The sequence below is a fragment of the Rothia koreensis genome (genome assembly GCF_004136575.1).
Lineage (GTDB): Bacteria > Actinomycetota > Actinomycetes > Actinomycetales > Micrococcaceae > Rothia > Rothia koreensis.
Map to the genome: position 1 here is coordinate 1 of NZ_NOIQ01000012.1, position 57671 is coordinate 57671.

The 57671-nt window shown below is 65.9% G+C and carries 48 protein-coding genes, 4 tRNA genes and 1 riboswitch (1 of these 53 running past the window's edge); of the genes, 18 read left to right on the plus strand and 34 right to left on the minus strand.

What is annotated here, in order from left to right; genetic code table 11:
* The first annotated feature begins 81 nt into the window (after positions 1-81).
* Positions 82-762 (plus strand): hypothetical protein, encoded by a 681-nt coding sequence (locus EWU68_RS08835; RefSeq protein WP_129315774.1) that lies wholly within the window; start codon positions 82-84, stop codon positions 760-762.
* A gap of 122 nt (positions 763-884) precedes the next feature.
* Here the strand turns inward: EWU68_RS08835 and hisF are convergent, their stop codons facing one another.
* The 14 genes from hisF to EWU68_RS08905 all read right to left on the minus strand — a co-directional run bounded on the left by hisF (position 885) and on the right by EWU68_RS08905 (position 12761).
* Entirely contained in the window at positions 885-1649 is a 765-nt protein-coding gene (gene hisF, locus EWU68_RS08840; RefSeq protein WP_129315775.1) for an imidazole glycerol phosphate synthase subunit HisF, read from the minus strand.
* A 31-nt stretch (positions 1650-1680) separates the two neighbouring features.
* Positions 1681-2526 carry an ATP phosphoribosyltransferase gene (gene hisG, locus EWU68_RS08845; protein WP_129315776.1) on the minus strand — a complete coding sequence of 282 codons (846 nt, stop codon included), beginning with the start codon at positions 2524-2526 and terminating at the stop codon, positions 1681-1683.
* A 52-nt stretch (positions 2527-2578) separates the two neighbouring features.
* Positions 2579-2842: a phosphoribosyl-ATP diphosphatase gene (locus tag EWU68_RS08850; RefSeq protein WP_129315777.1), complete on the minus strand. Its 264-nt coding sequence runs from the start codon at positions 2840-2842 to the stop codon at positions 2579-2581.
* Positions 2839-3342 carry a 6,7-dimethyl-8-ribityllumazine synthase gene (ribH, locus tag EWU68_RS08855; RefSeq protein ID WP_129315778.1) on the minus strand — a complete coding sequence of 168 codons (504 nt, stop codon included), beginning with the start codon at positions 3340-3342 and terminating at the stop codon, positions 2839-2841. The genes EWU68_RS08850 and ribH overlap by 4 nt, the downstream gene beginning before the upstream one ends.
* A 9-nt stretch (positions 3343-3351) precedes the next feature.
* The gene (locus EWU68_RS08860; RefSeq protein WP_129315779.1) at positions 3352-4080 is read right to left on the minus strand and encodes a GTP cyclohydrolase II; all 729 of its coding nucleotides are present in this window, start codon (positions 4078-4080) and stop codon (positions 3352-3354) included.
* Complete coding sequence (locus EWU68_RS08865; protein ID WP_129315780.1) at positions 4077-5372, minus strand: riboflavin synthase; 1296 nt, start codon at positions 5370-5372, stop codon at positions 4077-4079. The genes EWU68_RS08860 and EWU68_RS08865 overlap by 4 nt, the downstream gene beginning before the upstream one ends.
* A 5-nt stretch (positions 5373-5377) precedes the next feature.
* Positions 5378-6457, minus strand: coding sequence for a bifunctional diaminohydroxyphosphoribosylaminopyrimidine deaminase/5-amino-6-(5-phosphoribosylamino)uracil reductase RibD (ribD, locus tag EWU68_RS08870; RefSeq protein ID WP_238692400.1), 1080 nt, complete (start codon positions 6455-6457; stop codon positions 5378-5380).
* Positions 6454-7161: a nicotinamide riboside transporter PnuC gene (gene pnuC / locus EWU68_RS08875; RefSeq protein ID WP_129315781.1), complete on the minus strand. Its 708-nt coding sequence runs from the start codon at positions 7159-7161 to the stop codon at positions 6454-6456. Before pnuC ends, ribD begins: the two co-directional genes overlap by 4 nt.
* A 110-nt stretch (positions 7162-7271) precedes the next feature.
* A riboswitch (FMN riboswitch) is annotated at positions 7272-7411 on the minus strand.
* A gap of 13 nt (positions 7412-7424) precedes the next feature.
* The gene (gene rpe / locus EWU68_RS08880) at positions 7425-8117 is read right to left on the minus strand and encodes a ribulose-phosphate 3-epimerase (RefSeq protein WP_129315782.1); all 693 of its coding nucleotides are present in this window, start codon (positions 8115-8117) and stop codon (positions 7425-7427) included.
* A gap of 87 nt (positions 8118-8204) precedes the next feature.
* Complete coding sequence (locus EWU68_RS08885) at positions 8205-9827, minus strand: transcription antitermination factor NusB (protein WP_129315783.1); 1623 nt, start codon at positions 9825-9827, stop codon at positions 8205-8207.
* Positions 9824-10759: a methionyl-tRNA formyltransferase gene (gene fmt / locus EWU68_RS08890; RefSeq protein ID WP_129315784.1), complete on the minus strand. Its 936-nt coding sequence runs from the start codon at positions 10757-10759 to the stop codon at positions 9824-9826. Before fmt ends, EWU68_RS08885 begins: the two co-directional genes overlap by 4 nt.
* Complete coding sequence (def, locus tag EWU68_RS08895) at positions 10759-11379, minus strand: peptide deformylase (RefSeq protein ID WP_129315785.1); 621 nt, start codon at positions 11377-11379, stop codon at positions 10759-10761. The genes fmt and def overlap by 1 nt, the downstream gene beginning before the upstream one ends.
* 19 nt (positions 11380-11398) lie before the next feature.
* Positions 11399-12286 (minus strand): PD-(D/E)XK nuclease family protein, encoded by an 888-nt coding sequence (locus EWU68_RS08900; RefSeq protein ID WP_129315833.1) that lies wholly within the window; start codon positions 12284-12286, stop codon positions 11399-11401.
* Positions 12287-12689: 403 nt separating this feature from the next.
* A tRNA-Val gene (locus EWU68_RS08905) sits at positions 12690-12761 on the minus strand.
* Positions 12762-13034: 273 nt separating this feature from the next.
* On the opposite strand from EWU68_RS08905, the gene EWU68_RS08910 reads away from it, so the two are divergent.
* From EWU68_RS08910 to EWU68_RS08920, 3 genes are all read left to right on the plus strand, one after another.
* A tRNA-Gly gene (locus EWU68_RS08910) sits at positions 13035-13107 on the plus strand.
* Between the two features lie 54 nt (positions 13108-13161).
* A tRNA-Cys gene (locus EWU68_RS08915) sits at positions 13162-13232 on the plus strand.
* A gap of 27 nt (positions 13233-13259) precedes the next feature.
* Positions 13260-13331, plus strand: a tRNA-Val gene (locus EWU68_RS08920).
* Positions 13332-13994: 663 nt separating this feature from the next.
* On the opposite strand, the gene EWU68_RS08925 is transcribed toward EWU68_RS08920, so the two are convergent.
* Together EWU68_RS08925 and zapE are read right to left on the minus strand one after the other, a co-directional pair.
* A complete protein-coding gene (locus tag EWU68_RS08925; RefSeq protein ID WP_238692401.1) occupies positions 13995-14807 on the minus strand; it encodes a sulfite exporter TauE/SafE family protein in 813 nt (270 codons plus the stop codon).
* 86 nt (positions 14808-14893) lie between these two features.
* Positions 14894-15964, minus strand: coding sequence for a cell division protein ZapE (zapE, locus tag EWU68_RS08930; RefSeq protein WP_129315786.1), 1071 nt, complete (start codon positions 15962-15964; stop codon positions 14894-14896).
* Between the two features lie 183 nt (positions 15965-16147).
* Here zapE and ybaK point away from each other — a divergent pair, with 183 nt between their 5' ends.
* The gene (gene ybaK / locus EWU68_RS08935) at positions 16148-16654 is read left to right on the plus strand and encodes a Cys-tRNA(Pro) deacylase (RefSeq protein ID WP_129315787.1); all 507 of its coding nucleotides are present in this window, start codon (positions 16148-16150) and stop codon (positions 16652-16654) included.
* Between the two features lie 3 nt (positions 16655-16657).
* Here ybaK and EWU68_RS08940 read toward each other — a convergent pair whose 3' ends face one another.
* A complete protein-coding gene (locus EWU68_RS08940) occupies positions 16658-18013 on the minus strand; it encodes an alpha/beta hydrolase family protein (protein ID WP_129315788.1) in 1356 nt (451 codons plus the stop codon).
* A 106-nt stretch (positions 18014-18119) separates the two neighbouring features.
* Between EWU68_RS08940 and EWU68_RS08945 the strand changes: the two genes are divergently transcribed.
* The 7 genes from EWU68_RS08945 (at position 18120) to EWU68_RS08975 (ending at position 24482) form a co-directional block, all read left to right on the plus strand.
* Positions 18120-18614 carry a hypothetical protein gene (locus tag EWU68_RS08945; RefSeq protein ID WP_129315789.1) on the plus strand — a complete coding sequence of 165 codons (495 nt, stop codon included), beginning with the start codon at positions 18120-18122 and terminating at the stop codon, positions 18612-18614.
* Positions 18601-19077 carry a peptide-methionine (R)-S-oxide reductase MsrB gene (gene msrB / locus EWU68_RS08950; RefSeq protein ID WP_129315790.1) on the plus strand — a complete coding sequence of 159 codons (477 nt, stop codon included), beginning with the start codon at positions 18601-18603 and terminating at the stop codon, positions 19075-19077. Before EWU68_RS08945 ends, msrB begins: the two co-directional genes overlap by 14 nt.
* 80 nt (positions 19078-19157) lie before the next feature.
* Entirely contained in the window at positions 19158-19742 is a 585-nt protein-coding gene (locus tag EWU68_RS08955) for a DUF3000 domain-containing protein (RefSeq protein WP_129315791.1), read from the plus strand.
* 128 nt (positions 19743-19870) lie between these two features.
* On the plus strand, positions 19871-21244 hold the full coding sequence (locus tag EWU68_RS08960; RefSeq protein WP_129315792.1) for an HRDC domain-containing protein: 1374 nt from the start codon (positions 19871-19873) through the stop codon (positions 21242-21244).
* A gap of 57 nt (positions 21245-21301) precedes the next feature.
* Complete coding sequence (locus EWU68_RS08965) at positions 21302-23440, plus strand: 3-hydroxyacyl-CoA dehydrogenase NAD-binding domain-containing protein (RefSeq protein WP_129315793.1); 2139 nt, start codon at positions 21302-21304, stop codon at positions 23438-23440.
* 95 nt (positions 23441-23535) lie between these two features.
* Entirely contained in the window at positions 23536-24015 is a 480-nt protein-coding gene (locus tag EWU68_RS08970) for a Rieske (2Fe-2S) protein (RefSeq protein ID WP_129315794.1), read from the plus strand.
* A 116-nt stretch (positions 24016-24131) separates the two neighbouring features.
* The gene (locus EWU68_RS08975) at positions 24132-24482 is read left to right on the plus strand and encodes a DUF488 domain-containing protein (protein WP_129315795.1); all 351 of its coding nucleotides are present in this window, start codon (positions 24132-24134) and stop codon (positions 24480-24482) included.
* 227 nt (positions 24483-24709) lie between these two features.
* On the opposite strand, the gene acnA is transcribed toward EWU68_RS08975, so the two are convergent.
* The 3 genes from acnA to EWU68_RS08990 form a co-directional block, all read right to left on the minus strand.
* Complete coding sequence (gene acnA, locus EWU68_RS08980) at positions 24710-27514, minus strand: aconitate hydratase AcnA (protein ID WP_129315796.1); 2805 nt, start codon at positions 27512-27514, stop codon at positions 24710-24712.
* 216 nt (positions 27515-27730) lie between these two features.
* Positions 27731-29194 (minus strand): class I SAM-dependent RNA methyltransferase, encoded by a 1464-nt coding sequence (locus EWU68_RS08985; RefSeq protein WP_129315797.1) that lies wholly within the window; start codon positions 29192-29194, stop codon positions 27731-27733.
* Positions 29191-31149, minus strand: coding sequence for an APC family permease (locus tag EWU68_RS08990; RefSeq protein WP_162421386.1), 1959 nt, complete (start codon positions 31147-31149; stop codon positions 29191-29193). The genes EWU68_RS08985 and EWU68_RS08990 overlap by 4 nt, the downstream gene beginning before the upstream one ends.
* Positions 31150-31271: 122 nt before the next feature.
* Here EWU68_RS08990 and EWU68_RS08995 point away from each other — a divergent pair, with 122 nt between their 5' ends.
* Together EWU68_RS08995 and EWU68_RS09000 are read left to right on the plus strand one after the other, a co-directional pair.
* The gene (locus tag EWU68_RS08995; protein WP_129315799.1) at positions 31272-32075 is read left to right on the plus strand and encodes a potassium channel family protein; all 804 of its coding nucleotides are present in this window, start codon (positions 31272-31274) and stop codon (positions 32073-32075) included.
* A gap of 1 nt (position 32076) precedes the next feature.
* The gene (locus EWU68_RS09000) at positions 32077-32823 is read left to right on the plus strand and encodes a potassium channel family protein (protein ID WP_129315800.1); all 747 of its coding nucleotides are present in this window, start codon (positions 32077-32079) and stop codon (positions 32821-32823) included.
* Between the two features lie 34 nt (positions 32824-32857).
* On the opposite strand, the gene EWU68_RS09005 is transcribed toward EWU68_RS09000, so the two are convergent.
* Genes EWU68_RS09005 through dut form a run of 4 tightly spaced genes read right to left on the minus strand, consistent with a single transcriptional unit; the run spans position 32858 to position 35350 of the window.
* Positions 32858-33595, minus strand: a complete 738-nt coding sequence (locus EWU68_RS09005) for a DUF3159 domain-containing protein (RefSeq protein WP_129315801.1) — start codon at positions 33593-33595, stop codon at positions 32858-32860.
* Between the two features lie 21 nt (positions 33596-33616).
* Positions 33617-34051, minus strand: a complete 435-nt coding sequence (locus EWU68_RS09010; RefSeq protein WP_129315802.1) for a hypothetical protein — start codon at positions 34049-34051, stop codon at positions 33617-33619.
* Positions 34044-34883 (minus strand): DUF3710 domain-containing protein, encoded by an 840-nt coding sequence (locus EWU68_RS09015; RefSeq protein WP_156265376.1) that lies wholly within the window; start codon positions 34881-34883, stop codon positions 34044-34046. Before EWU68_RS09015 ends, EWU68_RS09010 begins: the two co-directional genes overlap by 8 nt.
* A gap of 11 nt (positions 34884-34894) precedes the next feature.
* The gene (gene dut / locus EWU68_RS09020; protein WP_129315804.1) at positions 34895-35350 is read right to left on the minus strand and encodes a dUTP diphosphatase; all 456 of its coding nucleotides are present in this window, start codon (positions 35348-35350) and stop codon (positions 34895-34897) included.
* 174 nt (positions 35351-35524) lie between these two features.
* Here dut and EWU68_RS09025 point away from each other — a divergent pair, with 174 nt between their 5' ends.
* Positions 35525-36088 (plus strand): DUF3093 domain-containing protein, encoded by a 564-nt coding sequence (locus tag EWU68_RS09025; protein ID WP_129315805.1) that lies wholly within the window; start codon positions 35525-35527, stop codon positions 36086-36088.
* A 113-nt stretch (positions 36089-36201) separates the two neighbouring features.
* Here EWU68_RS09025 and EWU68_RS09030 read toward each other — a convergent pair whose 3' ends face one another.
* Positions 36202-36501 (minus strand): DUF4193 domain-containing protein, encoded by a 300-nt coding sequence (locus tag EWU68_RS09030; protein ID WP_129315806.1) that lies wholly within the window; start codon positions 36499-36501, stop codon positions 36202-36204.
* 310 nt (positions 36502-36811) lie between these two features.
* Between EWU68_RS09030 and sepH the strand changes: the two genes are divergently transcribed.
* Together sepH and EWU68_RS13430 are read left to right on the plus strand one after the other, a co-directional pair.
* The gene (gene sepH, locus EWU68_RS09035; RefSeq protein WP_129315807.1) at positions 36812-37960 is read left to right on the plus strand and encodes a septation protein SepH; all 1149 of its coding nucleotides are present in this window, start codon (positions 36812-36814) and stop codon (positions 37958-37960) included.
* Between the two features lie 106 nt (positions 37961-38066).
* Positions 38067-39404 (plus strand): hypothetical protein, encoded by a 1338-nt coding sequence (locus tag EWU68_RS13430; protein WP_129315808.1) that lies wholly within the window; start codon positions 38067-38069, stop codon positions 39402-39404.
* Between the two features lie 36 nt (positions 39405-39440).
* Here EWU68_RS13430 and EWU68_RS09045 read toward each other — a convergent pair whose 3' ends face one another.
* The 3 genes from EWU68_RS09045 to EWU68_RS09055 form a co-directional block, all read right to left on the minus strand.
* A complete protein-coding gene (locus tag EWU68_RS09045; protein WP_129315809.1) occupies positions 39441-40682 on the minus strand; it encodes an alkaline phosphatase family protein in 1242 nt (413 codons plus the stop codon).
* Positions 40682-41281, minus strand: a complete 600-nt coding sequence (locus EWU68_RS09050) for a DUF5998 family protein (RefSeq protein ID WP_129315810.1) — start codon at positions 41279-41281, stop codon at positions 40682-40684. The genes EWU68_RS09045 and EWU68_RS09050 overlap by 1 nt, the downstream gene beginning before the upstream one ends.
* 129 nt (positions 41282-41410) lie before the next feature.
* The gene (locus EWU68_RS09055) at positions 41411-44128 is read right to left on the minus strand and encodes a bifunctional acetate--CoA ligase family protein/GNAT family N-acetyltransferase (protein WP_129315811.1); all 2718 of its coding nucleotides are present in this window, start codon (positions 44126-44128) and stop codon (positions 41411-41413) included.
* 85 nt (positions 44129-44213) lie between these two features.
* Between EWU68_RS09055 and EWU68_RS09060 the strand changes: the two genes are divergently transcribed.
* On the plus strand, positions 44214-46772 hold the full coding sequence (locus EWU68_RS09060; RefSeq protein ID WP_129315812.1) for a DNA gyrase/topoisomerase IV subunit A: 2559 nt from the start codon (positions 44214-44216) through the stop codon (positions 46770-46772).
* 25 nt (positions 46773-46797) lie between these two features.
* Here the strand turns inward: EWU68_RS09060 and EWU68_RS09065 are convergent, their stop codons facing one another.
* The 6 genes from EWU68_RS09065 to EWU68_RS09090 form a co-directional block, all read right to left on the minus strand.
* Positions 46798-47829: an endonuclease/exonuclease/phosphatase family protein gene (locus tag EWU68_RS09065; protein WP_129315813.1), complete on the minus strand. Its 1032-nt coding sequence runs from the start codon at positions 47827-47829 to the stop codon at positions 46798-46800.
* 66 nt (positions 47830-47895) lie between these two features.
* Entirely contained in the window at positions 47896-51639 is a 3744-nt protein-coding gene (cydC, locus tag EWU68_RS09070; protein WP_129315814.1) for a thiol reductant ABC exporter subunit CydC, read from the minus strand.
* A gap of 9 nt (positions 51640-51648) precedes the next feature.
* Positions 51649-52713 carry a cytochrome d ubiquinol oxidase subunit II gene (gene cydB / locus EWU68_RS09075; RefSeq protein WP_129315815.1) on the minus strand — a complete coding sequence of 355 codons (1065 nt, stop codon included), beginning with the start codon at positions 52711-52713 and terminating at the stop codon, positions 51649-51651.
* A gap of 12 nt (positions 52714-52725) precedes the next feature.
* Positions 52726-54309 (minus strand): cytochrome ubiquinol oxidase subunit I, encoded by a 1584-nt coding sequence (locus tag EWU68_RS09080; protein WP_129315816.1) that lies wholly within the window; start codon positions 54307-54309, stop codon positions 52726-52728.
* A 172-nt stretch (positions 54310-54481) separates the two neighbouring features.
* On the minus strand, positions 54482-55519 hold the full coding sequence (locus tag EWU68_RS09085; protein ID WP_129315817.1) for a malate dehydrogenase: 1038 nt from the start codon (positions 55517-55519) through the stop codon (positions 54482-54484).
* A 98-nt stretch (positions 55520-55617) separates the two neighbouring features.
* On the minus strand, positions 55618-57671 hold the 3' portion of the coding sequence (locus tag EWU68_RS09090) for a DNA gyrase/topoisomerase IV subunit B (RefSeq protein ID WP_165162133.1). Its footprint extends 55 nt past the window's final position; the window shows 2054 of its 2109 coding nt (coding positions 56-2109); its start codon lies off the right edge, out of view; it ends in the stop codon at positions 55618-55620.

Sequence of the window (57671 nt, forward strand, 5' to 3'; positions counted from 1 at the left end):
GCCCGCAACCCCTCAAACATTCACGGAAAAGCCCCAGGTCCTGGCCGGTTTCATCAGTTGCGCATCGCTTAGACTGGCACCATGAGCGCTATCACAGACCTCAGGAACCAACTCGTCTCCGTCCTTCTCAGGACCGGGCCCGGGAAGCCGACCCTGTGCGAGGGGTGGAATACGGAGCACATGGTTGCGCACCTGGTGTTGCGCGAGACTCGCCCGGACATCGCGGCCGGCGTCGTGATTCCGCCGCTCGCCTCGCGCACGGATCGTAAGACCGAAGAACTCGCCGGCCAGCTGACCGACGGACGCTCCTACATGGAGGCGGTCGAGAAATTCGGTTCGGCCAATGCCCCGCAGCGCAAGAACGAGACCGTGGACTACGGCATGAACTTCGCCGAATACGTGATCCACCGCGAGGACGTGCTGCGAGGCTCGCCCGACTCGACCGAGATGAACGGCGCGGAATCGCGGATCGAGGGTGAGAACGAGCGAATCTGGAAGACCATCGGTTCGCAGGGCAAGATGTTCGCGAAGGACTACCCCGACGGCCTGACCGTGGTCGGGACCGACGACGACGGCGAACCCGCCTACGGCTCGAAGACTCTGCGTGAACCGTCCGCGTCCTCGCGAGTCAGTGGACTGGTTCAGAAGGTCGTCAAGGCTCCGAGCACGGGTGAGCACGTCACGATCACGGGCACCCCGCTCGAGATTCTGCTGTACCTCTTCGGGCGTCGTGAGGCCGCGAACGTCCGGATCAGCTACTGACGCACAGCCCCGGGCGCCCAGGCCGGGCTCCGGGTACCGAACCCGAGCTCAGGCACCGACCCCGGGCTCGGTACCCACCCCGGGCCCGGGCGCCGAACCCGTCCACCGATCCGCGCGCAGGGTCAGCGCACGGGGAACCCGGCCTCGCGAATGGCGGTCTTGACGTCGCGAATCGCAGTGTCGGGGCCGAAGTGGAAGATCGACGCCGCAAGCACCGCATCGGCGCCCGCCCTGACGGCGTCCGGAAAGTGAGCCGGTTCGCCCGCGCCGCCGGAGGCGATCAGCGGAATGCCGACGACGCCGCGCACCGCACGAATCATCTCCAGGTCGAAACCGTCACGGGTTCCGTCGGCGTCGATCGAGTTGAGAAGGATCTCGCCGACGCCGCGCTCGGCCGCCTCGGACGCCCAGTCGAGCGCGTCGATCCCGGTTGAGCGACGTCCTCCGTGGGTCGTGACCTCGAAACCGGAGGCCGTGTTGTCCGTGCGCTTGGCATCGACGGACAGGACCAGAACCTGGTTTCCGAACCTCTCCGCGATCTCGTTGATGACCTCGGGTCGGTTGATGGCCGCGGTGTTGATCGACGCCTTGTCGGCGCCCGCACGCAACAGCCGGTCGACGTCCTCGGCGGTGCGCACTCCCCCACCGACGGTCAACGGGATGAAGACTTCCTCGGCCGTTCGGGCGACGATGTCGTAGGTGGTCTCCCGGTCCGAGGACGACGCCGTGACGTCGAGAAAAGTCAGTTCGTCGGCGCCGGCGGCGTCGTACCGTTTGGCCAGCTCCACCGGGTCACCCGCATCGCGGAGACCCTCGAAGTTCACGCCCTTGACCACCCGCCCGGCGTCGACGTCCAGGCAGGGAATCACTCGCACAGCTACGCTCATCGTGCTTTCCTTTCGAGAGGCGTCCCGCGCGTCAGAGTCGGGCCGCACCGATCGGCGACACCAGGATGGCCCGCGCTCCGGCTTCGTACAGACTGTCCATCAGCTGGTTGGTCGAACGCTTCGGGACCATGGACCGCACCGCGTACCAGCCCTCGCGCTGCAGGGGCGAGACGGTCGGCGCCTCGAGGCCCGGCGTGATCGCGGTCGCCGCCTCGAGATTCTCCTCGCTCACGTCGAAATCCATCAGCACGTACTGTCGCGCGACCAGTACCCCGCGCAGGCGGCGACCGAGCACCTCGAGGCTCGCACCGTCCTCGAGCCCACGCCTCTTGATGAGCAAAGCCTCCGAGCGCATGATCGGATCACCGAAGGTCTCCAGCCCTGCGGCCCGCATCGTGTTGCCGGTCTCGACGACGTCGGCGATGGCATCGGCCACTCCGAGCCGGATGGATGACTCGATGGCCCCGTCCAGTCGGACCACCTCGGCGTCGATCCTCTGTTCCTTGAGGTAGTTGCGCACCAGGTTCGAGTAGCTCGTTGCCACCCGCTTGCCCTGCAACTCCTCCGGCGAGGTGAAGCGCCCGGTCGGGCCGGCGAAGTGGAAGGTCGAACGAGCGAAGTCCAGCCCGAGCGCCTCTTCGGCGTCGGCCTCGGAGTCCAGGAGCAGATCCCGGCCCGTGATGCCCACGTCCAGGGTTCCGTGCCCCACGTAGACAGCGATGTCACGCGGCCGGAGATAGAAGAACTCGACCTGGTTCTCCTCATCGACGATCGCCAGTTCGCGGCTCTCGCGCCGCTGGAGGTATCCCGCTTCCGAGAGCATGGTCTGGGCGGCCTGGGAGAGTGCCCCCTTGTTGGGCACGGCAATTCGCAGCATGAAAATCCTTTGGTTCCGGGGAGGACCCGGACGAGTCCGGGGTCAGGTCGGGTCAGAGAAACTTGTAGACGTCTTCCGGGGTGAGACCGCGCGCGATCATCAGGACCTGAAGATGATAGATCAACTGCGAGATCTCCTCGGAGAGCTCGTCGTCGGTCTGGTACTCGCCGGCCATCCAGACCTCAGCGGCTTCCTCGACCACCTTCTTGCCGATCCCATGGATCCCGGAATCGAGCTCGGCGACGGTCTTGGAACCCGCCGGCCGATCGGTGGCTTTGGTGGTCAGTTCAGAGAACAGGTCTTCGAAGGTTTTCACCCGCCCAGGTTACCCCGGGACCCTCCGACATGAGCGAGTGTTACCGCCGTCTGGATCGCGGCGACCGTGGCTTCGTAGCCTTTGTCCTCGCTGGACCCCTCCAAACCGGCCCGATCAAGCGCCTGCTCGTCGTCGTCGCAGGTCAGGACGCCGAAACCGACGGGTGTACCAGTCTCGACGCTGACTTGGGTCAGTCCGGCCGTCGCCGCATCGCAGACGTAGTCGAAATGCGGGGTTCCGCCACGGACCACGACGCCGAGCGCAACGACGGCGTCATGGGTCTCGGCCAGGCGCTTCGCGGCCACCGGGAGTTCGAAGGATCCCGGAACACGAACGATCGTCGCGGCGTCCTCGATCGATGCGTCCGCGAGCGCTCTGCGCGCCCCATCGACCAGGCCGTCCATGACCTGCTCGTGCCATGATGCCGCGACAACGGCAATTCTCAGTCCCTCGGTCGGCAGCTGTCCCAGTTCGGTGGTTGGGGCTCCGATTCCACTCATGATGTCTCCTCAGTCGGTAGTCGGTTGGTTGGTGTTGGGATCGTCCGACGACACGGCGTCCACGGGTCCGCGCGGCGTCGGTTCGTCCTGGTCTGTCTCCACCGGCACGAGGACCAGGCGGTGATGCATCCGGTCTCGCTTGGTGGCCAGGTAGCGCGCGTTCTCCTTGCGCGGGGAAATTTCGTCCGGTTCCAAGGATCCGACGACGAGGCCCAGTTCGGTCAGAGCCTCGGCCTTGGCGGGATTGTTGGTGATCAGCCGCAGGGTGGTGATGCCCAGTTCGCGCAGGACACGCGCGGCCTGGCGGTAGGCGCGGCCATCGGCCTGGAAGCCGAGGGCGAGGTTGGCGTCGACCGTGTCGAGGCCGTCGTCCTGGAGTCGATAGGCCTTCAGCTTGTTGACCAACCCGATGCCCCGGCCCTCGTGCCCCTTGACGTAGATCAAGGTTCCGCCGCGCGCGGAGATCTGGTCGAGGCCCTGGTGCAGTTGCGGTCCGCAGTCACATCTGAGGGATCCGAAGACGTCGCCGGTCAGGCATTCCGAGTGGATCCGGACGAGCGGTGCCGGGTTGTCGGCGTCGATCGCCTGACCGGTGTCGTCCAGCGCGGTCGCGCTCATAAGCTCGTGACCGTCGGGGAAGGACCATGCCCTCATGCTGAAGTTGCCCTGCGGGGTGGGCACCACCACGGGCTGCGAGGAGTCGACGGGCTCGTCGGGGTCTGAGTGGGCAGTGGTCATTCGGCATCGGCGCTCTCGTCGTCGAGTTGGGCCAACCGTTCGGCGAGCGTCTCGATCGAGATCATGGGCAGGCCGTGCAGGTCGGCGAAGGCCCGCAGGTCGTCGAAGCGCATCAGCGTTCCGTCGTCGTGAATGATTTCCGCGATGTAGCCGACCTCCGGGAGCCCCGCGAGCCGCACGAGTTCGACCGCGGCTTCCGTGTGTCCGGCTCGTGCCCGGACACCGCCCTCGACGGCGCGCAACGGAAGGATGTGGCCGGGACGGGTGAGATCCGCGGCGGTCGATGATGATCCTGCCAGCACGTTCAAGGTTTTTGCTCGGTCCTGGGCGCTGATTCCGGTGTCGATTCCGTGGGCGGCATCGCAGGTGATCGTGTATGCGGTGGCCTTGGGGTCCTCGTTGGTGGCGACCATGGGCGGCAGGTCCAGGGCGTCGGCTCGTTCGCCCGTCATCGGTGCGCACACCACTCCGGAGGAGTACCTGACCATGAATCCCAGACGCGCGGGGTCCGCGAGCGCTGCGGCCCCGATGAGGTCTCCCTCGTTCTCGCGGTCCTCGTCATCCACGACGACGGCGAGGCCGCCCGCGGCGATGCTCCGGATGGCGTCGTCGATGGAGTCGAAGCTGCCGTTCGCGTGCCCCGGAGACTCCGGGACGGATACGGCGTTCTGCGATCGCGTCAGGTCGAAGTCACGGGCGCGCAGGAGGTACTTGGCCACGGCGTCGGTTTCGAGATTGACCGTGTCTCCCGGTTGCGCGGTTCCGAGCGTCGTCGCCCGGAGCGTGGTCGGTATGACGCCGATCTCGAACCAGGCGAACGGGTCGGCGGGCGCGCTGACCGCGGTGACGGTCAGTGAGATCCCGTCGACGGCGATGGAACCCTTTTCGGCGATCTGGGGCGCGAGGTCTTCCGGCACGGCCACGCGAATCACGGACCACTCGGGGTGTTCCTCGATGGACAGGATGGCGCCGGTCGCATCCACGTGTCCTTGGACGATGTGGCCGTCGAACCGCCCGTTGGCGGGCAGGCATCTTTCCAGGTTGACTCGGGATCCTTCGCCCAGTTCGCCCAAGTTGGTGCGGTCCAGGGTCTCGCCGATGACGTCGGCAACGAAGAGTCCGTCCCCTGTGTGCGTTCCCGTCGCGGTCAGGCAGACGCCGTTGACGGCGAGGGATCCCCCGGCGGGCAGGTCCGAGGCCAGGTCGCCGGCCCGGACGCGGAGCACAGCAGAATCGGCCTGCCTGTCGATGGCTTCGACCGTTCCCAAGGATTCGATGATTCCGGTGAACATGGCTACTACTTTCTTTCGGTCGCCGGAGCGGGCTCGGTGGCGAGATGGGTGAGTGTGTCCTGGCCCAGGAGGCCGATGCCGTGGGTTGTTGCGTCCGCTTCCGCCCCGGCAGGGTCGACGGTCAGGGGCAACGCGTCGGAGAGGGTCGTCGCGCCCAGCTGCGCGATCGCGCGTCGCCCGCAACCGAGAAGTTTCGGGGCGGTGTACCAATAGAGCTCATCGACGAGACCTTCGGCAAGGAAGGCCGAAACGATTCCGGGGCCGCCTTCGATCAGCACGTGCCGTGAGTATTCCCTGGCGAGACGGTCCAGGGCCTCGCGTGGCGAACGGGTCGGGAGCCGGAGGGCTTCTTCTCCGTCATCGAGTGCGGCCCCAGCAGGAAGTCGCCTCAGGCCCATGACGGCCCGGCGAGGTTGCTCGGGCAGGGCCGCACCATCGGGTCCACGGGCCGTGAGCCGAGGATTGTCGGTGAGCGCGGTTCCCGTACCGACCATGATCGTGTCCGCCCTGGCGCGGAGCCTGTGGCCGTGGGCGCGTGCTTCCGGCCCCGTGATCCACTGGCTCGTTCCGTCCTCGGCGGCGACGACGCCGTCCTGCGTCGCCGCGATCTTGGCGGTCACGAAGGGGCGGCCCTCTTCCTGGCACGCCCACCAGCGCGCGTTCATCCTGCGAGCACGGTCGGCGCGCAGTCCCGACCGGACGTCCACGCCGTTGGCCGCGAGAAATCGGGCGCCTCCGGCAGCGGTCTCGGTCGTGTCCGCGGTCGCGCACACCACCGAACGGATCCCGGCCTCGAGAATCGCTTGGGAGCAGGGCCCTGTCCTGCCCGTGTGATGGCACGGTTCGAGCGTCACGTACAACGTGGTCCCGCGCAGATCCGTACCGGCCGATTGGGCCGCCGCGATGAGATCGACCTCCGCGTGCGGGGTTCCGCTTCCCATGTGTCGGCCCGTGTGCAGTATCCGTCCCGTTTCGTCGGTGAGCACCGCCCCGACCAAAGGATTGGCGCCTCGGGGCCCGCGCAGGGCGGCGTCGAGAGCCGCGTCCATCGCGGACTCGTCACGGGCATCGAATTCGGGCGTCATTTCCGTTTCCCTTCGGTGACTTCGACCGTGGGGTCAGGGAAGCGCGTCTCGACCTGGACTCGACGTTGGCGATTTCGAGTGCGCCACCAGACGAAGAAACCGGTCAGGGTGAAGCAGCCGTAGAACAGGTACATCAGGCCCGAGGCGTAGTAGCCGGCAGAGAAGAGAAGGGGCACTCCCACGGCGTCGACGGCGACCCAGATCAGCCAGAACTCGACCCACCCGCGGGCCATGCCCCAGGTCGCCAGGAGCGAACCCACGAAGATCCAGGCGTCGGACCACACGGGCTCGTAGGATCCGAGAGCCCTGAACACGGGGGTCAGGACGGCGGTGCCGCCGAACAGGGCGACGAGCAGGATCAGCCGTTCCTTCCAGGTGGCCCACCGGGGAGAGACCGCCGCGTCGCCGCGCGAGGTGGCTGCCTTCCACTGATACCAGCCGTACACGGAGACGATGATGAACATGACCTGCCGACCGGCCTGGCCGAGGAGATTCACGGGATTGGGAGAACCGAACACGGCTCCGAGAAAGACGGTGAAGAGGAGCAGGTTGCCGATGATTCCGATCGGCCACGCCCAGACCTTGCGTCGCATGCCGCCCAGGGCGGACGCGAGGCCGAAGAAATTGCCCAGGACCTCTCGCCAGAGGATGAAGCCTCCACCAATGGTCAGCTGAGCGTCGAAGAGCCACCGCAGGATGTTCACTGTTCTCCTTCCGAGCTGCGGAGGCTCCGGGGAGAACACAACGTACGACATCGTCTGCGGATGGTCGGTGCCGATTCGGTCCGACCGCCCACGGCATGTGCCGCGTTCTGCTCGTGCGCCTTTATCCAGACTGTACTGTCGGTACCGGAATTTCGCCGGTTCGGCCGCAGGCCCCGAATTCATTCGAGTGCGCTGTGGGTCGCGGACTATGACCGCCGGTTCGGAATTTCACCGACCCCCGGAGCACGATTGCGTGACAACGATTATGGCATATTTGTGATTCGCGTCGAATTCTCGGCGGCACGCTCCGCAACGGAGCGCAATCCCTCGATCGCCGCGGCCGGATCGTCGGCGCCGTAGACGGAGGATCCCGCCACGAAAACATTGGCCCCGGCTTCGGCCGCCCGACCGATCGTCTCCTCGGACACCCCGCCGTCGACCTGCAGGGCCACCGAGGCTCCGCTTCCCCGGACGGCCTCGGCCGCACGGCGAAGCTTGGGAAGGGTCAGGTCGAGGAATTTCTGGCCGCCGAAGCCGGGTTCGACCGTCATGATGAGCAGCAGGTCGAGTTCCTCGAGCATGTCCAGATACGGTTCCACCGGCGTGGCCGGGCGCAACGCCATTCCCGCCCTGGAGCCCTGGGCCCTCAGCTCCCTCGCGAGTTTGATCGGTGCTATGGCGGCCTCGGCGTGGAAAGTCACCGATTCGCACCCGATCTCCGCATACCGCGGCGCCCAGCGATCGGCGTCCTCGATCATGAGATGCACATCGAAAGGGATGGGAGAGATCTCGTGCAGGCGTTCGACCACGGGAGGCCCCCACGTCAGATTCGGCACGAAATGATTGTCCATCACATCGATGTGTGCCGCGTCGGCATCCGTGATCGCCCGCAGCTCATCCCCCAGCCTGGAGAAATCGGCGGAAAGAATCGAGGGGTTGATGTGGAGATGGCTCACGGGTCCTCCTGTCGACGCGTCGCTTCGGGTCTCGACCGGCCCTGGACGGCTGAACGGTACGACTCCAGCCTATAGGGCGGCCCCGCTCTACTTCTTCCGCAGCAGAGCCATGAACATCGCGTCGGTTCCGTGAACGTGCGGCCAGAGCTGAACCGTCGTTGCTGCCTCCTGGCCTTCGGCCGGTTCGACTCCTGGGACTGCGGTGCCGGGATCGGCGTCGCCCTCGAGAACGCCCGGGAGGGCAACCGACCGCACGGCGGCAGCGGTGTCCAGCAACTCGACCTCACCCCCGTCGAGGACGTCGAGCAGAATGTTCTGCGTTTCTGCCGGGTGGGGCGAGCACGTCACGTAGGCGACGACGCCTCCGGGCCGCGTGACCGAGATGGCGGCTTGGGTGAGTTCGAGCTGCAGGGGCAGAAGGTCGGCGACGTCGCCCGGTTTCTTCCTCCACCTCGCCTCGGGACGACGACGCAACGCTCCCAGCCCCGAGCAGGGAGCATCGACCATGACACGGTCGAAGACGTCTCCGTCCTCGCCGAAGGCCTCGACCGCGAGCCCGATATTCTCCGGCAGGTCGGCGTCCATGATGTTCTCCCGGATCTTTCTGCCGTCCCCGGTCATCACCGTGAAGGCGCTCTTCGGGAGGGGCTCCAGGGCGTGGGAGACCAGGTCCGCCCTGTGCTTGGCCGACTCGTTGGCCACCAGTTCCGCATTTCGCTCGACCGCGAGGGCACCCATCAGTGCCGCTTTGCCGCCGGGCCCCGCGCACAGATCGAGCCACGCTTGGTCGGACCCCTCGATCCCGACGCCGGCAAGGGCCCGAGCAACGAGCTGCGACCCGACGTCCTGGGCCCGGACCCGGCCAGATCGCACCGACTCGAGACGGCCCAGGTCGCCGTGGCTGTAGACCGCGGAGCCTTCGACGAGTTGGCCCGGGACGGCGTCGTTGTCCAGCGCCTCCCCCAGGTCACCGATGCCGGGCAGGGCCACCAGGTGCACGGACGGGCTCTCGTTGTCCGCGGCGAGCAGATCCTGGATCTCCGTGGGTACGCGCCCGTGGGCGGCGAGCGCCTGACGGAACGCCCGCACGATCCACACCGGGTGGGATTCTTCGATCGACATCCTCTTGATGTCGTCGGTCAGGTCGGCGGTGAGCTCGTCCATCCATTCTTCGCGGCTCTTCTCGCTCACCCGGCGCAGCACGGCGTTGACCATGGTCGACGGCCCGGCCCCGATGACGCCGCGTGCCAGGCCGACGGTCTGGTTCAGCGCGGCATGGTTCGGGACCCTCATGCCGAGAATCTGGTGGGCCCCGAGACGCAACGCATTGAGGATTTTCGGATCGGTTTTCTCGAGAGGACGGTCGAGACACCGGGACAGGATCGCGTCATAGGTTCCACGTTCGCGCAACGTCCCGTAGGCCAGTTCCGTCGCGAAGGCGGCGTCGCGCCGGTCCAGACGATGCTTCCGAATGGTCTGTGGAAGCACGAGGTTCGCGTAGGAATCCTGGTTGTCGACCGCTTGCATGACCTCGAAAGCGACCAGGCGATCCGGGTCCGCGACGCGACGCCGCGCGCTGGGCACCGAGGCCGAGAAATCCCGTCTGCCCTGGGACTTCCTGTTTCTCTCGCGCCCCTGGGCGTTGCGCCGCGAATTCCTCCCGCCGGAGTTTTCGTTCCGCTGTCCGCGTCGGTTGAAGTTGTCACTCATTCGAAGATCACGGTCTCCTGATCGATTCGTCCTGCTCCACGAGCCCAGTCGGCCGCGTTCATCATCTTTTTCCCGGCGGGCTGAATGCGCTCGACGAGCACTTCGCCGTCGCCGCAGGCCACCAGAACCCGCCGGCCCTCCGATCTGGCCGTCCCCGGGGCGGCGGAGTCCGACGGCGCCCGCGAATCGACCGGGTACACGCCTTGCATCTTGACCCTTTGGCCCGCCAGAAGCGTCCACGCCCCGGGCTCCGGGGTCGTCCCGCGGACGTGTGCCTCGATGTCCGCCGCGGGCTGGTTCCAATCGATGCGTCCGTCCTCGATGGACAGTTTCGGGGCGAAGGTCGGCTCGCCGGTCTGCTCCGCCGGCCTCGCCCGGCCGTTCTCGATGTCGCGAAGAGTCTCTGCCAGGAGCGATCCGCCGCTCGCAGACAGTGAGTCGAGCATGGTTCCGGCGGTGTCCTCATCCCCTACCTTGTGGAGAATGGTTCCGTACACGGGACCCGTGTCGAGACCTTCCTCGATCAGGAAGGTCGAGGCCCCGAGCTCGCGTTCGCCGGCCATGAGCGCCCTCTGGACGGGCGCGGCGCCGCGCCACTGAGGCAGGACCGAGAAGTGCAGGTTGATCCACCCGTAGGGAAGCAGGTCGATGGCTCTGCGCGGAAGGATCGCACCATAGGCCACGACTCCCGCAACGTCCGGTGCCAGGTCGGCGACGGCGGCGTGCGCGGCGTCGTCGTACCTATTTGCCTTGACCACCGGAAGACCCAGGGCCTCGGCCCGCTGGGCGACCGGCGAGGCCGTCATGATCCTCTTCCGTCCCAGCGGCGCGTCCTGCCTCGTCAGGACGCCGACGACGTCCAGTCCCGCGTCCACCAGGGCGTTCAGGGGGCCGACGGCAGTCTCCGGCGTTCCGGCAAAGAGCACTCGCATCAGCGTGCTCCCCCACCGAATGCCGCCCCCGGTGCGGAACCGGCGGTCCGGCCGAAGGAAGCGCCGGCCCCGAATCCGCTCGAGACGTTGCCGGCGCGTTGGCGCTGCACCCCGGCGGAGACGTCGTTGTAGTCGGCGGCGCGGATCGCGCGCATGGCCTTCTTCCGCTCCTCGCCGACCATGCGATCGATATAGAGTCTGCCGTCCAGGTGGTCCGTCTCGTGCTGGAGGCACCGGGCCAGAAGACCTTCGGCCTCGACCTCGACCGGTCGGTTGTCACGGTCCACGCCAGTGACCCTCGCCCAGTTTCTGCGTGGGGTCTCGCCGCTCAGCCCGGGCACGGACAGACACCCCTCGCCGCCTTCCTGCGGTTCCTCGCCGATCTCGAGGACGGGGTTGATCACGTGGCCGACCTCGCCGTCAGGGCCGTCGATGCCGTAGGTGAACAGCCGGAGCGAGACGCCGACCTGCGGGCCGGCAAGTCCGACCCCGTCGATGTCGAACATGGTCTCGACCATGTCGTCGATCAGCCGAGAGAGATCGGCGTCGAACTCCGTGACGGGCTCGCACACGGTGCGGAGAACGGGGTCGCCGATCGTGCGCACGGACAGAACGGTCATGAAATTTTTCTCCTGGCGACTAGCTGGCGTCTTGTTCGGGCATGTGGATCCTGGGCGGCGGCGGAACCACGGGCATCAGAGGCTGGAGCGAACTCTCTTCGAGGGCCGCGTCGACCGACCGGTGATACTCCCATACCTTACGGAGAGCGCAGAACTTGAACCAGTTGTGTTTGAGAAGATCCGGATTGGCTTGCTGGGGTTTGACCTCGGTCTCCCCGAGGGCCACGCCGAGCAGGACCGGTGCGTCACCGAACTCCCAGTCGACCCAGTGCCCCGTGTCCGGATCCGCCAGGGCCTCTTCGGCCTTGACCCCGGCCACCAGCTGCATGATGACCTTCGTGTCCAGGGGCTTGACCCGGTTCTTGCGGTCCGTCCCCTTGGTCTTGTAATCGATGATGCAGACGCGTCCGCCGATCTTGGCCACCAGGTCCAGGGTCCCCGCGTAGCCGACCGTGCGGTTCCAAATGGTGACTTCGGCGGCCAGAGGCTCCGGCGCGTACAGATCCCACCATTCGTCGAATCGGTCGGCCCAGGCGGACTCGCCGTACTGCCTCAGCTCTTCCCGGGAGTCGTCGACGGCGTGATCCATGCCCATCGCACGCAGGGCAACGTTTTCGCAGTAATTGTGGACCCGGTCCCCTCGGGCGGCCGCCTGGTCCCGGTAGCGTTCCGCCGCGGCCGCAGCGTCCCTGATGACCGCGTGCTTGAGGCCGACCGAACGGGACGCTCGCATGGCCCGGTCGTCTTCGAGGGCCGCTTTGGCCGCCATGTATCCGTGCCAGCCACCGAGGTCCTGTGCGTACTGCCCAATGACGGTGGTGATCGAAGGAACCTCGGGCTCCCCGCCGACCGACCGCGCGTACATGCGCCCGTGCTCGGTCTGGGTTGCAAGCCTCGGCTGGGTCATGTCCTCGAAATCGTCCTTCTGCATTGCGATGTGCTCGCCGCGGAACGCGGCCTGGGGTGCCGCGGATCGCGGCCTGGCTCGCCGCGGAACGCGGCCTGGCTCGCCGCGGATCGCGGCCTGGCTCGCCGCGGATCGCGGCCTGGGGCGTGGGCCCCGCCTTCAGCCAGTCTGCCGCCCGACGACCTCCGTCCCGTGCATTGACGCCTCGCGCATGTCACACGACGCCTGGCCTCGCCGAGGCACCATGGGGCTCCAGGGAACCGCCATGGGCCGCCATGGGCCGCCAGGTCGGCCCCATGGATTCATGAGGGCTCGGGGAAGATCCATCAAGGCTCATGGAAAAGGCCCCCAACCGGAAGCTTCCGATCGGGGGCCTATTCCACGCAGTCCAGAGCGAATATCGTGCGCGATACTGGGTTCGAACCAGTGACCTCTTCGGTGTGAACGAAGCGCGCTACCACTGCGCCAATCGCGCTCAGCACTCGCACCATCTTAGAGACGCTCCCCGGGAGAGTCAAAGCGGCGCAGGTTCTGCCGTTGGTGACACACAACACATGCCGCAAATATCCGGGATTTGCCGATTCATGTCGCTCGATCCCCTGTTATTCCGCGGATTCCCGGGGCAAGTGGCGTGAGGTGGCGCGATTTTGCATCACCCGCCAGGGTGTGTAGAGTATTCATCTGTCAGCGCGACGGACTGATGAAAGTTCGCCGGGACTCGGGTATGGTTTCCGAGGTTGCTGAATATGCGGTTGTAGCTCAGCTGGTAGAGCACCACCTTGCCAAGGTGGATGTCGCGGGTTCGAATCCCGTCAACCGCTCGCAGATTGCTTCACGCAGTGGGGCATAGGCCCTGAGTCCTTCGATCAGGACATGGTGAGGTGGTCGAGTGGTTAGGCAGCGGCCTGCAAAGCCGTGTACGCGGGTTCGAATCCCGTCCTCACCTCGCAGTACATAATCAAATATGTATCCAGCGCGATTGGCGCAGCGGTAGCGCGCTTCCCTGACACGGAAGAGGTCACTGGTTCGATCCCAGTATCGCGCACAGACAAGGCCCCGGTTCTTCGGAACCGGGGCCTTCGTGCATTCGGAGGCGACTCGCCCGGCGTCGGTATTGCCGGGCGGCGGGTCGCGCGCGGCGGTCGGCGTGTGTTGGTCGGCGTGTGTCGGTCGTCTGGTGTCGGGTGTCGGGCGTCGGGCGTCGGGCAGACCCCGCGCCGCGAGGCGGCGGTTCCCTGCGGTCAGACCCCCGCAAGGTGGCAATTCCGTGCACTCTTGCCCGCGAAATGGCAATCTCGTGCGTCTATGGGCGCGAGGTGGCAATCTCGAGCACTTTTTCCCGCGAGACGGCACTCCCGTGCGGAAATAGGCCCCGAAACGTCCCAAAATTGCCACCTCGGGAGAAAATTCGCACGAGACTGCCACCTCGACCGACGAAGCTCTCAAAATTGCCACCTCGGCCGTGCCCAGGGCTCCGCCTCGGTCACGGAGCCGCTCAAAACTGCCACCTCGGCGGAAAAATCGCACGAAATTGCCTCCTCGCCGCGTCTGGCGCTCCGCGTCGACCGACAAAGCGCTCAAAACTGCCACCTCGCCGCGTCTGGCGCTCCGCCTCGACCGCCGAGCCGCACGAAACTGCCACCTCGGCGCGCCCGGCATGCCGCCTCCCCCGCGTCCGGCGCCCCGCGACACCAGCCGCCCCGGAGGATCAGCCGAGCAGCCCGAGAAGTCCCTTGAGAATGGCGACGACGGCTCCCGCCCCCGCCAGGACCAGCGCCATGGTCCTGGCCGTGGACGCCGGGATGCGACGCGCCAACGGGGTCCCGGCGGCCAGGCCGAGCAGGACCATGCCGGCCACTCCGACGAAAAGCCAGGGGGTCGGCATCGTCGCGTGTTCCACGGCTCCGACCGCAGATTTTGCGGCCAGCGACGTGACCCCGAGGGTCATGAAAACGGGTTGCATCGTGGCGGCGTACTCGGTCTGCCTCCACCCGGTCACCCGGGAATAGACGACCATGGCCGGGGCGGCAACACCGGCCGTCACATTGAGCAGGCCTCCCGCGGCTCCGTACAGCGTCGTCGTACCCGCGCCGGATCGCTCGGGACCGGCTGGCTTGCGTGCCCCTCCGCCGGACAGGAGCACCACCATTCCGAGGAGCACCACGCTGCCCACCACGAGTTGCAGAACCGCGCCGGGCGTCACCCGCACGACGACGGCGCCGATTACCGTCCCGATCAGCGCACTCGAACAGAGTTTGGCCCATTGGCTCCAATTGACTGTTCGCCACAGGGCGCAGGTGAGGAGAAAGCCGGAAACCGCCGTCGTGACATTGGTCAGGAAGACCCCGTTCGAGCCACCCAACGAAATCGCGAAGGCCGGGGCCACGACCAGACCGACCCCCGTGCCTGAAATACGTTGAAGAATCGTCCCCACGAGAACGGCAGGAAGAACCATCCAGAGCATCCTCTTCTGTCCTTCCTGCCCGGCCGGACCGCGCTCCTTGGCAAGGGCGGCGAACATCGTGCCGCCGTCTCTCTGGTTGTCGCGCGGCTCTCGCGCACGACGTCGTCATCCGCAGGACGCCGTCAACTACACGACGTCGCCATCTACTTCTCGACGGGCTCCTCGAGCAATCCTTCTCTGGCCAGGGCGGTCAGGCGGGACACGGCGCGGAAATACTTCTTCTGGTACCCGCCGGCCATCATTTCCTCGGTGAAGACTTGGTCGAACGGCACGCCGGAGGAGACGATCGGCAGATCCCTGTCGTACAGGCGGTCCGCCAGGACCACGAATCGCAGCGCCACAGCCTGCGCGGTGATGGGGGTGACGTTTCGCCAGGCGATTCCGTCCAGACCTTCCACGAGCTGGCGGTACCGGCTGGGGTGCACGCGAGAGAGATGTTCGATGAGCTGGTCGAAATCGTCGATGGCCACGGTTTTGTCGTCGCCGAACCTGGCCGCCACGGCGTCGTCGAACTCCTCGGAAGCCACCGGCCGGGGCGCTTCGGGCAACCCACGGTGGCGGTAGTCCTCGCCGTCGACGCGGATCACGTCGAACTGGTCGGAGAGGACCTGGATCTCGCGTTTGAAGTCGGCCGCCGCGAACCGTCCTTCGCCCAGCGACCCGGGCAAGGTGTTCGAGGTCGCGGCCAGTTTGACCCCGGCGTCGGCGAGTTCCCTCATGAGCCGGGACATCAGTACGGTGTCCCCCGGATCGTCGAGTTCGAATTCGTCGATGCACACCAGGTTGTAGCCGGAGAGGGCGTCCACCGTCTTGCGGAAGGTCAGTGCGCCGACCAGGTTCGTGTATTCGACGAACGTGCCGAAAGCCTTGGGCCCCGGAACCTGGTGGTACAGAGAAGCCAACAAGTGGGTTTTGCCCACGCCGAACCCGCCGTCGAGGTAGATCCCTGCTTTCGTGTCCTTGGCCGAGCCCTTGCCGAACAATTTGGAGAACAGTCCGCCGGAGCCCTTGGACCCGCCGACGGAACGACCGAATTCCTGAAGGGCCTCCACGGCATGGGCCTGTGACGGCTGGTTGGGGTCCGGAATATAGGTGTCGAAGGAGACTTCGCCGAAACGCTCGGAGGGTGTGAACCCCTTGAGCAGTTCCTCGGCGGACACGCTCGGGCGACGATCGACCAGACGGATGGCGGCTTCGGACACCTTGCTCCTCATTCGCTCTTTGCTCTGTTTGTGGTGCGGACAGCGTGCCAGCGCACCTTTTCGCGGTTCCGGCCTCCTCGGTCGGTCCCCCCCCCTGAGAGTGTAGTCGTCCGCACGTCGGGTTGCCGTCTTCCGACCGTAGGGGCCGCCTTCGTAGCCTGGAGACGCACAATATTTCGTCAGAAAGGCCAGATTGTGTCCAAGAAGAAGAAGCCAGCTGCGGAAGGGTCGGCCTCGACGTCGGCGATCGCTGCCCTGCAGAGCGCGGGGGTCGACTTCGGTCTGCGCCCCTACGATCACGACGACGACGCTCGTTCCTTCGGGAGCGAGGCGGCCGAGAAACTGGGCCGGGACACCGACCAGGTGTTCAAGACACTCATGATCACTCACGACAAGGAATTCGCGGTGGCCGTGGTTCCGGTGTCGAGCTCGCTGAACACCAAGCGCGCGGCGGCGGCCATGGGCTGGAAGTCCGCATCCATGGCCGACCCGGCCACCGCAGAGAAGCGCAGTGGCTTCGTCGTCGGCGGGATTTCTCCGTTGGGACACAAGACCCCCGTGACGGTCCTTCTCGACAGCAGCGCGGCGGAACACCCGACCATTCTGGTCTCCGGTGGCAAGCGAGGCCTCGACGTCGAACTGTCTCCAGATGACTTGCTCATGGTCACGAAGGGACGCTACGCCCAGATCAAGGCGGACTAGCGGTCAGTAGTCCACCTGGCGCCGCGACATCTCGACCGGTGATTGGCCTTCCTCCGGCTCGACGGCGGGGTTGTCGTCGGACAGATGGTCCGGAAGCCACTCGGTGACCACGGCGGTCCAGCGCTCGGGGTCCACGTTCCATTCCTTGGTGTGTCGGGCCTTGGCGAAGGGGACCATGGTCACGAACTCATTGCGCGCGGCAAGTTTCGCTGAAGCAGATGAGGGCACGAACTCGTCATCCGTCGAATGGATGATGAGGGTCGGCGTCATGAGCTCGTCGCTCCTGGAGAGCCAGTCGAGGTCGGACAGCACGATGGGAGAACGCAGTCCCGTCATCATGGCCGCGCGGGGTTCGGACAACAGGTCGGCAACCAGTTGGCCGGCGCGAAGGGGCAAACGTTGCATCTTCGAGTGATATCGGATCAGTTCGAACCAGTCGACCACGGGCCCATCCAGCACCATGGCTCGGATCAAGTGTTGGAAGGCCGATTTGTCCGCCGTTTGCAGCGCGATCGCACCTCCCATGGACCAACCGAACAGGACGACGTCGTCCGCTCCGTGATCCAGCGCGTACCGGATCGCGACGTCGATGTCCTGCCATTCGGTGAAGCCCAATCCGTACCGTCCGTCTTCCGACGGCGGGGCGTCCCTGTCGTTCCGGTAGGAGACGTGGATGCTGGGCATGCCCAGCGTCTGGGTCGCGGCGAGCGATCGAAGAGTCTCCTGCCGGGCCGCTCCTCGCCCATGGATCATCACGGCCCACGTTCGACACGTCGAGGACTCCGGGGCCGGAACCACCCAGGCCGGCGCCTCACCGACGGGCAGCTCCAGGACCACGTCCGTGAAGTCGAACCCCGCATCGGCCGGCGTGTCATAGACCGCCCCGGACCAGCGGCACCGCTTCGCCACGGTGAGATCTCCCTGCCGGACCTCAAGAACTCTCCGGGTCACCGTCTCGAGCCGCGGGGAATAGGAAACCACGTCCCCGATCAGAGCCCTCCCCCGCCCGGCGTCGAAAAAGAGCATGTATCGACCCGGAACCAACGTTTCGGCGTCCGCCGGAAGACTGACCGTGGCAGGGATCTGCCCTTCGACGGGCTCGGGCGTCTCGTACCCCACGCCGAGAATCCGCATCGTCTCGTTGCCCGGCTTCGGCGGTGTCACGATCGTCCGCGCGTAGAACCCCGCGGCGGCGGCCACCGTGCCGACGGCGAGGCCCGCGGCCCCGGCTCCAGCGACCATCCCGGTGCGCAGTCCGGAGAGCCATGGCCTGACCGCGGCCATTCGCCCCGCACCGGAGTGGTCCCCCGGCCCCAAAGCCTTCGTGGTCGATGCTTTCCGAAAGTCGATCCAAGACACGTTCGATTACCGACCTTTCCCCGGTGTTCCCGGACACCATCATCCTTGGGGTTCAGCCGCAGAACAACTGATGATTCGGTCGTGTCCTGACGAGTAGTATCGGGACATGAGCAATTTGCTGGTGGTGACCGAGGCAATTCTCGGCGAGACCGAGATCGAGAACATCAATATCGTGAGGTCCGGAGAGGATCCCGATGCCCGTGACGATATTCGCGTCATCGTCCCCACGGAGATGAACAAGCGCCTCTGGTTGGAATTTCTGGACCAGCTCGCGTTGTTGGACTTTGAGGAAGCATTTCGTGTGGTCTCGCACGCCGAGAAAGGACCCGCGACGTTGCGAGCGGATGCCGAGAAGATCCTCGAAGGATCCCTGCAGACGCTCAGTGACGCGGGTCTTCCGGGCCGGGGCAGGGTCGTCGAAGGCGAGCCGCTCCGTGCCATGCGGGAAGAGGTTGACGACGGTATCGACCAGGTACTCATCATCACAGAGCCGCATCCGGTCGAGGACACGCTGAATATCCATTGGTCCAATACAGCGGAAAAGACCCTGGGGGTGCCGGTACTGCACCTGTACTGGGGCACAGGACATGTCGATGACTAACAATCCATTCAAGCGCTCGGCGCTCCACACCGATGCCGCGACCGAGGACGGCGGCGCAGGCACCTCTGCCGCGAACCGGTCCGAAGTCGAGTGGCGGGAAATCCTCTCCCCCGAGGAATACTCCGTGCTGCGCGAAGCGGGCACAGAACGGCCCTTCAGCGGCGAATACTGGGACGAGTTCTCCTCCGGGACCTACTCGTGCCGGGCCTGCGGAGCCGAATTGTTCACAGCGGACACGAAATTCGATGCACGGTGCGGTTGGCCCTCCTTCTTCGCTCCCCTGGCCGAGGACCGGGTTCGTTACATCAAGGACTCGAGCCTCGGTATGGAGCGCATTGAGGTCCAGTGCGCCCAGTGCCATTCGCACCTCGGCCACGTCTTCGAGGGCGAGGGACTCGGCACACCGACCGACCTGCGCTATTGCATGAACTCGGTCTCCCTGGCATTCACCCCGGAGAACTGAGTACGTAACCTGGACGGAAGAGTGGGCCCGACCGGCGCGCCTTGCTCAACGGTTCTTGCCACCACCGTAGCCTGACATACGTGACGGCTAGTCAGGACCAGAAAAGCGCACCCAGCCAGTTCAGGGAGGCCCTGAGCTCGTTGCGTCGTGCCCGTTTCCAGCCCGAGTTATCGCTTTCCAGCATCGACGCTCCGACGCATCTGGCGCCCTACGGCGTCGGTTTGGGGGCCGACGTCGTCGACCCATCCAATGAGGAGCGGCAACTGGCCCTGGGTCGGTTCATGCTGCTCTATGATCCGCGGTTCCCCGAAACGTGGGGTGGGGACTTTCGCGTTGTGAGTTACATCCGCGCGAGCATCGAGCCCGACGTCGCGGCCGAGCAGATGCTCGCGTCCGTCGCCTGGGACTGGCTCATCGAGGCCCTCGAGCGCAAGGGCGCGAGCCACAAGCGGGCGGGCGGAACCGCGACGCGCGCCTTCTCACAGGGGTTCGGAATCCTCGCCGAAGACAACGAGCGCATCGAGATCGAATTGCGGGCATCATGGACGCCGAAGGGCCCGGACATGCAGCAGCATCTCGAGGCCTGGGCCGACATGGTCTGCACCTATGCGGGGTTGCCCCCGCTGCCGACCGACGTCGCCCGGTTCCCCGGCCGAGGCAGGTAGGCACCGCTTCCCCACGTCGGCAACCCAGTAGACTGTGACAACGTGCCACCAGGTGCCCCTGACCCAGCGGGAAACAATCGACCCGCTCCCCCGAGACGAAGAATGGATTTCCGACCCGTGATTGCGCCATGACAGAGACTTCGGCGAACAACCACGACGATGGACGGTTTCGCAGCGGGGAAGGACTCAGCGCGAACGAGTTGGAGGACCAAGCGGTCGAGTCGGACGGGCTCGTGGCGGCCGATCTCGGACTCGCCTCCGACCTGGTGATCCCTCCCATCAAGCCCCTGAACGCGCCCGCCGGCGGTGTCCCGCCCGTGACCGATACCTCCGCCGGGCTCGCCCGGGTCGCAGAGATGCTGCATTCCCACACGGGACCGGTGGCCATCGACACCGAGCGAGCTTCCGGGATCCGTTACGGCCAGCGCCCTTTCCTGGTTCAGATCAAGCGAGGCAACTCCCCCATCGCGCTCATTGACCCGGAGGCCTTCGGAGACCTGAGCGTCATCAACGAGGCCCTCCGGGGCTCGGAGTGGATCATCCACGCCTGTACCCAGGATCTGCCGAGCCTGCGCATGGTCGGCATGAACCCGGATTCCCTGTTCGACACGGAACTCGCCGGCCGCCTCGCGGGGCTCGACCGTGTGAGCCTGGGCGCGATGACCGAGGAACTGCTCGGGTACTCGCTGGCCAAGGAACATTCCGCGGCCGACTGGTCGACCAGGCCGCTGCCGGAGCCTTGGCTCGTCTACGCCGCCCTCGACGTCGAACTCCTGGCCGATCTCCGCGAGGCCGTCATCGACCTCCTGCATGCCCAGGGCAAAATGGAGTGGGCCCGGGAAGAGTTCGAGGCCATCTGCCAAGCGCCCGAACCCGAGCCCAAGCCGGATCCCTGGCGGAAAACCAAGGGGATTCGGCAGGTCCGGTCGGTCAAACAGCTCACGGCCCTGCGTAATCTCTGGTACGAGCGCGACCGGGTGGCGCAGCGCAAGGATCTTGCACCCAAGAAGCTGTTGCCCGATTCCGCGCTGATCGGTGCCGCGAAGACCATGCCCCGGTCCGTGCCCGAGCTCCAGAAGATTCCCGGGTTCCACTCGAAACACATGCGGCGTGAGTCGGTGCGCTGGGTCCGAGCGATCCGCGACGCCGCCTCCGGACAGGACGAGGTGCCGTTCACGGTGCCCAGCGATTCTCCCCCACCGGTCAAGGCGTGGACTTCCAAACGCCCGGAAGCGGCCGAGGTCCTGAGAGACGCGAAGGACGCCGTGGCCGACCTGGCGGAATCGCACGAAGTTCCCCAGGAGAACCTCCTCACCCCGGAGCATCTCCGGCGCCTGGCCTGGGAGCATCCTGTGGCATCGCCCGAGGAGATCGCCGACCACTTGACGGAGTACGGGGCTCGGGCATGGCAGGTTGGCCTGGTCACCCCGGTTCTGACACCGGTGTTCTCCGAAGCAGCACGCAATCCGACGACTTCTTCCGGTACTCGGAGTATCGAGTAGATTGCGGACGGCGGTCTCGGTAACGTGGTGCAAAACACGTTCGTTGAGAGGAACACCATGTCCGAAACCCGCCCCGATTACTCGCCGTTGACCGAACGGTGCCCCGACGAAGTGGTCACCCAGGTCTCGCAGGAGATCCTCGAGCTTGACCAGGGCACCAGAATCGCGGTTCTGACCCTGCACAACGACGCCGACCGTCGTCCGGAAACTTTGGGGCCGCGGTCCATCCAGGCGTTGCTCGACGCCGTCGAGGGGGCCCGAAAGCTCGCCGAGAACGGCGACGTCGACGGCATCATGCTCGAAGGCACCGCCCCGACCTTCGCCGCCGGCCTCGATCTGACCCTCGTCAGCACGCTGGCCGAGGATCCGGAGACTCCGTTGGAGCTGGTCGGACGCATGGGGCACGATTTCGTCGAATCCATCCGTGCCCTGCCCGTTCCGACCTGCGCCCGGGTGAACGGGACGGCCCTCGGCGGAGGACTCGAACTCGCGCTGTCGGCCGACTACCGCGTGGGTCATCCGGGGACCAAGAACATCGGGCTCCCCGAAATCCGTCTGGGTCTGATCCCCGGCTGGACCGGAATCTTCGCCCTTCCGCGCCTCATCGGCCCGGAGAACGCCGCGCGCGTCATCTTCCAGAATCCGCTGAACAACGGAAAGATGCTCACGTCTGCCCAGGCGAACGAGATCGGTATTCTGGACGCGCTCACCAGCAGCGACGTGAAGTCCGACGACGCGCAGACCGAGGCCGTCGAATGGTTCGGGAGGGTGCTCCGCGGTGAGATCCGCCCCGAACGTCCGCAGGAATCCGATCAGGAATCCCCGCTCTGGTCCTCGGACGGTCAGGACGGCGGTGAGCTGCGCACCCGGTTCGAGGAGGTCGCCGACGCGACCGACACCCTCATTCGACGCAAGACGTCGGGTGCCAGCGAAGCGTGCTGGGTAGCGCTGGATATCTTCCGCAAGGGCCCGCTCGAGAGCAGGGCCGAGTCCCGCACGCGGCAACTCGATGTGCTCGAGGGCCTGGCCCGCGGGGACCAGTTCTCCTCCAGCGTGTACTCGATGCTCGAACTCGTGCAGCGGCGCTCGAAGCATCCCTCCATGGTCCCGCCCGAAGTGACCCCGGCGGAGATCGAGAAGGTCGGCGTCGTCGGTGCCGGCCTGATGGCTTCCCAGCTGGCCCTGCTGTTCCTGACCCGTCTTCAGGTCCCGGTGCTGATCAGCGACGTCGAACAGTCCCGCGTCGACAAGGGCCTCGATTGGATCTCCAAGGAACTCGACAAGAACGTCTCCAAGGGCCGACTCACCCAGGAGCAGGCGGAACAGCTCGGCACACTCGTTTCGGGGACCACCGACACGTCGGAATACGCCGACTGCGACTTCGTGATCGAGGCCGTCTTCGAGGAAACCAAGGTCAAGCAGGAGGTCTTCGCGGACCTGGAGAAATCCGTCAAGCCTGACTGCATCCTGGCCACCAACACTTCCTCGCTCCTGGTCAGCGAGATGATCGAGCACCTGGAGCATCCGGAGCGCGTGGTCGGGTTCCATTTCTTCAACCCTGTGGCCGTGCTTCCCCTGGTCGAGATCGTTCGCACCGACTCCACCACGGACGCCGCGATCGCGACCGCATTCGCGCTGGCCAAGAAGCTCGGCAAGATCGCGGTGGGCGCCCGCGATTCCTCGGGTTTCATCGTCAACAGGATCCTGGGCGTCGTCCTCTCCGAAGCGGGCAAGGCTCTCGACGACGGTGCCCCGGCCGAACGCGTGGTCGAGGCCTATCAGCCCTTGGGCTTCCCGATGGATTCGTTTGCGCTCATCGACCTGGTTGGTCTTCCGATCGGTGTTCACCTGCTCGAGTCGCTCAACACCTACCAAGGCGATCGCTTCCACGTCTCGGAGAACTTCAAGAGACTCAACGACTCGAAGATCTCCCCCATCTCCAACCAGAAGGGCGGGTTGAGTCCGGAGGCCCAGGAGCTCATTTCCGCGTCCGGCGAGGGCAGCACGGTCGAGGAGATCCGGACGGACGTCGAGAATGCGCTGGCGTCCGAGATTTCTCGTATGCTGGATGAGGGCGTGGTCCCGGACCGTCAGGACATCGACCTCGCCATGATTCTCGGTGCCGGGTGGCCCTTCTTCAACGGCGGCATCACCCGTTACCTGGATCGTGTGGGGGCCTTCGAACGCATTCGCTGAGCCGATCACGCCCGGCCGTTGCGAGACGGCCGGGCGTCGTCGTGCGGGCCGCGCCTGCCCGATCCACGATTCGACTCACTCACGAGGTCCTTCCTATGAGCCACCAGTCCCACAGCACCCACGAATCCGCGTCGTCATCGACCGCTCGCCGCGGCACGGATGGCCCCACGCGGCGTCGCACTCTCGCCGGGTTCGGCCTGCTGGCCGGTTCGTCGGTTGCAGTGAGTGCGTGCGGGTCGGGCGGTGACTCGTCGTCGGACACGTCCGACATCGATCCGAACAATCCGGTCGACATTGCGGCGGCCTCCGACGTCCCCGAAGGCGGCGCGATCAAGGTCTCCTCCGACGGCGTGACGGCCGTCGTCGCCCAGCCCTCCCCGGGCCAGTACAAGGCCTACAGCTCGTCATGCACCCACCAAGGGTGCTCGGTCACTGTGCAGGACACGACCATCACCTGCCCGTGCCACTCCTCCACGTTCTCCATCCAGGATGGTTCCGTACAAGGTGGGCCGGCACCCAAACCGTTGCCCCAGTACAAAGTCACGGTCGACGGCGGTCGGATCACGTTGAGCTGACAGGAGGCGGGGCCCGACGTCGGGAGCGCCCCGGATGCCCACAGGCGCAGATGTGCACCACGCCGCCACGTCGCGGCCCTGTTCTCGGTCTTGCGCCCGGGTGTATACCTGGAAGCATGAACGTCGTCGTCAAGCGCATCTACGAAGAGGCTGGCCACAACGACGGGACCCGTGTTCTGGTCGACCGCATCTGGCCCCGCGGGGTCCGCAAGGCCGAGGCGGATCTCGACGCGTGGAACAAGGACGTCGCGCCATCCACGGAATTGCGTCGATGGTACGGGCACGATCCCGAGAAATTCGACGAATTCGCGCGACGATACCGCGAGGAGCTCGACTCCGATGCGGGGCGTGAGGCCATCAAAACACTTCGCGACACGGTCACAGGAAAGCGCCTCACCCTCCTGACCGCTGCCAAGGACGCCGACCACAGCCAGGCCGCCGTCCTCGCGGATCTCCTGTCCGGCTGACCCGGGGATCACTCCCGCCAGCACCGCCTGGTCAGAACCGGACGGTCCCCGTGCCGGTCGAGGCCGTCGCGCCGGGCTGACGCCGTCGGGCCGCCCGGGCTGTCAGTCCACAAGACCTCCGTCGCTCAGTACAAAAAACCTCCGGCATGGCGGCGGGTACGGAAACCCACCACCATGCCGGAGGTCATTCCGGCAGTCCAGAGGCTCAGGGCCTCTGGGTTCTGCTCCTAGTTGTTGCGCACCAGGTTCCGCAGAACGTACTGGAGAATTCCGCCATTGCGGAAGTACTCCCGCTCACCTGGGGTGTCGATGCGGACGTCGGCGTCGAACTCGGTCGTCGTGCCGTCCTCCGCGGTCGCAGTCACGTGGACCGTCTTGGGCGTCTTGCCCTCGTTGATCTCCGTGACCCCCGTGATGGTGAAGGACTCGGTGCCGTCGAGACCCAACGACGCATGCGACTCGCCCTCAGGGAACTGCAACGGCAGAACGCCCATACCGATCAGGTTCGAGCGGTGAATACGCTCGAAGGACTCGGCGATCACGGCCTTGACGCCCAGCAAACGGGTGCCCTTGGCCGCCCAGTCACGCGAGGAACCGGTTCCGTACTCCTTGCCACCCAGGACCACCAGCGGGGTGCCCTCGGCGGCGTAGTTCTGCGCGGCGTCGTACACCGTGTTCTGCTCGCCGCCCTGGGTGAAGTCGCGAGTGAACCCGCCCTCGACGCCGTCCAGCAGCTCATTCTTGATGCGGATGTTCGCGAACGTACCGCGGATCATGACCTCGTGGTTACCACGGCGGGAACCGTAGGAGTTGAAGTCCTTGCGCTCCACGCCGTTGTCGATGAGGTACTTGCCCGCCGGTGTGTCCGACTTGAAGGAACCGGCCGGCGAGATGTGGTCGGTCGTGACCGAATCGCCCAGCTTGAGCAGAACCCGAGCGTTCTCGACGTCCTCGACCGGGTCCGGATCCATGGTCATGCCCTCGAAGTACGGTGGCTTGCGGACGTAGGTCGAAGCCTCGTCCCACTCGAAGGTGTCACCGGTCGGGGTGTCCAGGTTCTTCCAGCGCTCGTCGCCGTCGAAAATGGTTCCGTACTCATTGCTGTACTGATCGGTCGAGACCGAGTCATCAATGATCTGCTGAACCTCGGTCGGGTCCGGCCAGATGTCCTTGAGGTAGACCGGGTTGCCGTCAGCGTCCTCGCCCAAGGCGTCGTTCTCGAAGTCGAAGTCCATGGACCCCGCCAACGAGTACGCAATGACCAGCGGGGGCGATGCCAAGTAGTTCATCTTGACGTCGGGGTTGATGCGTCCCTCGAAGTTGCGGTTGCCGGAGAGGACCGACGTGACCGAGAGGTCGTTGTCGCTGACCGCCTTGGAGACCTCGTCCTCGAGCGGACCCGAGTTACCGATGCAGGTGGTGCAACCGTAGCCGACGATGTAGAAACCGACCTTCTCGAGCTCCGGCAGCAAACCGGCCTTCTCGTAGTAGTCGGTCACGACCTTCGACCCCGGAGCGATCGACGTCTTGACCCAGGGCTTCGCCTTGAGGCCCTTGGAAGCGGCGTTGCGTGCCAGCACACCGGCGGCCATCATGACCGACGGGTTCGAGGTGTTGGTGCACGAGGTGATCGACGCGATGGCGACGGCGCCGTGGTCGAGCTCGAATTCGCGGCCATCCGGCATGTCCACGTCGATCGGGTTGGACTGACGACCCTTCGCCGACGCTGCGGCCGAGACGCGGCGCGGGCGCTGCTCCTCGGTGGCCTGCGGCGATGCATCCGCTGCGGGGGCATCGGAGGCCGGGAAGGACTCGTCCCCCGCCTCGGGCTCCTTCTGGCCCACGTAGTTGTTCAGGTCCGAACGGAACTGGTCCTTCGCGCTGGTCAGCTCGATGCGGTCCTGGGGACGCTTCGGGCCGGCGATCGAGGGAACCACGGTCGAGAGATCCAGCTCGAGGTATTCCGAGTAGGAGGCCTCGTTGCTGGGATCGTGCCACAGGCCCTGTTCCTTGGTGTACTTCTCGACCAGGGCCACCTGGTCCTCGCTGCGGCCGGTCAGGCGCAGGTAGTCCAGGGTGACGTCGTCGATCGGGAAGATCGCCGCGGTCGAACCGAACTCGGGGCTCATATTGCCGATCGTCGCGCGGTTGGCGAGCGGGACCTCGGTGACGCCCTCGCCGTAGAATTCCACGAACTTGCCGACGACGCCCTGCTCACGGAGCATCTGGGTGATCGTCAGCACGACGTCGGTCGCGGTCGAACCGGCCGGGATCTTGCCGGTCAGCTTGAATCCGACGACCTTCGGGATCAGCATCGACACGGGCTGGCCGAGCATCGCGGCCTCGGCCTCGATGCCGCCCACGCCCCAACCGAGCACGCCCAGGCCGTTGACCATGGTCGTGTGGGAGTCCGTACCGACCAGGGTGTCCGGGTATGCGCGGAGGACGCCGTCGACCTCGCGGGACATGACCGTACGAGCCAGGTATTCGATGTTGACTTGGTGCACGATGCCCATGCCCGGAGGAACGACCTTGAAGTCCTCGAATGCGGTCTGTCCCCAGCGAAGGAACTGGTAGCGCTCACCGTTGCGCTCGTACTCGATGTCCATGTTCCGCTCGATGGCGTCCTTGTTGCCGAACGAGTCGATCTGGACCGAGTGGTCGATCACGAGCTCGGCGGGTGCCAGCGGGTTGATCTTGGTGGGGTCGCCGCCCAGCGACTTGACGGCCTCGCGCATGGTTGCGAGGTCCACCACGCAAGGAACGCCGGTGAAGTCCTGCATGATCACGCGGGCCGGGGTGAACTGGATCTCCGTGTCGGGTTCCGCGGTGGGATCCCAATTGGCCAGGGCCTTGATGTGCTCGTCGGTGATGTTCGCGCCGTCTTCGGTGCGCAGCAGGTTCTCGAGCAGAACCTTGAGGCTGAACGGCAGCTTTTCGGCGCCTTCGACCTTGCTGAGTCGGAAAATTTCGTATTCGGTTCCGTTGACGTCCAACGCGCCCTTGGACCCGAAGCTGTCCACAGTGCTCATTGCTTGGGACTCCTCTCGCCACTGTCATTTCCAGGCGTAGTTCAGGTCCCCAGGTGAGTCCTAGCGGTGACGCGCTCTTCCCGAGCGCCGTTGTTAGGTGTGATGCAAACCTTTGGAGACACAGTGACACTAAGCCTTCAGTTCTGCAGTCTACCTTCTGGGCTCGGAGGTGTTCTCATGTGACGACACCTTTTGCGCTGGACGAACCTCGTCCCGTCAGCCCTTTTCGAAGACCACGATCGTCTCCACGTGATGGGTGTCCGGGTACATGTCGACCCCGCGAAGCCACGTCGGTTCCCACCCGTGGTCACGGAGAAAACCTGCGTCACGCCCCAGGGCTGCGGGATCGCACGCGACGTACACGATGCGCGAGGGTTCCGCGCCCGCAATCGCCTCGACGACCCGGCGGCCGGCTCCCTGGCGCGGCGGATCGAGCACGACGACGTCCGGGCTGCCCTGGGGCACGTCGGCCCGGGGGCCACCCCTGCGCGACCTGGCGTGATGTGGTCCCCCGTTGCCCGCGGCCCACCGCCGCAGCGCCTGCTCGACGCCCGATCGTGTGACGACAACCTCAGTATCGCGAGCGCCACTCGTGCGCGCTCGCCCTTCCGGGGAGAAGTTGTGCGCGGCGTCGTCCGCGGTCACGGGCGATCCTTCGACCGTCCAGACCGTGCCCCGTTCGCCGACGCGATCGGCCAAACCGGCGGCGAGCAGCCCCGCGCCACCGTAGAGATCCCATGCCGTCTGGCCGGGCTCGAGCCCGCTGGCCTCGGCTACCGTATTCATCAGCCAGTCGGGGGCCTTCGCGTGGTTCTGCCAGAACCCGCCGGCACCGACTCGGAACATCAGCTTCTCGCCGCCGGGAGCCGTGACGGCCTCGTGGACCTCGGATGTCCCGCGCACGAGTTGGGGCTCCGGTTTCTCGCCTCGCTGCCTTCCCGACACGGGAGCGGGCACGATGACTGCCGAAACCTCCTGGCCGGCCGGGAGACACGTGGCCAGCTCGACGTCGACGTCGTCGACGATTTCCTCCGGAATGATCCCCTCGGCGGCGGTGAGGACCACGAGCGCGGGGTCGCTCGACGATGGTGCTGCGACGTCGACCCGCTGGATGTTGCGCCACTCCCCTTCCCACAGGTGCAGGGCGTTGATCGCCTCGACCGCGAACGGAAGCTCCTGGACGGGGAGGACGTCGGCCCCGTGGTAGGGGTGCATGCCGAGCCGACCGGTATCGTCGACGGCCCAGTGCACGCGGGTGCGCCACCCACCGTCCGGTGTCCGGTCCAAGGCATCGACGACCAGTCCACGGAGGAGGTCCGATTCCGGGTCCATGCGACCCAACCGGGTGAGTTGCTCCGCGATGACCTGTTTCTTCAGCCGGGTCTGCGTATCCGGAAGAATGTGGCCGTAATCGGCCCCGCCCACGGGCTGTGGGGTGAGCAGCGCGTCGGCCTCGGGCCACGGGTGAGTCCGCCTGGACGGTGAGGGCTCGAGAACCTCGATCACGTGTGCGTGAGCGAACCGATTGCCCTTGCCCATCGAGTCGATGTGCACCCGGAGGCGCTCCCCCGGGACGGCATCGCGGACGAAAACGACCTGTCCCTCGTGGCGTCCGACGCACGCCCCACCATGGGCGATCGTGTCCGTCACGATCTCGAATTCGTCTCCTGGTTCGATCACGATAGTTTCTCCTCGTCCTCGTGTCCCAGGCGCCACGGAACCATCGCCGTGACGACCCCGGGTTCTCTTCTCAACGCCGCCGCAATCTTGCTTCCCGAACGGTGGTGCAAGAACTTGTCCCACCAGTGTTCCAGAACGTACTCGGGTACGTAGACGATCACGACGTCGCGCGGTGACGCCTTCCGGACCTCGCGGACGTGCTCGACGACCGGAGTGACCGGGTCGCGGAAGGGCGAGGCGAGGATCGTCAGGGGGACGGGGACCTCGTACTTGTCCCACAGTTGCCGGATCTTCCGTGTCTCCGCCTCGTCCACGTTGAGCACGAGCCCTTCGATCGTCGACGGGCGGGTGGCCCGGGCGTAGGCCAGCGCCCTGAGCGCGGGCTTCCGCAGTCGTGGCACGACGACCATCGCGTGGACCCGCGAGGGAAGGGCCTTGAGCGGGTTCTTCTGCTTCACGGCAAGCTCCTGGTCGATGGTGGTGTAGTGCTTCTTGATGGCCAGAGTTGCCAGGGTGAGGAACCCGACAACCAGTACCGTGACCCAGGCTCCTTGCGCCAATTTGGTCACCAGAACGACGACGGTCGCGAGAACCGTGGCCACCAGGCCGATCATGGTCACGACCTGGTCCCGCAGGAGACGACGTCGCGGCAGCCTCGCGAGAACCACTCGAATTTCCTGGTGCCTGCTCAGGAACACGGCCGCCTGGGTCAGAGACATCGAGAACAGGACGCCGACCACATACAGCTGGATCAGATCGTTGACGTCCGCTCGGAAAGCGAGGACCACCACCACGGTGGCGGCTCCCAGAACGAGCTCACCGTTGGCGTACAGCGACCGGTTGCTCCTGGCCCGGAAGTGCACCGGCAGGTAGCCCTTCTCGGCCATGGTCGAGGCCAGAATCGGGAAACCCGCGTAGGCTGCGGCCGGAGCCAGCAGGAGGAACAGCACCGTGCTGGCCAGGAAGACGCCGAGCAGGATGTTGTGTCCCGTGACGGCTTGGGCGACCTGCGCCAGCACGGGCATCTGTGGGTAGTCCTCGGCCATCGCGTGACCATTGATCACCAGTTGCGAGGAATCGAGCGTCACGACGGCGCCGCTCGCGTCCGCGAGGTAGAGGATGCCCACCAGGGCGACGGCGGTCGAAAGCCCCATCGCCACGAGGCTGTATGCCGCGTTGCGGGCCTTCGGTGCCCGGAAGAACCGGACCGAATTGCTGACTGACTCGACACCGGTCAGGGTCACGGCGCCCGATGAGAAGGACCGTGCCACCAGGAGGAGCAGCCCAAAACCGGTGAGGGAATTCGATTCGGCCGTTTCGGGCCTGACGTGGAACCCGGCGCTGGGAGCCGCGTCCAGGGCACCGAACCAGGACTCGATGATCCCGATACCCAAGACCGCCACGAGGCAGAGCACGAAGAGCAGTGCCGGGAGGAGGGCAATCCGCCCCATGAAGTGCAGTCCCCGAACGTAGATCAGGGTCAGAGCGACGACCAGGAGCACGGCCACGACAACCCGGTGTCCCGCTAGAACCGGGATCAGAGTGGTCACGTAGGACGACGCCGAAGAGACGGACACCGCGACGGTCAGGACGAAGTCGAAGAGCAGGCTGGCCCCGGCCGCCGCGCCCGTCCTCGGGCCGAGGCGGTCGCTGACCACGTGATAGTCGCCGCCCGACGCGGCGACGTCGCGAATGTTGTAGCGATAGGTGCCGATCACCAGCAGAAGAGTCACCGCCACGCCCACGCCGACCCACGGGGACATGACGAGTCCCGCCGACCCCGCAAGGGCCAGCACCATCATGATCTCGTCGGGCGCGTAGGCGATCGCGGAGAAACCGTCGGCCCCGAAGATCGGCAGTGCCGCGCGTTTGGGCAACGTCAGGCCACGGATCTGCTCCGTCTCCTTGGGCGCCCCGAGGAGGGCCCGCCGAGTGCGCGTTGGTAGTGATTGCACAATGCCATACGCTACCCCACCGCGACCTGACGGAAGCGGGTGCATTACCCTGGTGAGGAGAACGACTGGGTCGAGAAGCGAACGCTTTCCCAGCCCCCGCGACCTTCAGGAGCCAATGCACCGTGCCTCACTTCGTGATTATGGGCGCCGGACGAGTCGGAGTCATGCTCGCCCACTCCCTCGAGGCCGCGGGACACACCGTGGCCGTGATTGATCAGGACGAACGCGCGTTCCGAAGGCTCCGGAAGGATTTCGACGGCAAGAAGGTCAAGGGCGTCGGTTTCGACCGGGAGACGCTCAAGCGGGCCGATATCGAGCACGCGTACGCTTTCGCGGCCGTGTCGAACGGGGACAATTCGAATATCCTCGCCTCCCGTGTGGCACGGGAGACCTTCAAGGTCGCCCACGTGGTCGCCCGCATCAACGACCCGAATCGGGCGGAGTTCTTCCAACGCCTCGGGATCCCCACGGTCGCGGCCGTCCGTTGGAGCACCGACCAGGTTCTGCGCCGAATCCTGCCCGAGCAGTCCATGACCGGTGACTACCGCGAGGCCTCGGGCCGCCTGGTTCTTGCCGAATTGCAATTGCACGAGGACTGGACCGGCCATTCCCTCACCGATATCGAGGAGGCGGCGGACGTCCGCATCGCGTTCATCACCCGTTTCGGCGAGGGCATGCTTCCCGGCCCGGACACCAGCTTCCAGCAGGGCGACGTCGTGCACGCGATGATCCGTACCCAGGAAATGAACGCCGTGGCACGGGTGCTGTCCTCCCCGCCGGGAGACCTCGAGGACGAACCCTTCGAACCGCGCCTCAGCCAGCGGTCCTGGGGCAAGCCGGCGTCCACCGTCGAGCGAACCGAAGAAGCGATCCGCCGCGACGACTCCCCCGAGTCCGGGTTGCAGCGCGGCGAAGAGGAGGAGTGACGTGCAGGTTCTCATCGTGGGCGCGGGTTCCGTGGGATCGTCCATTGCTTTCGAGCTACTGGGCCACGGCCATCGAGTGACGATTCTCGACGAAAAGCCGGAGGCCATCGGCCGCTCCGATCTCCGGGGTGCCACCTGGTTGATCGGTGACGCGTGCGAGCTGTCCGTGCTGCGCCAGGCGGAACCCGAAACGGCCGACGTGATCGTGGCCGCGACCGGCGACGACAAGACCAACCTGGTCGTCTCGCTCCTGGCCCGTTCCGAATTCGGTGTGCCTCGAACCGTGGGGCGGGTCAACAACCCGAAGAACGAGTGGCTCTTCGACGACGCGTGGGGCGTCGACGTCGCCGTGTCGACGCCGCGGCTCATGACAGCGTTGGTCGAGGAAGCCGTGGAGGTCGGAGACGTCGTGCGTCTGCTGGACCTCCAGGCGGGCGGGGCGACGCTCATCGAATACACCGTACCCACCGATCACGCATTCATCGGCTCGACCGTCGAGTCCGTCGAGTGGCCGGCCGAGACCACGCTCGTGGCGATTCTCCGCGACGGGATCCCCGTGACCCCCACGGGCGACGACGTCCTGGAAGGCGAGGACGAACTCTTCCTGATCACCACGCCCGCCGGAGAACAGGACCTGCGTTCCCTGTTCAACGCGGAGCAGGCTCAGGAGGAACCCGTCGAGCAGGACCAAGATCTCGTTGCCGAAGAGCCCGGTCTGGACGAGACGGCCCACGGCCAGGAACTATAATGGCACCCTCACGCCGTCGGCGAGCGGCGTACGGCTAGGCCGGTTCTTCGCTCCGCGCCACGGATTCCTTGGTCCTGGTCATCATCCACGTGAGCCAGAGGCAGAACGCGTAGAGCGGGATGCCCATGACCAGTCGTGTGATCCCCAGTGCGGGAAGATTCTCGGCGAAGAAGAGCGGCAACTGCACGGCCAGGCGCAGCGCGAACATCGCGGCCAGAACCCCGGTTGCCAGCTGGTAGACCCGCATCCGCTCCCGACGCTTGCGCCATCCCGTGTCCTCGCCGCGGAGCATTCCGTAGACGACGCCGAGCAGGGGCCACCGGACGAGCATCGACAGGGCCAGGCCCACGGCGTACGCGCCGTTGGTCCAGAACCCGACGACGTAGTAGTCGATCGGCTTGCCTCCGGCGTGTGCGAAGAACGCGCAGATCAGCACGCCCACGGCCCCGGAAAAGGCCTGGATCTTCTGTCCGCCGGTGATGAACCGGATGATCGACAGGACCACGGCCAGACCGATCGCGATCGCCAGGGAAAGGCCCAGCGAGGACGTGATCACGAAGCTGACCAGATACGCGATCGAGGGCAGGACCGCCTCGAGCAGACCGCGGAGTCCGCCGATCGCGTGCATGACATCGATCTGCCCGTGCTCGTCCCGCCTGAAGGCACCGGATTTGCCGTACGCGGCAGCCATCTGCTGCCCGAAGGACGGCGAGCCGCCGGGTCGCTCGGAGTCGTCCGGTCGGCGTGAAGACTCGCCGTTGTTGTTCTGCATGTGGTGATGCTCTCCGCTCTTCTACAGTTCTTGGTGGCGGGACACGATTTCGTACCGAGGATTGTAGATGACTGGCGCCCCCGAGACGGAGGCCAGCAGGCCGGAGCACCGCAATCGTGTGCCCGCGCCGATCCCGGGAACCGTGCGCTGGCCGTGCCACACGAGTCGGACGTGCGTCCCGGGGCCGAGTGGGGCGTCGTCGTCATCCAGGTGCGGCATGTCCATCGCGATGGCCGACGTCGGTGCGGTCACCGAGCCGCGCGGCAAGCGTCCGCGCACGTCCGAGGAGACGGCCCGGTAGCTCGCGGTAATATCCACCTCGGCCTCGTACCTGGGCAGTTCGTTCCGCGGACGGATGCGAACTTCGCTGACGCGCCCTTCCACGAGAACCCGGATCCTGGCCGGCTCCCGGCCGTCGCGGTCCGCGGGCCGGTGGACCGAGGGCGATTCAGCCAATCTGGGTGATCTCCGGGCCTCGTTCCGGCACCTCGTTGCCCGGTTTCGCCGGGGTTTCTGCGGCCTGGTCGCGCGGGACGGCGTTGTCGGGAATCCGGAGCGGCAGGAGATCCCGGGGCGCCATGGGGTTGTTCCCCCGGACCACGACCAGGCTGCGGAAGACACGCTCCATGTCCCGAGCGGCGCTGCGCTTGACCGCGGCGTCGCCGGAGAACACTCCGCGCAGGAACCAGCGGGGCCCGTCGACGCCCACGAATCGGGCCACGCGGTAGCCGCGGTCCCCATTGGGCAACGACGCGGGCAGTTTCGCGATGACCTGTCGACCGAGTGTGCCGTCCAGGATGTCGACGACGCCGTTCTGGTCACGAACGGACTTCGCGAGTTCGGTCCGGATCTCCGACCAGAGGCCCCGACTCTTGGGCGCAGCGAACGGTTGGACCTGCAGAATCGCCCCGTCCTTCTGGAATGTCACGGAAACGACGGACTGGTTCTTCTGATCCACGTCGATGCGCATGCTCACGGACTCCTCCGGCTTGATGCGCAACCCACCGAGATCGATGTAGGTCTCGTCGGTTTCGATCTCGGACACGTCGAACGGACCGGTCACCGATCGTGAAGTCTCTTCGGTGTTGCCCTCTTCGGCCGCCGCTGCGGCGGCCTCCGCCTGATCAATGTCCTTGTCGGCCTTGGCATTGATCAAGTCACGGTCGGGGCGTTTCTCGTCCTCGACAGCCGGCGCGGGCGCCTGCTCGGTCGTGGCCTCGCCGACGTCCTCGGACGACTTGTCCTCGGAGGCTTCGGTGTTCTGTTTCTTCTTTCCGAATCCCAGCACGATTGTCCTTTCTAAAGGCTTCCTGTCGAGCCGAACCCCGCGGTTCCCCGCTCGGAGCTCGGCAACTCTTCCACGACCTCGAAGGCCGCGTGCTCGTACTTCTGGATCACGAGTTGCGCGATCCGGTCGCCACGATGGATGTCATAGGGCTCATTCTGGTCCGTGTTGAGCAAAGTCACCATCAGTTCGCCGCGGTAGCCCGAATCGACGGTGCCGGGAGCGTTCACGATCGTAATGCCTGACTTCGCGGCAAGCCCTGATCGCGGGTGGACCAGTCCCACGTATCCGTCGGGCAGAGCTATCGCCACCCCGGTCCGCACCAGGGCCCTCTCGCCGGGCCGCAAGGACAGATCCTCCCGGGACCTCAGGTCGGCTCCGGCGTCGCCGTCCTGGGCATACGAGGGAGCCGGCAGCTCCGGGTCCAGCAGCGTGATCTTGACGTCAACGGTCGGCAGCATGCTCGTCATTCCTGGGTCGGTGGCAGTTGTTCGGCGTGCGGCGGCCGCCCGTGCCGGACGCAAGTCCGTATCGGTGGGACCGCTTCGCCCTAGGCCACTGTAACGGCTGCGGCCGGGCACTGGCTGAGTCCTCGCCCGCTTTCGAGTACCGGGGGCCCGGCTCCGACGCGTATTCTGGTGGACATGTCTGACTCCGTCTCCCCGAATTCCGACGATCCCGCCGGCTTCGGAGCCCCATCCGCCGTCGAATTCCACGAAAAGCTCTACCCGTCGATCGGTGTGTGGATCTGCGTGGTCGTCTTCGGCTTCGCGTGTTTCGCCGTCGGCGCGCCGATCAATGTGCCCATAGCGATCCTGGTGGCCATCGTCCTGGCGGCCACCCTCGGCCTGATTCTCTATTCGTCCTCGCCGGTCCTCGAGGTCACCGAGGATTCCCTCCAGGTCGGTCGGGCACACATCGAACGCGACTACGTGGGCACGGTCGAGGTTTTCCGTGGGGAGAACGCCCGCATCGCGTGCGGACCCGGCGCCGATGGTCGGGCCTACATGAATTTCCGCCCGTGGGTCTCCCCTGTGGCCAGGATTCACCTGGTGGACCCGGCAGACCCGACGCCGTACTGGCTCACGAATTCTCGACGCCCGGAGGAATTGGCCCTGGTTCTGGGGTCGGACCCGGAGCACCAGGCGGTGCGTACGCCGGAGGTGGACCAGAGCGTCGTCGAGCCCGACGACGACGAGGGCCGGTAGCGGATGCACCGCCGGTAGCGGATGCACGGCCGATAGCGGATGCACAAAGGGGAGGACCTTCTCGGTCCTCCCCTTTGTCAACGTCTCGCGCGTTCCGCGCCGTCAGCCGCGCCCTACGCCTCGCACTCGATGCAGTAGTAGAGCCCGCCTTCCTCGCGGGCAATCTGCGAACGGTGGCGCACGAGGAAGCAGGATGCACAGGTGAACTCGTCCTGTTGGGCCGGAAGAACGACCACGGAGAGTTCTTCGTGCGAGAGGTCCGCTCCCGGAAGCTCGAAGCTCTCGGCGGCAGCGTTCTCGTCCTCGTCCACAACGTTGGACTGCTGGTCGCTTCGGTGCGACTTCAGCTCCTCAATGGAGTCCGAGCTGCTTTCTTCGTCTTGCTTGCGCGGGGCGTCGTAATCGGTAGCCATGTTTCTGTCACGCTTTCGTCGGTAGCTCTCAGCACGCCCACACGGCCGTGCCGATCATCGTGTGGTTCTTGTACCGGTGTGGGCACCTGTTGGCCAGCTCATGAGACATAAACAGAACTCGATGCGTGCCGGTATCGCGATGATTGTTCACTATCGGGCCCCGCGATGTCCAGCCGATTTTACTGTGAGCGGATTCTTCGGGTCGCGGGGTGTCTGGCCACAAGACCGCAAGGCGGTATTCTGTCAGGAGCAATGGGCGCGAATGGCCTGGTCGTGCACGCGTCGCAAGCGGTATCACTAAGGAGAACTGATGGATCGGCTGACTTTCGTGGGAGTCCAAGACGACGGCGAGCACCTCGTTCTCGAGTCTCCGGACGGTGAGCACCGATACCGTGTCGTCATCGACAACAGCCTGCGCAATGCGGTGGTCAAGGCCAAGAGAGCACAGACCCCTCGAGGACTCAGCGGACGGGGCGATTACGGCCCCCGCGATATCCAGACCCGATTCAGGCAGGGCGCGAGCGTCGATGAGATCGTCGCTGAGTCAGGGTGGAAGCCCGAGCGCGTGCGCCGGTACGAGTGGCCGATCCTGGCCGAACGCGCCCATATCGTGACCGCCGCTCGCAACGTCGTCGTCCGTCCCCTCGACCCCGCGTCCAGGGGCCGCAAAACGCTCCATGACCAAGTCGTCGGTGTGCGCGAGGACTGGAACTTCGCTGAAGGCGATGCCCAGTGGAATGCGTGGCAGCGCGAGGACGGACAGTGGAACGTGACTGTTTCGGTCGATTACTCCCAGACCGCGCTCTCCCAGATTCCCTCCGGGGCCGATTTTCCCGCGCGCTTCGTGTACAACCCAGCGAACCAGACGGTCGTTGCCGGCAACGCCGTGGCCGAGTTCCTGATGGGTCGCCCGCACGGTGCCGAAGAGGAAGAGGCCCTCGAAGAGCTCGACGACGAACCCGCGCTCGAGACCGAAGCGGACCAGGACCCCGATCAAGAATTCGTCGAATCGCCGACGGACGAGGGCTCCCTCGCATCGACCGACGTCGCGCCCGATTCCTTGACGGAGGAGGAGGACGACGACGACGCCTCGACCGCGGGCCCTGCCGGCGAGGATTCCGCGTCCGATGAGGATGATGACGCCCAGGGACCGCGCAATCACCTGCGGGCCGTGGGCGCGGACGAACCGAGCCCCACCGAGAGCCTCCTGGACGAACTCGAATCGCGCCGGGGAACCCCCGCCGGCAGCGACCCGGCCAGCGACCGTCGGGTCTCGGGACTGACCCAGGAGCTTCCGGGGCAGGGCACACTGACCGACGGAGGTACGGACTCCGAGCAGCCTGGTGGCTCCACAGGGCAAGGATCCGAGGGGCAACGCCCCGGCAAGTCGCGCTCCGGCCGCCCCTCCGTGCCGAGCTGGGACGACATCCTCTTCGGGCAACAGCGCCCCAAGGAGTGATGACGAAGAATTCGTCACCGGACTCGCCATAGCGACCGGCGCACGGTATTTTGTGTGTTACAGGTAGTCATGAACTTGTTACGGCACGCAACGCACAAAGGTTTTCATGGGGAAGAAGCGCCGCAAGGCACGTCCGGGGAGCGGCACAGACTCATCGCTCCCCCAGAATGTACAGGGATCGAAGGATCAGGCGGCCAAGGGCACCGATCATTCGAATCCCGCGTCCGATGTGTCCGGCAACGGCCCTGAACGCGACAAGGCTTCGACGGAGTCGGCCGAGACGTCGTCTCCCGAATCTCCCGTCACCGAGACTTCTTCGGACGAATCCTCGAACGTGCCGACCACGGGGGCAACCCAGGAGCTGGCGCCGGGGTACGAATACGTCGGGCAGACCCAGGCCCACAATGCCCTCGAAACCGAACCCATGCAGAGCCTCAACGACGAGCTCTTCTCCGACGCGACGTTGCCGCAGTCCAAGCGCGAGCGCCGGCGGCAGGAGCGGATCGAGCAGGAGCGCCGTCGTGAGGCAGCGGCCGCCGAGGAACAGCGACGTCGCAGGCTGGCCGCCCTGACCGAGGGGCAAGCCCCTCGCACCTCCTCACAGAATTCTGGCTCCTCGGACGGCGCGAGCTCGACCGGTTCCGGCTCTGCTCCGGCCGCCGGGGCGGGAGCGGCAGCCGCCGGTGCCGGCGCCGGCGCCGCGGGTGCCGGCGCCGCGGGTGCAGCGGCGGCTGGCAGGCACGCGGACGGGAACGAACCGACGGATGCCACCCCCACGGGTCCCATCGTCCCGGTCAGCCCCGGTGAACCCACCGGTTGGATCCACCACGAGGACTCCGAGGGCGATGATTCCATTGCGGCGACCGCCGCGGCAGGTGCCGGTGGGGCCGGCGCGTCGGCCGCTGCCCACGATGCACCTGACTCGGAGGACGAGCGTCCTTCGCGGAAGGGTCCTCTGCTGTGGGCAGGAGCGGCCGTCCTGGGCATCGCCGTGATCGGAGGCGGGGCCACGATCGCCGTACTCAACTCCGATGACGACAACCCCAAGGGGACCGCCACGACAGCGTCGCCCTCGTCGACGTCCTCGACGCCCTCGAGCTCCTCGTCCAAGCCCGCATGGTCGAGCCCTGCTCCGGCTCCGACGCCCACCGTGATCGAGCAGCAGCCGGAACCGACCGATCCGTACGGTCAGGTAACCCAGGCGCCACCGACGGTTGCTCCGACGCAAGCGCCGCCGGCTCCGACCCAGGAACCGACGCAACAGCCCACCCAGGAGCCGACCCAGGAACCCACGCAGGAGCCGACCCAGGAACCGACGCAACCTCCCACTCAGGAACCGACACAGGCTCCCACGCAACCACCCCAGCCTTCGAATCCTGGCCAGCCCGGCGGTAGTTCCGGCAACGGCCAGGGCAATGGCGGGTCAGCGGGTCCGAACCGCTGAGCCGTTCGGCCTGGTAGCGGCCCGTCTCCGCGGGAATCAGGCCCCCGTCCACGCTCTCAGGGGAACGAACCTTTCGTCGTCTGTCCATGAGCCGTGCTGTCCCACCATGGACAGTGCCCCAGGGTTGGAGCGGCGCAGGTCGAACAGGGCCAGCGAGCCGTGGGCGGCAATGATGAGGTCCCCTATACGGTCCCGCACTTCCGGGCGGACGTCGTGACCGAAGTACCCCGCCGCGATCAGGTAGTCCCTGTCCAGGACCCACGCGCGGTCCCCGAAGCGATTCGCCCAGGCGGTCGAGAGTCTCGCCCGGGCATCGGCGTCTTCGGGATCCTCGAGATGCAGCTGTACCATCCTGGGCTCTCCGGCGGTGAGCCTGACGCCGTCGACCAGGTCGGGGAATTGTGAGTAGTCCACCCGGTCCTCGGAGGGTATGTCGACCATGCCGTGGTCCGCGGTGAGCAGCACCAGGGTTTCCGGGCCGAGACGGGAGGTGAGCCTCTTGAGGCCGTGGTCGAGCTCCTCGAGGGACTCGAGCCAGCGTTCTGACGTGCACCCGTGCTTGTGCCCCGCCTGATCCAGCTCTCCCCAGTACAGGTACATGAAGGTCGGGGTGCGTTGGCGCAGGATTTCGGACGCCTGGCTGATCCGCGCCAGGGTCGATCCTGCGCCGACAAACCGACCTCCGCGCAAGGCTGCCCGGGTCAGGGCGCTGCCTTCGTACGCGGGCATCGATACGGTCACCGCATCTCCCATGCCTTCCAGTCGCTCGAAGACCGTGGCATGGGGCTGCCATTGCAGCGGGTCCACCGCGGGGTCCCATCCCGACAGCTGGTTGACCACGACGTCGCGTTCGGGGTCGACGACGTCGTACCCCACCATTCCGGTCTGGCCCGGGGGAAGTCCAGTGCCCAGCACGGCCAAGGAAGCCGCCGTGGTCGAGGGCAGGGCGGCGTCCAGATCACCGAGATCCATGGACTTCCGGACATTCGGGGCGTGCCCGGCGCTGCGTGACAGGAGCGCGCTGCCCAGACCGTCGACGAGGACAACGCACACGTTCCGGAAAGGACCATTGCGGCCCCAGTCGGTCAACCTGGTGCCCAGTCCGAGAGCATCGGGGAATTCCGCGCGTCGAGAAGAGTCAGCGACGGGTCGGTACATCGAGGCGGCCGAGGACAGCACGTCCCCGATCGAGTTGCGACCGTACCGGGGCGGGGGCGGGAATGTCGGGCCGGTCAGGTCCTGCCCCGTGGGTCCCGAGCTCGGGTGTTGCGTCGTCATCAGGAGTGCGAGGTCCCAGAGAGGGCGGTATTGGCTCGGCGGAGGGCTCGCGCGAATTCCTTGGCGTCCTGCACGGCCTGTTGGCCATCGGCCTCCGCGGAGATTCGGAGGACGACGTCTTCCCGTGCGGCGACCCCCGTGTACCCGTGGTCGGCCTCGCACTGGGGATCGGAGCAGCCCGCGGGCTGGAGGTCCAGCCGATGGCTGCCCGTCCAGGACATCATCAGCGTCACCTCCGCGGCCAGGGAATCGGGGGTGTAGTTCTGCGGCTGACGATAGGCGTAGGACAGAGTTACCGAGGTCAGGTTGCGGACCGGGACCGTTTCGGTCGAGACGTGGGCCACGACCTGGTTACCGTCCTCGTCCAAGGACTGGTCGTCCACGTGGGTGATCTGGACGATGTCGCCCGCCAGGGCCAGCACGGTCACGTGGCGGTGGACCTCGGTCTGGTCGAAGTGCGTCTCCAAGTGGACCAGGTGCGAGGACGGGATTTGCCCGTCCAGGGCATCCCGCACCACGTCACTGACCAATTGGGGGTAGAACCCCGCATTGACGATGTCGCGGTCCAGATACTTGCCCATGTTTCCTGACTCAGCCATGCACTCGCTCTCGATGTTCGACGACGACGCGGGGCCGTCTCTCCCCTGGCCGGGGAATTCTTCGCCCTCGGACCCGGGCGCTTCCGCCCCATTCTACGACCCCACTCGGGCGCCGTCAGACCGAGGTCGTCACGAGCGCGACATGGTCCTGCGTGCGCTGTCCGTCCGCTGCTCCGGATTCCCGAGTTCGACCGTGCAGTCCAGGACTGTCAGGGCATTCTCCGAAATCATCACGGGATTCAGCTCCAGGAGGGCGATTTCGGGATGCCGGTCCTTGAGCTCCGCCACGCGTCGGATCAGGTCCTCGAGAAGTTCCACGGCAACCGGCGGCAGACCGTCGTACCCGAAGAGCTTTCGTGCCGCCTTCGGGGATCTGACCAGCTTCTCGACGTCGCGCTGGGTCAGCGGCGGCACGCGGTGCGCCCAGTCGTCCAGCAGGTTCACGGTGTCTCCGGCGATTCCGAAGGACAGGACCGGTCCGAGCAGGGGATCTTCCATCGCCCGGATCACGCAGTTCTGACCGGTGGGAGCCATGCTCTGGACCTCGAGGTCGAAGTCACCGTATGTGGCCAGCGTCCGGTGCATCAGGTCGATGTCCCGGAGGAGGGTTTCTTGGTCCTCGATGCCGAGCCTCACTCCCCCGAGGTCGATTCGATGCCGCATGGTCGGGTCGATCGCTTTGAGGGCCACCGGATACCCGAGTCTGTCGGCGGCTTCCACCGCCTGCTCCTTGGTTTCGAAAGGGACGGATTCCAGGACGGAGATGCCGTATTCGGAGAGCATGTCCGCGGCATCGGATGAGGAGAGTTCCAGAAGTCCTTCACCGGGAATCCGAGGGCTGAGCCTCTGGATCTGCCGGTCGACTTCCTTCGCGTTCGTGCCCTCGATCTCGGCGACGAAGACGTCCTCCTGGGCCCGCCATGCCATGTAGTCCATGACCGCGGCCAACGCCCCGATGGCCGCGCCCGGGCTCTCATAGCAGGGAACGCCCGGATAGGTGAGGGACTCTTCCCCGTCCGCCCCCGTCCACGTGCGCGGGCAGGGACAGATCCCGCGCTGATAATCCGTGGGTTCGACGACGCCGGTGTAGGCCGCGAGAACGGGCTTGCCGGTCTCGACGCCGCAATCGGCAAGCACCTCGGTGATCTCGTCCTGTCCGACAAAAGGCGACGGCAGGAAGGAGGCCACCGCGGCATCGACGTCGGAGGAGCGCAACGCGGTCAGAACGGAATCCCGAATCATGTCGAGGATGTCGATGTCCGGGCTCGCCGTGTCCAGGACGTGCTCGGTGTGCGTTGCCTCGACCCCGTAGCTCGCGCACGCATCCGAAATGACCCTGCCCAGGGCGAAGGCGTTCGAGAAGACGGCGACCCGCCGTCCCCGGGGCAAAGGCTGGGAGACCACGAGCTGTGCAATGTCCATCAGGTGTTCCGAAGTCTCGGCCCGAATCACACCCGACTGGCGGAACATCGCGTTGAGGGCTTCCGGCGGGGCCGAGCTGGTGCGCCCCGTGTGCCCGGGTGGCAACTGGACCCCGGTGACATCCGATTTGGCCACGATGACCGGCTTGGTCCTGGCCAGGCGCCGGGCGATGCGCGAGAACTTGCGCGGGTTGCCGATCGACTCGAGGTACATGCAGCACGCGGTGGTCCGGCCGTCGTCCTCCCAGTACTGCATCATGTCGTTCCCGGAAACATCCGCACGGTTCCCGCCGGAGAGAATCGTGGAGAATCCGAGGTCCCGCCGGCGGGCCGAGGTGTACAGCAACACCCCGATGGCGGCGGACTGGCTGAAGAGCCCCAACCCTCCCGGGGTCGGGGGCGAAGGGCTCAACGACGCGTTCAACGAGACCGCCGGGTCGGTGTTGATCAGGCCCAAGGACGCGGGACCGATGACCCTCATGCCGTAGCTGCGCGCGGTACGGACCAAAGACTGCTGCCGGGTGCGCCCCCGGGCGCCGTCGTCGGCATACCCTCCCGTGACGATGCAGACACCGCGAACCCCCGCGCGCCCGCATTCCTCGACCACGCCCGCCACTTCGGAGATCGGAACCGTGATGATCGCGAGATCCACGGGCTCCGGAACCTGATCGATGCTCGGGTAGGCTTTCATGCCCGCAAGTTCGAAGGCTTCCGGATTGATCCCGTAGACCGGTCCCGCGAAACCGCCCTCGACCACATTGACCAGGATCTCGTGGCCGACCTGGCTCCAATCCCGGGAGGCACCGATCACCGCGATCGACCTCGGTGCGATCAGCGAGGAGACCGATTTCGCCTCGGCTCGGTGCTCGCGGGAGGCCATGACCTCGCGTGACTTCTCCGTGGGGTCGATATCGAAGTTGACCATGACGACGCCGTCGTCGAACACTCGCGCAACCTCGAAGCCCGCTTCAGAAAAGACATTGAGCATCTTCCGGTTCTCGGGGAGCACCTCGGCCGAGAATTTGGTGATGCCACGCTCGAGGCCGGCCGCGGCGAGGTGTTCGAGCAGAATGGAACCGATGCCCCGGCCGTGGTGGGCGTCCGAAATGAAGAATGCGACCTCCGCCTCGTGGGGGTCGTTGGTCCTGTCGAAGCGACCGATACCGATCATTTCCGCGCCGAGCATGATCACGAAGGCAACGCGGTCCTGATGGTCGACCGTGGTGAAGCGCGCGAGCTCCTTCGCGCTCAGAGAGGACTTGTAGGTGAAGAACCGCAGGTAGATGGTGCGTTCGGACTGCCTGGAATACATCGCTGCCAGTGCGTCCTGGTCTGTCGGGAGCACGGGTCGCAAGTGAGCGGTCGCGCCATCGCGCAATACGACGTCGGCTTCCCAGTGGGAGGGGTACGCGTTCTCTTCGGGCATGCTCCCAGTCTAGTATCGCAAGTCACAGGTTCCTATTGTTCTACACTGGTGAGGCCCATGACCGTCAGACCGTGAGGATTCACAGATGGCCCCCCGCCGCAAGTCGTCGCACACTCCAGAGGATTTCCCGCTCGACGTCGTCGAGAACATCGTCGATATCGATGTGTCCTCCGAAATGGAGACGAGCTTCCTCGAGTACTCGTACTCGGTGATCTATTCGCGGGCGCTCCCGGACGCGCGGGACGGTCTCAAACCGGTCCAGAGACGAATCCTCTATATGATGACGCAGATGGGCCTGCGACCAGACCGGGGCCACGTGAAGTCGGCCCGCGTGGTCGGCGAGGTCATGGGCAAGCTCCACCCCCACGGCGACGGGGCGATCTACGACGCGATGGTCCGCCTCGCCCAGCATTTCGCGATGCGGCTGCCGCTCGTGGACGGACACGGCAACTTCGGCTCCGTCGACGACGGCCCCGCCGCGGCGCGGTACACCGAAGCCCGCATGGCTCCCGCAGCCCTCGCGCTGACCGGTGACCTGGACGAGGACGTCGTCGACTTCGTCCCGAACTACGACAACCAGTTCACGCAGCCAGGGGTCCTCCCGGCCGCCTTCCCCAACCTTCTGGTCAACGGCACCTCCGGCATCGCCGTCGGCATGGCCACGAACATGGCCCCTCACAACCTCCGCGAGGTCATCGCCGGGGCGCGGCACCTGATCGACAACCCGGACGCGAGTCTCGAAGACATCATGCGGTTCATTCCCGGGCCGGACCTGCCCACGGGAGGCAAGATCGTCGGCCTGTCCGGGATCAAGGACGCCTACGCGACCGGCCGCGGCTCCTTCAAATCCCGCGCCAAGATCACGGTCGAACAGGTCACCGCGCGCAAGCAGGGCCTGGTCATCACCGAATTGCCGTACCTGGTCGGGACCGAGAAGGTCATCGACAAGATCAAGGACGGCGTCCAGTCGAAGAAGCTGTCCGGAATTTCCGACGTCGTCGACCTGACCGACCGCAAGAACGGCACCCGGCTCGTGGTCGAACTCAAGAACGGATTCAACCCGCACGCCGTCATGCAGTCCTTGTTCAAGCACACGCCGCTCGAGGACTCCTTCGGCATCAACAACGTCGCCCTGGTGGATGGGCAGCCACAGACCCTGGGGCTTCTGGACCTGCTCAGGGTCTACGTGGAGCACCGCATCGACGTCGTTCGTCGACGCACGACCTACCGGCTCGGCAAGTCCAAGGACAGGCTGCACCTGGTCGAGGGCCTGCTCGTTGCCATCCTCGACATCGACGAAGTCATCGAGATCATCCGCTCCTCCGACCAGACGGCCCAGGCTCGGGAACGACTCATGATGGTCTTCGACCTGAGCGAAGCCCAGGCGAACCACATCCTGGAACTGCGTCTGCGTCAGCTGACCAAGTTCTCCCGCATCGAGCTGGAGGCCGAGAGGGACGAGCTCAGGGCCACCATCGCCGAGCTCGAGTCGATCCTGGCCTCGGACCAGAAGTTGCGCGGCGTCGTCTCGGATGAGCTGGGCGAGGTCGCCGAGCGGTACGGGACCGACCGACGGACCGAGCTGGCGGACTCGGACGACCTGGCCGCGCTCGCCTCGGCGGCCACGGACAGCGGCGCCGCCTCCACGAAGAAAGGGTTGGGTCTGGCTCTGGAAATCGCGGACGACCCGTGTTGGGTCGCCCTGTCCACTTCGGGACAACTCGGTCGCACCCCTGGGGGCCCACGCGGGCGGGAGTCCTTCGAGGATCCGGGCAAGAGGATCAAGCACGATGCGCTGCGCTCGCTGGTTCCGGCCACGGCGCGTGGGGAAATCGGTGCGGTTGTCTCGTCCGGGCGCATGGTGCGGATCAATGTGATGGACATTCCGCTGATGGAGTTGTCGGGCAGCGCACCGAACCTCGGAACCGGGGTCAAGGTCAAGGAATTCCTGACGCTGGAGAAGAATGAGTCGCTGATTGCGTTGGTCCCCCTGAATCAGGTCATCGCGCTGGGCACGGCCCAGGGCGTGGTCAAGCGGGTCAACCCGGACTACCCGTTGAACAGGGACGACTGGCCGATCATTGCGCTCAAGGCCGGAGACGAGGTGGTGGGGGCCTGCCACGCATCGAATGACGACAACCTGGTGTTCATCACCCGCGAGGCCAAGTTGCTGACCTTCGACGCCGCCAAGGTGCGCCCGCAGGGCAAGAGCGCCGGTGGCGTGGCGGGCATCAAGGTCGCCGAAGGCGACAGAGTCATCTACTTCGGTGCGTTGTCCCCCACCGAGTCGGCCGTGGTCGTGACGGTCTCCGAAGCCGACGAATCGTTGCCGGGGACGGAAGCCGGATCGGCCAAGATCACCGAATTCGGGGAGTATCCGGCCAAGGGCCGTGCGACGGGCGGTGTCCGGGCGCATCGTTTCCTGAAGGGCGAATCCGGTCTGAAGCTCGCCTGGGCGGGCAGAGGCCCGGCGAAGGCTGTCTCGGCCGCGGGCGTCGCCCGATCCCTCCCGACCGAGTTCGGCGCTCGGGACGGTTCCGGCGTGCCCCTGTCCCAATCGATCGACGCGATCGGCCCCGCTCTCGGGTCCGGCGCCGAGGACGGTTCGGTCCGGGACGACGCCGACGACACCGTCGACCCCTGAGCGCGCTCCGGGTCCTGGTCCCTTCTCAGAATCGGAGGGTCGCCCGGACCGGAACGTGATCCGAGGGTCCTTCGATGGGCATCACGTCGGCGTCGTCGACCCGCATGTCGCCGTTGACGACGACGTGGTCGATCTGGGTTCTGGTCCACGCGGCCAGGGAGCTGGGCCACGTGCCCCGGGAGACGCCTGATGCGGGAAGTGCGTCCGTGCACCCGTCGCGCCTTGGGATCGTGGCCATGTGTCCGTGCCACGGGTTGGCGTTGTAGTCGCCCGCGGCAATGACCGGGCGCGGCGAGTCGTCGCGACGCGGCGTGCACACGTCGTCCAGGACCGAGCCGACGTCGCTGTCCCACTGGTCCATCCATCGCGGAACCGGGCTCGCCGTGTGGACTCCCAGAACCACGGGGTTCGACGACGCGGGGTCGGCCGGCCGGAGGGCGAGAGTCCCCACTGTCGGCTCCTCGCCCTCGGCGATCTGGTACGTACCGAGGCTCTTGGAAATCAGCACGCTGGTCGGTGAGAGGCCGGAGCCGGTACTCGTGGCAAAGACTTGGTAGTCCGAGTCCTTGCCGAGCTCGGAGAGGTACTTCTCGAGCGGGCCCGTGCTGGCCTCGGGGAGCACGACGACTTCGGGGTTGCCCCGGACCACGTGCCCGAGGTCGGCTCGGGTGAGTTCGTCGTGGACATTCCAGCTGACCACCGACATCGTCCGCCCCTCGGTCGGCCCCTCCTGCGGACCCGACACCGGGTGGAGAGCCAGCCCCACGCACATCGCCGAGACGAGGAAGCCCACCAGGGGCGTCCCGTTGGGCCGTCGGTTCCGCCCGGACACGCGTCGCAGAAGCCATCCGGCGGCGATCCAGACGAGGAAGAATATCGCCATGATTCCGCCGATGATCTGCGGAAATGCGAGGACCTGCCCCACGACGAGACTCGTGGTCCACGGGGCGGCCAGCCCCGTTCCCTGGCGCTGGAGCCATGGGGTCAGCAGCACGAACAGAAGGTAGAAGGCGGGGATCAGGGCGACGGTCGAGAGAACCTTCAGTGTGCGGCGCATGTGCTGTGCTGCTCCTTGAACGCCCGCAGGCGCGCTCGGGGTTCGACCCTGCCGCACGCGGCCCAACTACTGGCCTGCGCCACGTCCCAGGGTGACGACGGACCGGCAGTGGCCGAGATCGGTGGGGCGATGTGAAATGACTATAGTACCCGGGCCCGCTTCGTCGGAGGAGCCTCGGGTTGCCCTGTCGAGTTCCTCGACCAGAGCCGCGGCCGAAGGCTCGTCAAGGTGGGCCGTCGGTTCGTCGACCAGGAGGAAGGGCGCATTGGTCAGAAGCGCTCGGGCCATCGCGAGCCGTTGGCGCTGTCCCCCGGACAATCGCGATCCGCCGGCGCCGACGCGGGTGTCCAGCCCGTACTCCATCGAGTCCAGGAGACTTCCGAGACCGACCCGGCGCACCATGGTGTCGAGTTCCTGGTCCGACGGAGCCGACTCCCGGGGTCTGGCCAGCAGCAGGTTTCCGCGCACCGTCGAATCGAAGATGTAGGCATCCTGCGGGCACCAGGCGGAGGCGCCGCGCAATTGCTCGGGCGCCATTTCACGGCCGTCGACGCGGATTGAGCCACGCTCCGGGCGCAGAAATCCGAGGAGGACAGCGAGGGTGGTCGTCTTGCCCGCCCCGGACGGGCCGGTGATCCCGAGCGCCTGGCCGCGGCCGACCCGGCCGGTCACGCCGCGAATCGCAGGTTCTGCCATGCCGGGCCAGCGCGCCGAAATATCGTCAAGGCACAGCTCCCGTGCTTCAGACGGCTCCGTTGGTTCCCGATCATCTCGCTGCCCGGGGATTCCTGCGGGATGCGATGGCGACTCAGGCGCTTCCGACACGGGGCTGATCTTGGCGACCAGCCGGGCGAATGCGGGCCAGGCCCGCACGGAATCAATGGCCTGGGAGGAGGGTTCCACGAGGGCCGTGCACAGCAGAACGGGTATCGCGGCGACAGGTGCCGCGATATCGCCCGTTGACACCGGGTCCCATGCAATGACCGCGATCCCCAGTGCCGCCGCCCACCAGGTCACCAAGGACAGAGCATTGCCCAGCCCCGTCGCGGTCGCGGAACGCCGGGCGGCCGCGAGAGCGAGGCGATCCTGGCCGGCAAGGACCCTGAGGACGGCGTCGCCGAGACGGTTGCCCTTCAGGTCTTCGGCACTTTCCATCGCGCCCAGAGCGCCCCTCAGGGTTCGTTGAACGGCGTCGCGACTTGCCGTTTCGGCACGTCGGTCGGCCACCAGGACGAGCCACGGCGCCAGCAGGCTCGTCACGAGTGCCGCCGCGGCGACAACCCACGTTGCGGAGGGCACGGTCAGGTATGTGGCGATGACGGCCGCGATCATCGTGGGAACGTTGGTCGCAATCGGGAGGAGAACGCGGGGAAGAGAATCACGGACTTCGTCCACGTCCCCGACGAGCCTGTCCAAGAAGGTACCGCCCCGCAACAACGATCTGAGGCTCAGCGCGGTCTCCCCCATGGAATCCCACGCGTTCGACCGAAGTCTGTTGGCCGCCTTGAGGACGACGTCGTGAGTCAGGAGACGTTCGAGATAGCGGAAGACCGCCCGCCCCAGACCGAAGAACCTCACCCCCACGATCGCGACCATCAGGTACATCATCCCGGGTTGCTGTGAGGCCCTGACGATCAGCCAACCGGACAGGGCCGTCAGGGATGCGCCGAATGCCACCGTGAGGAAGGACAGGAGGACGGGCGCCCACACTTGGGACGCACGGAGGCCCGTCACCCGGAACAGGGTTCGCAGTGTTCCCCGGACACCGGACGTCCAGGAGCCATTGCGGCCTCCGTCTGCGCTCCACGAGCCGTGGTGCGGGGTGGCACGTCGCTCACGGTCACCGCACTCGGCTCCCAGGGCGTCCGCGGCAGTCGTGCATCCCTTCGCCGGAGCGCTCGTGACCCGTTCACTCCGGGTGGCCTGGACATGTCGGACGAGGCGACCCGCCTGGTCGAGGTCTATGCGGCCCGCAGAGCTCGGGGCCGCCGCCGGATCGTGGGTTACCCACAGAACAGTCGCCCCCGATTCGGTCAGCTCCCGCAATGCGTCGCTGACCATGCCGGCGGCCCGGCGGTCAAGGTGCGCCGTCGGCTCGTCGACGAGCACCAGCCACTGGCTCGGCCCCATCGAACGCGCATGCAGATTTCCCCCGGCGGGGCGTACCGCGGCCAGAACGCGGGCAATCGCGAGGCGACGTGCCTGGCCCGCGGACAACGCCGCGGGTGCCACGGAGCCGAGGTCTTCGAGGCCGACCGACCTGAGCGAGGCGTCGATCACCGGCCCCCACAGTGCCCGAGCCCGAGTCGCCTCCTCCTGGGATTCTCCGTTCTGCCCCGTCAGGTCGCCCAGCCACGTGGAAGCGTTCTCCGGATTCGCATAGAGGCCCACCTCCTCCACGACCGTGGCCGCAAGAAAACTGGGCGACTGTCCGATCCAAGCGACCGAGTCGGGTACGAAGACGGAACCGGCGACGGCCGTCCGGTCGCCGGCCCGGGCGTCGTGTCCGTCGCGCACCATGTCGGCCATGGTCTTGAGCAAAGTGGTTTTCCCGCAGCCGGAGGGGCCGGTGAGGAGGGTTGTGGTTTTCGGTTCCAGGACGAAGGACACATCGTCGAGCGCTCGTCCTCGGCCGGGGTACTCGACCGTGAGCCCCGATACCGAAATTGCGGCGTCCGAAGAAGGCGAAACCACGGATGCGCCGGTGGGTTCCTCGAGGATCTCTTCCGAGCGGCGCAGGGCGTCGACGCCGTCCTGGGATTGGTGGAAAGCGGTCCCGACATCTCGCAGGGGCTGGAAGCACTCCGGTGCCAGCAACAGGACCAGCAACGCGGTGTCGAGACCGATCTGGCCCGAGACGAGACGCAATCCGATGAACACCGCCACGAGAGCCACCGAGATGGTGGTAATCAGCTCGAGGGCGAGGGAGGACTGGAACGCCGAGCGCAGGGTCGTCATGGTTCGCTTCCGGTACGACTCCCCCAAATCGTTCAGGGCCCGGGACTGCGCTTGCTCCCTCTTCAGACCGACCAGGACGGGCAGGCCGCGAGAGAGCTCGACGATGTGCTGGGACAGCCTCAGCAATTGGGACTGGGCTTCGCGCGTGTCGTTCTGGGTCGTTTTCCCGATGAGGACCATGAAAACGGGAACCAGGGGCAGGGTCAGCACCAGCACCAAGGCGCTGATGGGGTCGGCCAGAAGCACCACAACCAGCAGGATTGCCGGGATGACTCCTGTGGAGACCAGTGCCGTGATTGTTCTGACGTAGTAGTCGTCCAGGGCGTCCAACCCGCGGGAGACGAGGACTGCCACGGCGCCGTCGGATGCGGCCGTTCCGCCGGCGGTCCGGGAGCGCGGAGCTGAGAGAACTCGACGCAGCACGCCCTGACGGATCGTCGACTTCGTCTCGGTCGCCGCGCGCTGCGCTGCAACCGAGAGACCCCAATCCGCGAGCGCCCGGAGTGCCAGGCCCGCCACGCCGAGAACCGCGGCACCCCAGGACCACGAGCCGGGATCGGACCCTGTCAGCCAGTGAGGGAGGATACCGTCTGCCCCGGCGGAGTGGGACCCGATGAAGTCGGTCCACCCGGTGGAGGCCGTTCTGCCCACCCCGTGGGAGGCCGCGGTGAAGGCCGCCTGCGCGAGAGCGGTCATCAACGACCCCACGGCCGCGGAGAACCCAACGAGTCCGAGGGCTCTCAGCGCGCTCAGGGCACCCAGAACCGGGAGGACTCGTCGTGCATGCGGGCCCAACGGCGGACGCCGGTTCGCCCGCCGCCGGTCCTGTTGGTCGTTGTCGGCGACGCTCACAACAATCGGTCAGCCCGCGTTGGGGTGCTCGGAGAGTTCCGTGATTCTGTGCGCCTCGGGAATGTGCTCCGCCGAGAGCCGCTTGCGGAACACCCAGTAGGTCCACCCCTGGTAGAGAAACAGCACGGGGAGCCCTATGGCTGCCACGATGGTCATGATCTTCAGCGTGTACGGCGATGACGACGCATTCGCAATGGTCAACGTGGTCCCATCCGCCATGGTGGTCGGCAAGACGTTCGGGTAGGCGGCCATGAAGATCGACAGGGCCCCGAAGACCGCGAATCCCGCAATGGCCGTGAAGGCAATACCTTCCCGCCCCCTGATCGCGAAGATCCAGGACGCGAGGGCCGCTGCGGCCGCGATGACCAGCAGGGTCAACGACAGCGGGGTCGCGCCGATCACCTGGAGCCACACGGCCCACGCAACCATCGGCAGCAGGGCCACGGGAAGGATCCGAACCATCATGGTTCGCGCCCGATGACGCACCTCGCCGTCCGTCTTGAGGGCCAGGAATGCCAGCCCGTGGACCAGACTGAAGCCGACCATGCCCAAGCCGCCGATCACGGCCGGCACGGTCAGCCACGCGAACGGACCACCGACGCGGTCCGCATTGTCGTTCAGCGGAAGCCCCGTCGTCGTGATGGCGAGGGCCGCTCCGATGAGGAACGCGATGAAGAACGACGCCACGGACATGATCGCGTTCCACCGGGGCTCCCACCGAGGGCCCGTCAACTTGCCCCTGTATTCGATCGACACTGCTCTCAGGATCAGTGCCAGGAGGATCAGGGTCAGCGGAATGTACAGCGCCGAGAACAGCGCGGCATACCACATCGGGAATGCGGCAAAGATGGCCGCGCCACCGGTCACCAGCCATACCTCGTTGCCGTCCCATACGGGACCGATCGTGTTCAGCAGCAGACGGCGTTCCTTCTCATTGCGGGAGAAGATCCGCCCCATCAGCATGCCGACGCCGAGGTCGAACCCATCGAGAACGATGTATCCGATGAGAAGCACTCCGACCACGAGGAACCACAGGGTCGGCAATCCGGGTTGTCCAACAAATTCTTCGAACATGATGGGTTGCTCCTAGTAGGCGAAGGCCAGGACGTCGTCGTTCTTGTGGCTGTCGGGGTCGTTCGTGTCGTCGTCGTCCTTGTCGGGCGTGACCAGCTCCGGCATGGAGGCGACAACTCCTGTTCTGACGTACCTGGCGATCAGGAATACCTCCACGACCATCAGGACGGCATAGATGAGGACCAGGGAGATGAGCGAGAACAGCAACTCGCCCGCGGACACATTCGGCGAAACCGCCGCCTCGGTGAACATGTAGATCCGTTGTCCGAGGGGCAGATCCGGGTTGGGGGCGACGACGAATGGCTGCCGCCCCATCTCGGTGAACACCCACCCGGTGACATTGGCGCCGAAGGGCGCGAGGATGCCGAAGACGGCCAGGCGCATGAGCCACTTGGATTGTGGGACCGTCCCCTTTCTGGTCAGCCACCACGCCAGAGCGCAGGCGAGGGCGGCCAGGCCCCCGAAGGTGATCATGAGCCGGAATCCCCAGTAGGTGACGATCATCAGCGGCACGTAGTGGATGTCTTCACCGGCACGATCCCCGTACTGGGGTTCGTCTCCCAAATTGGTTCCGTACATGTGCTCGTACTCGGGCTGCAACGTGTTGATGCCCTTGACGTCCGTGTGGAAGTTGTCGTGGGCCAAGAAGGACAGCAGACCCGGAATCTCGAAAATGGTGTCCACGTTCGAGCAGTTGCGTGCGCTGGGGTCGGAAAGGGTCAGCACGGAGAATGCGGTGCCGTCGTGGCATGCGGCCTCGGCGGCCGCCATCTTGAGAGGTTGCTGGTGGATCATGAGCTGGGCCTGGGCGTGGCCGCTGAATGCGGTCCCGAGGAAGCCGATGACTCCGATGAGGATGCCGATGCGAAGGGAGCGGAACCACACCGCGTAGTCCTTCTTGTCCTGGGCGCCCTTGCCGGAGTCTCCGACGACCACGTAGCCGTTCTCATCGACCGTGTCGATTCCCTGGCTGCGCCGCTTCCACAGCTTGTACCAAGCGATGCCCAGCAGGAACGATCCGGCGACGGCCACCGAGCCGAAGAGCGTGTGGATGATGGCCACGATCGCCGTGTTGTTCGTCAGCACAGCCATCACGTCGTTCAGGATGGGGCGACCGTCCACGATGTCGTACCCGACGGGATGCTGCATCCACGAGTTGGCGATCACGATGAAGAACGCGGACAGCCACGAGGCCGCGACCGCGGCGAGAAGGCAGAGGGCGTGGATGGCGGGCTTGAGTTTCTTCCACCCGAAGATCCACAGACCGAGGAACGTCGACTCGACGAAGAAGGCCAGCAGACCTTCCATGGCCAAGGGAGCACCGAAGACGTCCCCCACGAATCGGGAGTACTCGCTCCATGCCATTCCGAATTGGAATTCCTGGACGAGGCCGGTGGCCACGCCCATGATGAAGTTGATCAGGTACAGCTTTCCCCAGAATTTTGTCATCCTGAGGTACTCTTCTTTTCCTGTCCTGACCCACATGAGGTTCAGGATCGCGACGACCATCCCCAGTCCCAGGGTCAGTGGAACCATCATGAAGTGATAGACGGTGGTGGTCCCGAATTGCCAGCGGGCGATTTCTACAGTATCCACGGTTCTCCTCGCGCTACTGAAAGCACTCGACCGGTCCGAACGGGCCGGATACCTACAAGGTAGCAACCGGTTCTGGGCGTCCGACGAGCCCGTCGGGCCGACGTCTTGACAGCCCGGAAAGGGTAATTTTCACCCTTTGGGGCCCGCCACGAGGCCCCAAAGAGCGAATCACCTAGTGTCCCGCTTTGGGTCCCAACAACCCTTTCGCTCGGATCGTGTCGCGTTCTTCCCGAAGCTCGGAAACGCTCGATTCGAGCCGGCGTCGTGCGTCCTCGGACAAATCGACACCATGATTAATCTCATACTCACCCGACCTGCAGGTCACGGGGAACGAGCTGATCAAGCCTTCGTCCACGCCGTAGGAGCCGTCGGAGACCACGGCCATGGACGTCCAGTCCCCATCGGGGGTGCCCAGAACCCAGTCGTGGACATGGTCGAGTGCCGCATGAGCGGCCGAGGCCACCGATGAACCGCCGCGCACGGCGATGATTTCGGCACCCCGCTGAGCCACGGTCGGAATGAAGGACGTGCGGACCCATTCCTCCCCCAGCCCGCGTTCGGAGAGGACATCACGCACCGGACGTCCCGCAATGGTGACCTGATCCAGGTCCGGCACCTGCGTGGCCGAGTGGTTTCCCCAGATCGTCATGCGCTCGACGTCGCCGACGGGCGATCCGGTGGCGTGCGCGATCTGTGCGAGAGCCCGGTTGTGGTCCAGTCTGGTCATGGCGGTGAATCGCTCGGACGGGATGTCCGGGGCGTGGGAGGACGCGATGAGCGCGTTGGTGTTCGCCGGATTGCCGACCACCACAATCCGGACGTCGTCCGCGGCCGCCTCGTTGAGTGCGGCGCCCTGGACGGAGAAGATTCCGGCGTTGGCCTCGAGGAGGTCCCCTCGTTCCATGCCTTTTTGGCGGGGTTTCGAGCCGATGAGCAGACCGAAGCCGGTCCCGTCGAATGCTTGAGCGGCGTCGTCGAAGACGTCGACGGATTCGAGGAGCGGGAAAGCGCCGTCGGCCAGCTCCATCGCAGTGCCTTCGGCGGCCTGCCTGGCCTGCGGAATTTCGAGGAGACGCAGTCGCACGGGCTGATTCTTGCCGAGCATGTCGCCGTTGGCGATGCGGAACAGACTTGCGTAACCGATCTGACCGGCCGCGCCGGTCACGGTCACGGTGACGGGTGGAAGGAGGGTGTCAGCAGAGGTACTCATGCGGCACAGTATAGTGCCGTGTGACGTGGGACCCGCCGTTCGACGTACGGGGCTCCGGGCACCTGCCCGTGACCGCGGGCCGGAGGAGGCCGCCGCGCTCAGGCGTCGATCTGCTCGAGATCCAGCTGATCAGCATTGCTGATCAAGAACTCCTTGCGCGGGGCCACCTCCGACCCCATCAACAGCGAGAAAGCACGTTCCGCGGCCTCGGCGTCCTCGATCCGGACGCGACGCAGCAGACGATGCCGCGGGTCCATCGTGGTCTCCGCGAGTTGGTCCGCGTCCATTTCGCCCAGACCCTTGTACCGCTGAATGGGTTCCTTGTACCGCTTCCCTTCCGCCTCGAGCCGCGTCAGGACCTGGTGGAGCTCCCGCTCGGAGTAGGTGTAGAGCATCTCGTTGGGCTTCCCCCCGCCCGTGACGACCTCGACGCGGTGCAGCGGCGGCACCGCCGCGTACACTCGACCCGCATCGACCAGCGGACGCATGTAGCGATAGAACAGCGTGAGAAGAAGGGTCCTGATGTGCGCGCCGTCGACGTCGGCGTCGGTCATCATGACGACCTTGCCGTATCGGGCGGCGTCCAGGTCGAAACTCCGCCCGGAACCTGCCCCGATCACCTGGATGAGTGCCGCGCACTCGGCGTTGGCCAACATGTCCGTGATCGAGGCTTTTTGGACGTTCAGGATTTTGCCGCGGATCGGCAGCAGGGCCTGGTACTGGGAGGATCGCGCCAACCGTGCGGTGCCGAGCGCGGAGTCACCCTCCACGATGAACAACTCGGAATGGTCGACGTCGTTGGAGCGGCAGTCCACGAGCTTGGACGGCATCGTGGAGGTTTCCAGAGCGTTCTTGCGACGCTGGGTTTCCTTGTGGACCCGAGCCGAAATGCGGGATTTCATCTCGGCGACGACCTTTTCCAGGACCGCCGAACTCTGTTGTTTCTCCGTCCGGTTCCGCGAATTCAGCATCTTGTCGAGCTCACGCGACAGCACCTTGGTCACGATCGAACGAACCGCCGGGGTTCCCAAGACTTCCTTGGTCTGCCCCTCGAACTGGGGCTCGACGAGGCGCACGTTGAGCACCGCGGTGAGGCCGGCGAGGGCGTCGTCCTTCTCGATCTTGTCGGATCCGGCCTTGAGCTTTCGGGCGTTCGCGGTCACTTCCTTGCGCAGAGTTCGCAACAGGCCTTGTTCGAAGCCCGTGACGTGTGTTCCGCCCTTGGGGGTCGCGATGATATTCACGTACGACCGCAGGTTGGTTTCGTACCCGGTTCCCCACCGCATCGCGATGTCGACTTCGCACTCGCGTTCGACTTCGGTGAGTTGGCTGTGACCGTTCGAGTCCAGGACCGGGACCGTCTCCTTGAAGCTGTCCGACCCCTGGAACCTCCAGACGTCGGTCAGTGCCGAGTCCGGGGCGAGGAACTCCACGTATTCCGAGATTCCGCCATCGTGCTGGAAGACCTCTTCGTGCGGCCCGTCGGCCCCCGGCGTGCCTGGCAGCCGACGTTCGTCGCGGATGGCCAGTCGCAGGCCGGGAACGAGGAAACTCGTCTGACGTGCTCGTTCGAGGAGTCGCTCGTAATCGAATTTCGCGTCCGGGGTGAAGATCTGTCGATCCGCCCAATAACGAACCCGCGTTCCGGTCGCTCCCCGACGAGCCTTGCCGACCACCTCGAGTGCGGCCTTGCCTTCGGCCGGCGTGAACGGCACGTCAGGTTGGGGAACTCCCCCGTCGTCGAAAATTCCGGGAATCCCTCGTTGGAAGGACATTTGGTAGGTCTTCGACCCCCGGTCCACCTGGACGTCGAGTCGGGACGACAGCGCGTTGACCACGGAGGCGCCGACGCCGTGCAGGCCGCCGACCGCGTTGTAGGTTCCGCCACCGAACTTTCCACCCGCATGCAGTTTGGTGAAGACCACCTCGACGCCGGTCAAACCGGTTCGCGGTTCGATGTCGATGGGAATGCCTCGGCCGTCGTCGGCGACCTCGACGGACCCGTCCCGATTGAGCACGATCTCGATGTTCTGGCCGTATCCGGCGAGGGCCTCGTCGACCGAGTTGTCGATGATCTCCCAGAGACAGTGCATGACACCGCGCGAGTCGGTGGACCCGATGTACATACCGGGTCGTTTCCGGACGGCTTCCA

Coding starts and splice junctions, on each gene's coding strand:
- EWU68_RS08835 (WP_129315774.1), top strand. CDS start 82: ATGAGCGCTATCACAGACCTCAGGAACCAACTCGTCTCCGTCCTTCTC.
- EWU68_RS09045 (WP_129315809.1), bottom strand. CDS start 40,682: ATGACGACGCAACACCCGAGCTCGGGACCCACGGGGCAGGACCTGACC.
- cydB (WP_129315815.1), bottom strand. CDS start 52,713: ATGTTCGAAGAATTTGTTGGACAACCCGGATTGCCGACCCTGTGGTTC.
- hisF (WP_129315775.1), bottom strand. CDS start 1,649: ATGAGCGTAGCTGTGCGAGTGATTCCCTGCCTGGACGTCGACGCCGGG.
- def (WP_129315785.1), bottom strand. CDS start 11,379: ATGACCGTTCTGTCCGTGCGCACGATCGGCGACCCCGTTCTCCGCACC.
- msrB (WP_129315790.1), top strand. CDS start 18,601: ATGTCGATGACTAACAATCCATTCAAGCGCTCGGCGCTCCACACCGAT.
- EWU68_RS08925 (WP_238692401.1), bottom strand. CDS start 14,807: ATGTTCGCCGCCCTTGCCAAGGAGCGCGGTCCGGCCGGGCAGGAAGGA.
- EWU68_RS08960 (WP_129315792.1), top strand. CDS start 19,871: ATGACAGAGACTTCGGCGAACAACCACGACGATGGACGGTTTCGCAGC.
- ribH (WP_129315778.1), bottom strand. CDS start 3,342: ATGAGTGGAATCGGAGCCCCAACCACCGAACTGGGACAGCTGCCGACC.
- EWU68_RS08970 (WP_129315794.1), top strand. CDS start 23,536: ATGAGCCACCAGTCCCACAGCACCCACGAATCCGCGTCGTCATCGACC.
- EWU68_RS08860 (WP_129315779.1), bottom strand. CDS start 4,080: ATGACCACTGCCCACTCAGACCCCGACGAGCCCGTCGACTCCTCGCAG.
- EWU68_RS09030 (WP_129315806.1), bottom strand. CDS start 36,501: ATGGCTACCGATTACGACGCCCCGCGCAAGCAAGACGAAGAAAGCAGC.
- EWU68_RS09065 (WP_129315813.1), bottom strand. CDS start 47,829: ATGCGCCGCACACTGAAGGTTCTCTCGACCGTCGCCCTGATCCCCGCC.
- EWU68_RS09025 (WP_129315805.1), top strand. CDS start 35,525: ATGTCTGACTCCGTCTCCCCGAATTCCGACGATCCCGCCGGCTTCGGA.
- acnA (WP_129315796.1), bottom strand. CDS start 27,514: ATGAGCACTGTGGACAGCTTCGGGTCCAAGGGCGCGTTGGACGTCAAC.
- EWU68_RS08975 (WP_129315795.1), top strand. CDS start 24,132: ATGAACGTCGTCGTCAAGCGCATCTACGAAGAGGCTGGCCACAACGAC.
- hisG (WP_129315776.1), bottom strand. CDS start 2,526: ATGCTGCGAATTGCCGTGCCCAACAAGGGGGCACTCTCCCAGGCCGCC.
- dut (WP_129315804.1), bottom strand. CDS start 35,350: ATGACGAGCATGCTGCCGACCGTTGACGTCAAGATCACGCTGCTGGAC.
- EWU68_RS13430 (WP_129315808.1), top strand. CDS start 38,067: ATGGGGAAGAAGCGCCGCAAGGCACGTCCGGGGAGCGGCACAGACTCA.
- EWU68_RS09005 (WP_129315801.1), bottom strand. CDS start 33,595: ATGCAGAACAACAACGGCGAGTCTTCACGCCGACCGGACGACTCCGAG.
- EWU68_RS09085 (WP_129315817.1), bottom strand. CDS start 55,519: ATGAGTACCTCTGCTGACACCCTCCTTCCACCCGTCACCGTGACCGTG.
- EWU68_RS08900 (WP_129315833.1), bottom strand. CDS start 12,286: ATGACCCAGCCGAGGCTTGCAACCCAGACCGAGCACGGGCGCATGTAC.
- zapE (WP_129315786.1), bottom strand. CDS start 15,964: ATGAGGAGCAAGGTGTCCGAAGCCGCCATCCGTCTGGTCGATCGTCGC.
- EWU68_RS08885 (WP_129315783.1), bottom strand. CDS start 9,827: ATGAGTGACAACTTCAACCGACGCGGACAGCGGAACGAAAACTCCGGC.
- EWU68_RS08865 (WP_129315780.1), bottom strand. CDS start 5,372: ATGTTCACCGGAATCATCGAATCCTTGGGAACGGTCGAAGCCATCGAC.
- EWU68_RS09060 (WP_129315812.1), top strand. CDS start 44,214: ATGGCCCCCCGCCGCAAGTCGTCGCACACTCCAGAGGATTTCCCGCTC.
- EWU68_RS08945 (WP_129315789.1), top strand. CDS start 18,120: ATGAGCAATTTGCTGGTGGTGACCGAGGCAATTCTCGGCGAGACCGAG.
- EWU68_RS08965 (WP_129315793.1), top strand. CDS start 21,302: ATGTCCGAAACCCGCCCCGATTACTCGCCGTTGACCGAACGGTGCCCC.
- ribD (WP_238692400.1), bottom strand. CDS start 6,457: ATGACGCCCGAATTCGATGCCCGTGACGAGTCCGCGATGGACGCGGCT.
- fmt (WP_129315784.1), bottom strand. CDS start 10,759: ATGCGAGTGCTCTTTGCCGGAACGCCGGAGACTGCCGTCGGCCCCCTG.
- EWU68_RS09055 (WP_129315811.1), bottom strand. CDS start 44,128: ATGCCCGAAGAGAACGCGTACCCCTCCCACTGGGAAGCCGACGTCGTA.
- EWU68_RS09050 (WP_129315810.1), bottom strand. CDS start 41,281: ATGGCTGAGTCAGGAAACATGGGCAAGTATCTGGACCGCGACATCGTC.
- sepH (WP_129315807.1), top strand. CDS start 36,812: ATGGATCGGCTGACTTTCGTGGGAGTCCAAGACGACGGCGAGCACCTC.